The 55,989-nt window shown below is 60.6% G+C and carries 55 protein-coding genes (1 of these 55 only partly in view); 22 read left to right on the top strand and 33 right to left on the bottom strand.

Features of this window, described 5'->3' with window-relative positions; genetic code table 11:
* Window positions 1-732, top strand: partial view of a cytochrome c oxidase subunit 3 gene (locus tag AC3WP7_RS15610; RefSeq protein ID WP_071490935.1) — the 3' portion only. The gene continues 156 nt to the left of window position 1, outside the view; 732 of the gene's 888 nt are visible here — the last part of the coding sequence; the start codon falls outside the window, past its left edge; its stop codon occupies window positions 730-732.
* 6 nt (window positions 733-738) lie between these two features.
* Here the strand turns inward: AC3WP7_RS15610 and AC3WP7_RS15605 are convergent, their stop codons facing one another.
* A complete protein-coding gene (locus AC3WP7_RS15605) occupies window positions 739-942 on the bottom strand; it encodes a twin transmembrane helix small protein (protein WP_102592503.1) in 204 nt (67 codons plus the stop codon).
* A 28-nt stretch (window positions 943-970) separates the two neighbouring features.
* Between AC3WP7_RS15605 and AC3WP7_RS15600 the strand changes: the two genes are divergently transcribed.
* From AC3WP7_RS15600 to AC3WP7_RS15580, 5 genes are read left to right on the top strand one after another with little or no spacing between them, the layout of a single operon-like run.
* Window positions 971-1,735: an SURF1 family protein gene (locus AC3WP7_RS15600; protein WP_071490936.1), complete on the top strand. Its 765-nt coding sequence runs from the start codon at window positions 971-973 to the stop codon at window positions 1,733-1,735.
* Window positions 1,701-2,285 (top strand): PA_0111/PP_0108 family redox-active disulfide protein, encoded by a 585-nt coding sequence (locus AC3WP7_RS15595; RefSeq protein ID WP_092241439.1) that lies wholly within the window; start codon window positions 1,701-1,703, stop codon window positions 2,283-2,285. Before AC3WP7_RS15600 ends, AC3WP7_RS15595 begins: the two co-directional genes overlap by 35 nt.
* 10 nt (window positions 2,286-2,295) lie before the next feature.
* The gene (locus tag AC3WP7_RS15590) at window positions 2,296-3,375 is read left to right on the top strand and encodes a COX15/CtaA family protein (protein WP_092241437.1); all 1,080 of its coding nucleotides are present in this window, start codon (window positions 2,296-2,298) and stop codon (window positions 3,373-3,375) included.
* Entirely contained in the window at window positions 3,363-4,262 is a 900-nt protein-coding gene (gene cyoE, locus AC3WP7_RS15585) for a heme o synthase (RefSeq protein WP_102592502.1), read from the top strand. Before AC3WP7_RS15590 ends, cyoE begins: the two co-directional genes overlap by 13 nt.
* Window positions 4,259-4,894: an SCO family protein gene (locus AC3WP7_RS15580; protein ID WP_102592501.1), complete on the top strand. Its 636-nt coding sequence runs from the start codon at window positions 4,259-4,261 to the stop codon at window positions 4,892-4,894. Before cyoE ends, AC3WP7_RS15580 begins: the two co-directional genes overlap by 4 nt.
* 144 nt (window positions 4,895-5,038) lie before the next feature.
* Here the strand turns inward: AC3WP7_RS15580 and AC3WP7_RS15575 are convergent, their stop codons facing one another.
* The 3 genes from AC3WP7_RS15575 to AC3WP7_RS15565 are packed head-to-tail and all read right to left on the bottom strand — an operon-like array spanning window position 5,039 to window position 7,542.
* Window positions 5,039-5,809, bottom strand: a complete 771-nt coding sequence (locus tag AC3WP7_RS15575; RefSeq protein WP_093514273.1) for a MetQ/NlpA family ABC transporter substrate-binding protein — start codon at window positions 5,807-5,809, stop codon at window positions 5,039-5,041.
* A gap of 51 nt (window positions 5,810-5,860) precedes the next feature.
* Entirely contained in the window at window positions 5,861-6,535 is a 675-nt protein-coding gene (locus AC3WP7_RS15570) for a methionine ABC transporter permease (RefSeq protein WP_010207814.1), read from the bottom strand.
* Window positions 6,535-7,542, bottom strand: coding sequence for a methionine ABC transporter ATP-binding protein (locus tag AC3WP7_RS15565; RefSeq protein WP_093514274.1), 1,008 nt, complete (start codon window positions 7,540-7,542; stop codon window positions 6,535-6,537). The genes AC3WP7_RS15570 and AC3WP7_RS15565 overlap by 1 nt, the downstream gene beginning before the upstream one ends.
* Before the next feature lie 265 nt (window positions 7,543-7,807).
* Here AC3WP7_RS15565 and katE point away from each other — a divergent pair, with 265 nt between their 5' ends.
* The gene (katE, locus tag AC3WP7_RS15560) at window positions 7,808-9,937 is read left to right on the top strand and encodes a catalase HPII (RefSeq protein WP_071490942.1); all 2,130 of its coding nucleotides are present in this window, start codon (window positions 7,808-7,810) and stop codon (window positions 9,935-9,937) included.
* 101 nt (window positions 9,938-10,038) lie between these two features.
* On the opposite strand, the gene AC3WP7_RS15555 is transcribed toward katE, so the two are convergent.
* The 4 genes from AC3WP7_RS15555 to AC3WP7_RS15540 are packed head-to-tail and all read right to left on the bottom strand — an operon-like array spanning window position 10,039 to window position 12,844.
* Window positions 10,039-10,758: a PA5502 family lipoprotein gene (locus tag AC3WP7_RS15555; protein ID WP_071490943.1), complete on the bottom strand. Its 720-nt coding sequence runs from the start codon at window positions 10,756-10,758 to the stop codon at window positions 10,039-10,041.
* Between the two features lie 37 nt (window positions 10,759-10,795).
* Window positions 10,796-11,584 carry a zinc ABC transporter permease subunit ZnuB gene (gene znuB / locus AC3WP7_RS15550; protein WP_102592500.1) on the bottom strand — a complete coding sequence of 263 codons (789 nt, stop codon included), beginning with the start codon at window positions 11,582-11,584 and terminating at the stop codon, window positions 10,796-10,798.
* Window positions 11,577-12,362 carry a zinc ABC transporter ATP-binding protein ZnuC gene (gene znuC / locus AC3WP7_RS15545; protein ID WP_092241423.1) on the bottom strand — a complete coding sequence of 262 codons (786 nt, stop codon included), beginning with the start codon at window positions 12,360-12,362 and terminating at the stop codon, window positions 11,577-11,579. The genes znuB and znuC overlap by 8 nt, the downstream gene beginning before the upstream one ends.
* On the bottom strand, window positions 12,362-12,844 hold the full coding sequence (locus AC3WP7_RS15540; RefSeq protein WP_012721520.1) for a Fur family transcriptional regulator: 483 nt from the start codon (window positions 12,842-12,844) through the stop codon (window positions 12,362-12,364). The genes znuC and AC3WP7_RS15540 overlap by 1 nt, the downstream gene beginning before the upstream one ends.
* A 58-nt stretch (window positions 12,845-12,902) precedes the next feature.
* On the opposite strand from AC3WP7_RS15540, the gene AC3WP7_RS15535 reads away from it, so the two are divergent.
* Window positions 12,903-13,832, top strand: coding sequence for a zinc ABC transporter substrate-binding protein ZnuA (locus tag AC3WP7_RS15535; RefSeq protein ID WP_092241422.1), 930 nt, complete (start codon window positions 12,903-12,905; stop codon window positions 13,830-13,832).
* A 66-nt stretch (window positions 13,833-13,898) separates the two neighbouring features.
* Here AC3WP7_RS15535 and AC3WP7_RS15530 read toward each other — a convergent pair whose 3' ends face one another.
* Complete coding sequence (locus tag AC3WP7_RS15530; RefSeq protein WP_092241420.1) at window positions 13,899-14,852, bottom strand: homoserine kinase; 954 nt, start codon at window positions 14,850-14,852, stop codon at window positions 13,899-13,901.
* Window positions 14,853-14,908: 56 nt separating this feature from the next.
* Window positions 14,909-15,199, bottom strand: a complete 291-nt coding sequence (locus AC3WP7_RS15525; protein ID WP_071490948.1) for a DUF2782 domain-containing protein — start codon at window positions 15,197-15,199, stop codon at window positions 14,909-14,911.
* A 74-nt stretch (window positions 15,200-15,273) separates the two neighbouring features.
* On the opposite strand from AC3WP7_RS15525, the gene polA reads away from it, so the two are divergent.
* Window positions 15,274-18,051 carry a DNA polymerase I gene (gene polA, locus AC3WP7_RS15520; protein ID WP_102592499.1) on the top strand — a complete coding sequence of 926 codons (2,778 nt, stop codon included), beginning with the start codon at window positions 15,274-15,276 and terminating at the stop codon, window positions 18,049-18,051.
* A 269-nt stretch (window positions 18,052-18,320) separates the two neighbouring features.
* Here polA and yihA read toward each other — a convergent pair whose 3' ends face one another.
* Complete coding sequence (yihA, locus tag AC3WP7_RS15515; RefSeq protein ID WP_010207832.1) at window positions 18,321-18,962, bottom strand: ribosome biogenesis GTP-binding protein YihA/YsxC; 642 nt, start codon at window positions 18,960-18,962, stop codon at window positions 18,321-18,323.
* A gap of 192 nt (window positions 18,963-19,154) precedes the next feature.
* On the opposite strand from yihA, the gene AC3WP7_RS15510 reads away from it, so the two are divergent.
* The 6 genes from AC3WP7_RS15510 (at window position 19,155) to AC3WP7_RS15485 (ending at window position 24,700) form a co-directional block, all read left to right on the top strand.
* Window positions 19,155-19,457 carry a c-type cytochrome gene (locus tag AC3WP7_RS15510; RefSeq protein ID WP_071490950.1) on the top strand — a complete coding sequence of 101 codons (303 nt, stop codon included), beginning with the start codon at window positions 19,155-19,157 and terminating at the stop codon, window positions 19,455-19,457.
* 34 nt (window positions 19,458-19,491) lie between these two features.
* Window positions 19,492-20,103 carry a c-type cytochrome gene (locus tag AC3WP7_RS15505; protein WP_058424433.1) on the top strand — a complete coding sequence of 204 codons (612 nt, stop codon included), beginning with the start codon at window positions 19,492-19,494 and terminating at the stop codon, window positions 20,101-20,103.
* Window positions 20,104-20,271: 168 nt separating this feature from the next.
* Window positions 20,272-20,907, top strand: a complete 636-nt coding sequence (gene dsbA, locus AC3WP7_RS15500) for a thiol:disulfide interchange protein DsbA (protein WP_033899253.1) — start codon at window positions 20,272-20,274, stop codon at window positions 20,905-20,907.
* A gap of 10 nt (window positions 20,908-20,917) precedes the next feature.
* A complete protein-coding gene (locus tag AC3WP7_RS15495) occupies window positions 20,918-21,796 on the top strand; it encodes an endonuclease/exonuclease/phosphatase family protein (RefSeq protein ID WP_058424434.1) in 879 nt (292 codons plus the stop codon).
* Entirely contained in the window at window positions 21,793-23,835 is a 2,043-nt protein-coding gene (locus AC3WP7_RS15490) for a GGDEF domain-containing protein (protein ID WP_102592498.1), read from the top strand. The genes AC3WP7_RS15495 and AC3WP7_RS15490 overlap by 4 nt, the downstream gene beginning before the upstream one ends.
* A gap of 88 nt (window positions 23,836-23,923) precedes the next feature.
* Window positions 23,924-24,700: an N-acetylmuramoyl-L-alanine amidase gene (locus AC3WP7_RS15485; protein WP_093527066.1), complete on the top strand. Its 777-nt coding sequence runs from the start codon at window positions 23,924-23,926 to the stop codon at window positions 24,698-24,700.
* Here AC3WP7_RS15485 and AC3WP7_RS15480 read toward each other — a convergent pair.
* Both AC3WP7_RS15480 and algB read right to left on the bottom strand, forming a co-directional pair.
* Entirely contained in the window at window positions 24,697-26,484 is a 1,788-nt protein-coding gene (locus AC3WP7_RS15480) for a KinB sensor domain-containing domain (RefSeq protein WP_093527064.1), read from the bottom strand. The genes AC3WP7_RS15485 and AC3WP7_RS15480 overlap by 4 nt on opposite strands.
* Window positions 26,485-26,494: 10 nt before the next feature.
* Window positions 26,495-27,841, bottom strand: a complete 1,347-nt coding sequence (gene algB, locus AC3WP7_RS15475; RefSeq protein ID WP_058424438.1) for a sigma-54-dependent response regulator transcription factor AlgB — start codon at window positions 27,839-27,841, stop codon at window positions 26,495-26,497.
* Window positions 27,842-28,219: 378 nt separating this feature from the next.
* Here algB and AC3WP7_RS15470 point away from each other — a divergent pair, with 378 nt between their 5' ends.
* The 5 genes from AC3WP7_RS15470 to AC3WP7_RS15450 all read left to right on the top strand — a co-directional run bounded on the left by AC3WP7_RS15470 (window position 28,220) and on the right by AC3WP7_RS15450 (window position 32,601).
* On the top strand, window positions 28,220-28,504 hold the full coding sequence (locus AC3WP7_RS15470) for a hypothetical protein (protein ID WP_102592516.1): 285 nt from the start codon (window positions 28,220-28,222) through the stop codon (window positions 28,502-28,504).
* A 75-nt stretch (window positions 28,505-28,579) separates the two neighbouring features.
* Window positions 28,580-28,744, top strand: coding sequence for a DUF1328 domain-containing protein (locus tag AC3WP7_RS15465; protein WP_003170804.1), 165 nt, complete (start codon window positions 28,580-28,582; stop codon window positions 28,742-28,744).
* 2 nt (window positions 28,745-28,746) lie between these two features.
* Complete coding sequence (locus tag AC3WP7_RS15460) at window positions 28,747-29,214, top strand: inhibitor of vertebrate lysozyme family protein (RefSeq protein ID WP_102592497.1); 468 nt, start codon at window positions 28,747-28,749, stop codon at window positions 29,212-29,214.
* A 727-nt stretch (window positions 29,215-29,941) separates the two neighbouring features.
* A complete protein-coding gene (gltP, locus tag AC3WP7_RS15455; protein ID WP_058424440.1) occupies window positions 29,942-31,273 on the top strand; it encodes a glutamate/aspartate:proton symporter GltP in 1,332 nt (443 codons plus the stop codon).
* Between the two features lie 98 nt (window positions 31,274-31,371).
* The gene (locus tag AC3WP7_RS15450) at window positions 31,372-32,601 is read left to right on the top strand and encodes a nucleoside recognition domain-containing protein (RefSeq protein WP_071490956.1); all 1,230 of its coding nucleotides are present in this window, start codon (window positions 31,372-31,374) and stop codon (window positions 32,599-32,601) included.
* 92 nt (window positions 32,602-32,693) lie between these two features.
* Here the strand turns inward: AC3WP7_RS15450 and AC3WP7_RS15445 are convergent, their stop codons facing one another.
* From AC3WP7_RS15445 to AC3WP7_RS15350, 20 genes are all read right to left on the bottom strand, one after another.
* On the bottom strand, window positions 32,694-33,305 hold the full coding sequence (locus AC3WP7_RS15445) for an ABC-type transport auxiliary lipoprotein family protein (protein ID WP_092241404.1): 612 nt from the start codon (window positions 33,303-33,305) through the stop codon (window positions 32,694-32,696).
* Entirely contained in the window at window positions 33,302-34,240 is a 939-nt protein-coding gene (locus tag AC3WP7_RS15440) for an MlaD family protein (protein ID WP_102592496.1), read from the bottom strand. Before AC3WP7_RS15440 ends, AC3WP7_RS15445 begins: the two co-directional genes overlap by 4 nt.
* A gap of 1 nt (window position 34,241) precedes the next feature.
* Complete coding sequence (locus tag AC3WP7_RS15435; RefSeq protein WP_071490959.1) at window positions 34,242-35,045, bottom strand: ABC transporter ATP-binding protein; 804 nt, start codon at window positions 35,043-35,045, stop codon at window positions 34,242-34,244.
* Window positions 35,042-36,190, bottom strand: coding sequence for an ABC transporter permease (locus tag AC3WP7_RS15430; RefSeq protein WP_071490960.1), 1,149 nt, complete (start codon window positions 36,188-36,190; stop codon window positions 35,042-35,044). The genes AC3WP7_RS15435 and AC3WP7_RS15430 overlap by 4 nt, the downstream gene beginning before the upstream one ends.
* A 54-nt stretch (window positions 36,191-36,244) precedes the next feature.
* A complete protein-coding gene (locus AC3WP7_RS15425; protein ID WP_093527058.1) occupies window positions 36,245-37,276 on the bottom strand; it encodes a DUF5924 family protein in 1,032 nt (343 codons plus the stop codon).
* Between the two features lie 68 nt (window positions 37,277-37,344).
* Window positions 37,345-38,730, bottom strand: a complete 1,386-nt coding sequence (locus AC3WP7_RS15420) for a M16 family metallopeptidase (protein ID WP_102592495.1) — start codon at window positions 38,728-38,730, stop codon at window positions 37,345-37,347.
* A gap of 57 nt (window positions 38,731-38,787) precedes the next feature.
* Complete coding sequence (locus AC3WP7_RS15415) at window positions 38,788-40,446, bottom strand: Na/Pi cotransporter family protein (protein WP_093120118.1); 1,659 nt, start codon at window positions 40,444-40,446, stop codon at window positions 38,788-38,790.
* A gap of 212 nt (window positions 40,447-40,658) precedes the next feature.
* Entirely contained in the window at window positions 40,659-41,426 is a 768-nt protein-coding gene (locus tag AC3WP7_RS15410) for a TerC family protein (protein WP_014716354.1), read from the bottom strand.
* Between the two features lie 65 nt (window positions 41,427-41,491).
* Window positions 41,492-42,799, bottom strand: a complete 1,308-nt coding sequence (locus AC3WP7_RS15405) for a CitMHS family transporter (RefSeq protein WP_102592494.1) — start codon at window positions 42,797-42,799, stop codon at window positions 41,492-41,494.
* 378 nt (window positions 42,800-43,177) lie between these two features.
* Entirely contained in the window at window positions 43,178-45,139 is a 1,962-nt protein-coding gene (locus AC3WP7_RS15400; protein WP_102592493.1) for a DUF7844 domain-containing protein, read from the bottom strand.
* Entirely contained in the window at window positions 45,136-45,456 is a 321-nt protein-coding gene (locus AC3WP7_RS15395; protein ID WP_058424449.1) for a DUF2388 domain-containing protein, read from the bottom strand. The genes AC3WP7_RS15400 and AC3WP7_RS15395 overlap by 4 nt, the downstream gene beginning before the upstream one ends.
* A gap of 26 nt (window positions 45,457-45,482) precedes the next feature.
* On the bottom strand, window positions 45,483-45,791 hold the full coding sequence (locus tag AC3WP7_RS15390) for a DUF2388 domain-containing protein (protein ID WP_092250853.1): 309 nt from the start codon (window positions 45,789-45,791) through the stop codon (window positions 45,483-45,485).
* Between the two features lie 80 nt (window positions 45,792-45,871).
* The gene (locus AC3WP7_RS15385) at window positions 45,872-46,192 is read right to left on the bottom strand and encodes a DUF2388 domain-containing protein (protein ID WP_071490967.1); all 321 of its coding nucleotides are present in this window, start codon (window positions 46,190-46,192) and stop codon (window positions 45,872-45,874) included.
* Between the two features lie 136 nt (window positions 46,193-46,328).
* Window positions 46,329-46,514: a DUF1127 domain-containing protein gene (locus AC3WP7_RS15380; RefSeq protein ID WP_092250850.1), complete on the bottom strand. Its 186-nt coding sequence runs from the start codon at window positions 46,512-46,514 to the stop codon at window positions 46,329-46,331.
* 262 nt (window positions 46,515-46,776) lie between these two features.
* On the bottom strand, window positions 46,777-46,992 hold the full coding sequence (locus tag AC3WP7_RS15375; RefSeq protein ID WP_012721550.1) for a DUF1127 domain-containing protein: 216 nt from the start codon (window positions 46,990-46,992) through the stop codon (window positions 46,777-46,779).
* 318 nt (window positions 46,993-47,310) lie between these two features.
* Window positions 47,311-48,804 (bottom strand): succinyl-CoA:acetate CoA-transferase ScpC, encoded by a 1,494-nt coding sequence (gene scpC / locus AC3WP7_RS15370; protein ID WP_092250847.1) that lies wholly within the window; start codon window positions 48,802-48,804, stop codon window positions 47,311-47,313.
* Window positions 48,805-48,983: 179 nt separating this feature from the next.
* Window positions 48,984-50,420, bottom strand: coding sequence for an NAD(P)(+) transhydrogenase (Re/Si-specific) subunit beta (locus AC3WP7_RS15365; protein ID WP_071490970.1), 1,437 nt, complete (start codon window positions 50,418-50,420; stop codon window positions 48,984-48,986).
* Window positions 50,420-50,740 carry an NAD(P) transhydrogenase subunit alpha part 2 gene (locus tag AC3WP7_RS15360; RefSeq protein ID WP_003220416.1) on the bottom strand — a complete coding sequence of 107 codons (321 nt, stop codon included), beginning with the start codon at window positions 50,738-50,740 and terminating at the stop codon, window positions 50,420-50,422. The genes AC3WP7_RS15365 and AC3WP7_RS15360 overlap by 1 nt, the downstream gene beginning before the upstream one ends.
* A 15-nt stretch (window positions 50,741-50,755) precedes the next feature.
* The gene (locus tag AC3WP7_RS15355) at window positions 50,756-51,877 is read right to left on the bottom strand and encodes a Re/Si-specific NAD(P)(+) transhydrogenase subunit alpha (protein ID WP_102592492.1); all 1,122 of its coding nucleotides are present in this window, start codon (window positions 51,875-51,877) and stop codon (window positions 50,756-50,758) included.
* A gap of 452 nt (window positions 51,878-52,329) precedes the next feature.
* A complete protein-coding gene (locus AC3WP7_RS15350; RefSeq protein ID WP_093514284.1) occupies window positions 52,330-53,229 on the bottom strand; it encodes a LysR family transcriptional regulator in 900 nt (299 codons plus the stop codon).
* 158 nt (window positions 53,230-53,387) lie between these two features.
* Between AC3WP7_RS15350 and AC3WP7_RS15345 the strand changes: the two genes are divergently transcribed.
* Both AC3WP7_RS15345 and AC3WP7_RS15340 read left to right on the top strand, forming a co-directional pair.
* Window positions 53,388-54,569 (top strand): acyl-CoA dehydrogenase, encoded by a 1,182-nt coding sequence (locus AC3WP7_RS15345; protein WP_093120099.1) that lies wholly within the window; start codon window positions 53,388-53,390, stop codon window positions 54,567-54,569.
* Between the two features lie 12 nt (window positions 54,570-54,581).
* On the top strand, window positions 54,582-55,802 hold the full coding sequence (locus AC3WP7_RS15340; RefSeq protein ID WP_093120096.1) for a CaiB/BaiF CoA transferase family protein: 1,221 nt from the start codon (window positions 54,582-54,584) through the stop codon (window positions 55,800-55,802).
* The last annotated feature ends 187 nt before the right edge of the window (window positions 55,803-55,989 follow it).

The raw sequence follows: 55,989 nt of genomic DNA, 5'->3' as shown, positions 1-55,989 counted from the left end.
GGTGGGCTGCTGCTGGCTTACATGCTGTTTGGTTGGTTCGGTGCGGTCATCAAGGAAAGCCGCGCCGGTTTGTACAGTTCGCAGATGGACCGTTCGTTCCGTTGGGGCATGACCTGGTTCATCTTTTCCGAAGTGATGTTCTTTATCGCGTTCTTCGGTGCGCTGTTTTATGTGCGGCACATGTCCGGCCCGTGGTTGGGCGGTGAGGGTCACAAGGGCATTGCGCACATGCTGTGGCCGAACTTCGAGTTTGCCTGGCCGTTGCTCAACAACCCTGACCCCAAAATGTATCCCGCGCCTGAAGGCACCATCAGCCCTTGGGGTCTGCCGCTGGTCAATACCATCCTGCTGGTGAGCTCCAGCGTGACCATTACCATTGCCCACCATGCCCTGCGCAAAGGTCATCGCGGTGCGTTGAAGATCTGGTTGGCGATCACGGTGCTGTTGGGGCTGGCGTTCCTGGGGTTCCAGGCCGAGGAGTACATCCACGCCTATAAAGAGCTGGGCCTGACGCTGGGCTCCGGCGTGTATGGCGCAACGTTCTTTATGCTCACCGGCTTCCACGGCGCCCACGTGACCATCGGCACCCTCATTCTGTTCGTGATGCTGATGCGCATCCTCAAGGGGCATTTCAATGCCGAGCACCAGTTCGGCTTCGAGGCGGCCAGTTGGTATTGGCACTTTGTGGACGTGGTGTGGATCGGGCTGTTTTTCTTCGTTTACGTGCTGTGAGGCGGCTTACCACGGCGCATGAGAAACCAGTTGGCCGCTGAAAAAGCCCCAGGTGATCAAGGCCAGGGTGATCACGGCCAGCACGACACGCAAGGTCAGGGCGTTGACGAGGCGATTGGAGTTGCCCTCGTCCTTGACCAGGAAGAACAAGCCACTGAACAGGCTCACGACGGTCGCGATCAGCATCAGGGCAATAGCAGCTTTGAGCATGGTCGGGCTCCACGGGGATGGGCGGGCAATGAAAACAAGTATAGCCAGCGCCGCAAAACGCTTTCGTCCAGGAATCGCACCCACCTTAGTGGTGCTGGTACTGCTGCCCCTGATGGTGGGGTTGGGGTTCTGGCAACTGTCGCGCGGCCATGAAAAGCAGCTGCTGGTGGACAGTTATGCCGAGCGGCGCGCAGCGGAGCCGATCAGCAGTGCGCAACTCAATGACATGGCCGACCCGGCCTTTCGCCGCGTGCGCTTGCGCGGGCAGTTGGATGCCGGGCACAGCGTGTTTCTCGATAACCGCATGCGCGACGGCAAGGCCGGCGTAGAGCTGCTGCAACCCTTCCACGATCAGGCCAGCGGCCTGTGGCTGTTGCTGAATCGCGGCTGGCTACCCTGGCCGGACCGGCGCACGCCACCGGTATTCAGTACCCCGGAGCAGCTCTTGAATCTGGATGCCTGGGTCTACGTCGCCCCTGGCGAAACCTTCCAATTGCACGCCGACCCCGCCAGTGCGCAATGGCCACGTCTGCTGACGGCGCTGCACCCTGCCGCGTTGTGGGCGCAATTGGGCCGCAGCGGTTTCGCCTATGAGCTACGTGCCGAGCCCGGCCCCGGCACTTACGAAACCAGCTGGCCCATCGTGGCCATGGGGCCGGAAAAACACCTGGCGTATGCCGTGCAGTGGTTCGCCATGTCGCTGGCGTTGCTGGCGCTTTACCTCTACCTCGGATGGCACAACAAAAAGGAGAAGCCCCATGGGAGCGGCCATGAATCCACCCAACATGTCTGAGGTGCCTGATCGGCGCAAAGGCCGTTGGCAACTGATTCTGATCCTGATGATGGTGATCGGCCCGATGGCGCTGGCCACTTTCATGTACAAGCTGCAGTTCTGGGTGCCGCAAAGCCGCAGCTACCACGGCGAGATGATCGGCAACGGCCAGACCCGCGCCGACATTGGCGTGCCGGCCGATGAGCAGCGCTGGCAACTGCTGGTCACCGCGCCCGCCGCCTGCGCCGCCGATTGCCAGCAACTGGTCTACCTCGCGCGTCAATTGCAGATTGGCCTGGGGCGCGATGCCTCCCGCGCCAGCCATGCCTTGGCCAGTGCGCAGCCGCTGGACAGCGACTATGACGCCAAGCTCAAGGCCGAGTACCCGCAACTGCAACGCTACCCGCTGGACCTGTCGACCTTCAGTAAAAACGCCGCTGCACCGGGGGATGCTCAGCTGTGGATCGTCGACCCCCACGGCAACCTGGTGCTGCGCTATGACACCAAGGTCAAGGGCAAGGACTTGCTCAACGACCTGCGCCACCTGCTGAAACTGTCGAACATCGGATAGGGGCACCGTCATGGCCAAACCTGGATTTCGCCTCGCGTTGTTTGCCACCTTGCTGGCGCTGATCGTTGTGCTGCTCGGCGCTTATACCCGCCTGACCCATGCGGGTCTGGGCTGCCCGGACTGGCCCGGCTGCTATGGCTTCATCGGCGTGCCCAACACCGAAGCCCAACTGGCCCACGCCGAGCTGCACTTCCCCGATACGCCGGTGGAGGCGGACAAGGGCTGGGCCGAGATGACCCATCGCTACTTCGCTGGCACCCTGGGCTTGCTGATTGTGTTGCTGGCGGCGCGCTCGTGGAGCCATCGGCGCGATCCGGGCCAGCCGGTGAAGCTGCCGCTGTTTGTACTGGCGGTGGTGTTCGCCCAGGCGGCATTTGGCATGTGGACGGTGACATTGAAGCTGTGGCCGCAGGTGGTGACGGGGCATCTGTTGGGTGGCTTTGCGACCTTGAGCCTGCTGTTCCTGCTGACCCTGCGTTTGTCCGGCGTATTGCCCGCGCTGATCGTGCCCAAGCGCCTGCAATATTGGGCGACGGCAGGCCTGGTGCTGGTGATCGGCCAGATTGCCCTGGGCGGTTGGGTCAGTTCCAACTACGCGGCGGTGGCCTGTATCGATTTGCCAACGTGCCATGGGCAGTGGTGGCCGGCAGCGGACTTTGCCAACGGCTTCCACCTGACTCAACACATCGGCCCCAATTACCTCGGTGGGCAGTTGGACAGCGAGGCGCGCACCGCCATCCATCTGACCCACCGCATCGGCGCCGTCATCGTCAGCCTGGTGCTGCTGGGCCTGGCCTGGCAGTTGCGCGCAGTCGGCATGACGCGGTTGGCCGGCTTGCTGTTGATCGCCCTGGCGGCGCAAATCTGCCTGGGCCTGAGCAATGTGTATTTCCACCTGCCGCTGCCGGTTGCGGTAGGGCATAACGCGGGCGGTGCGGCGTTATTACTGACGCTGGTACTGGTCAACTATCACGCGCGCACCAGTCTGGTCCGGGTGCGCAACCAGTTGCCGTTCGGCTGGCGCTTTATTCCACGCAAACACGTATCGGGCCTCGTTACCCTTAAAGGAGAGATGCCATGGCGACCTTGATCGGCGCACGTCACGACCAGGCCATCTGGCGTGATTATCTGGAGCTGACCAAGCCCAAGGTGGTGGTGCTGATGCTCATCACCTCGCTGGTGGGGATGTTCCTGGCGACTCGCGCTGGTGTGCCGTGGACCGTGCTGGTGTTTGGCAACCTGGGGATTGCCCTGTGTGCAGGCGGCGCGGCGGCGGTCAACCATGTAGTGGACCGACGCATCGATGCGGTAATGGCGCGCACTCACAAGCGGCCGTTGGCGGAGGGCCGGGTGTCACCGCTGGCGGCGTTGGCCTTTGCTTTGTTTCTGGCTGTTGCCGGGTTGGCCCTGTTGCTGGCATTCACCAATCCGCTCGCAGCCTGGCTGACGCTGGCCTCGCTGCTCGGCTATGCGGTGATCTACACCGGTTTTCTCAAGCGTGCGACGCCACAGAATATTGTTATCGGCGGCTTGGCCGGTGCAGCGCCGCCCTTGCTGGGTTGGGTCGCCGTCACCGGGCATGTCAGCGCCGAGCCTCTGCTGCTTGTGTTGATCATCTTCGCCTGGACCCCGCCACACTTCTGGGCCTTGGCCATCCATCGCAAGGAAGAATACGCCAAGGCCGATATCCCGATGCTGCCGGTGACCCACGGCGAGCACTACACCAAGGTGCATATCCTGCTCTACACCTTTGCCCTGCTGGCGGTGAGCCTGATGCCCTATGTGATCCACATGAGCGGCCTGCTGTACCTCGGCTGCGCCCTGGTATTGGGCGGGCGCTTTCTGCAATGGGCCTGGGTGTTGTACCGTGGCGGTCGGCCGCACGCGGCGATCAACACCTTCAAGTACTCTATCTGGTACTTGCTGCTGCTGTTTATCGCCCTGCTCGTAGACCACTACTTACTGTTGAACCTATGAATCGAACTCAAAAGACTGTCTTCATCCTGGTGGCCCTGGTGGCACTGATCATGGGCCTGACCGTTAACAAAGTGCTCTCGGGCAAGGGCCAGGGCGACCCTACCGCGCTGATCGACGCAGGTATCATCCTGTTGCCGCAAAGCCGTCAGTTGCCGCCGGTGACCATGACCAACCAGGACGGCCAGCCGGTGCTGGTCAACGAATTGAAAGGCAAGTGGAGCCTGTTGTTCTTCGGCTACACCTTCTGCCCGGACATCTGCCCGACTACCCTCGCCCAGCTGCGCCAGATCAAGAGCGAGCTGCCTAAAGAGGCTGTGGATAAGTTGCAGGTGATTTTGGTCAGTGTGGATCCGAACCGCGATACGTCGACCCAGCTCAAACAGTACCTGGGCTACTTCGACCCGCAGTTCCAGGGCCTGACGGGCGCGAATGTGGAGGAGGTGCAGAAGGTCTCTAATGCGGTGAGCATCCCGTTTATTCCGGCGGACACCAGTAAGCCGAACTACACCGTCGACCACAGCGGCAACCTGGCATTGATCGGGCCGGATGGGACTCAGCGCGGGTTCATCCGTGCGCCGTTGAACAACCAGAAGCTGGTGGCGCAGTTGCCGGGGTTGTTGAAGCGTCAGTAACAGGCGACACATAACAAATGTGGGAGGGGGCTTGCCCCCGATAGCAGTGGGTCTGCCACCAGATGCAGTGACTGACACTCAGCAATCGGGGGCAAGCCCCCTCCCACATTTTTTGATCTTCAGCGTGTTGGAGATCGAATCAGATCAGAACGCCGGCTTGATCGCGCCTTTGTACTTCTCTTCGATGAATTGCTTCACTTCAGGCGTGTGCAGGGCTGCAACCAGCTTCTTCACGGCGTCCGAGTCCTTGTTGTCTTCGCGGGTCACCAGGATGTTCACATAAGGCGAGTCGCTGCCTTCGATCACCAGCGCATCCTTGGACGGGTCCAGCTTGGCTTCCAGCGCGTAGTTGGTGTTGATCAGCGCCAGGTCGACCTGGGTCAGTACGCGCGGCAGGGTGGCGGCTTCCAGTTCGCGGAATTTCAGGCCTTTCGGGTTGGCGGTGATGTCCTTGATGGTCGACAGGATGTTGGTCGGGTCCTTCAGGGTGATCAGGCCGTTCTTGGCCAGCAGCAACAGGGCCCGGCCGCCGTTGGTGGCGTCGTTGGGGATCACCACATTGGCGCCGCTTGGCAGTTCGTCCAGCTTCTTGTACTTGCTGGAGTAGGCGCCCAGGGGTTCTAGGTGCACCGCGCCGACGCTCACCAGGTGGGTGCCCTTGGCTTTGTTGAATTCATCCAGGTACGGCTGGTGTTGGAAGAAGTTGGCGTCCAGGCGCTTTTCCGCGACTTGTACGTTCGGCTGCACGTAGTCGGTGAAGACTTTGATCTGCAGGTCCACGCCTTCTTTGGCGAGGGCAGGTTTCACGAATTCGAGGATTTCCGCGTGTGGGACCGGCGAAGCCGCGACCGTGATGGTCTCGGCGTGGGCGGAAAACGCGGCAACGGCGGCGAACGCAACCAGTAGTTTCTTCATCCAACAAGCTCCTTGTTCGGGCATGTGCCGGCTTATCCCCGGCAATGGCCGTTATTTTCGAGAAAAGTGCACCACCAGCTTGTCGCCGACGGTTTGCAGAATTTGCACCAGGATCAACAGCATCACCACCGTGACCACCATCACGTCAGTCTGGAAACGCTGGTAACCGAAACGGATCGCCAGGTCACCCAGGCCGCCGGCACCCACCACACCGGCCATGGCCGTGTAGGACACCAGTGTAATCGCGGTCACCGTAATCGCCGCGAAAATGCCTGGGCGCGCTTCGGGCAGCAAGGCGTTGGTGATGATCTGGCGCGTGCTGGCGCCCATCGATTGCGTGGCTTCGATAATGCCGCGGTCCACTTCACGCAGCGCGGTTTCCACCAGGCGTGCGAAGAACGGCGTCGCGCCCACCACCAACGGCGGAATCGCACCAGCCACACCCAGCGAAGTGCCGGTGATCAATACGGTGAACGGGATCATCACGATCAGCAGGATGATGAACGGCAGCGAACGCAGGATGTTCACGATCAGCGACAGCAGCGCGTACAGGCCCTTCTGTTCGAACAGTTGGCGCGGGCTGGTGAGGAACAGCAGCACGCCCAGGGGCAGGCCCAGCACTACGGTGAAGAACAGTGAGCCGAACAGCATGGTCATGGTGTCGCCGGTGGCGAGCCAGATTTCGGACCAGTCGATATTGGCGAAGAAACTCAACAGGACGTCCATTAGCGCAGGATCTCCATGTGGACGTCAGCAGCGGTGAAGCGCGCAAATGCGGCGTCCATGTCGCCACCGGTGACGGCGAGGGTCAATTGCCCGTAAGGGATGTCTTTGATGCGGTCGATACGACCGGCGAGGATGCTGTAGTCCACGCCCGTTTCGCGTGCGACGGTGCCCAGCAGCGGCGCGTAGGTCGCTTCGCCCTGGAACGTCAGGCGCACGATGCGGCCGGGTACGTGAGCGAAGTCATCGCGTTGCTCGTTTTCGTCGACCTGCTCGGACTCTTGCACGAAACGCTTGGTGGTTGGGTGCTTGGGGTGCAGGAATACATCGGCCACCGAGCCTTGCTCGACGATCACGCCGGCGTCCATTACGGCCACCTGGTCGCAGACACGGCGGATCACGTCCATTTCATGGGTGATCAGCACGATGGTCAGCTTCAGCTCGCGGTTGATCTCGGCCAACAGTTGCAGCACCGAGGCGGTGGTCTGCGGGTCGAGGGCGCTGGTGGCTTCGTCGCACAGCAGGATCTTCGGCTTGGTCGCCAGGGCGCGGGCGATGCCGACGCGTTGTTTCTGGCCGCCGGACAACTGCGCCGGGTACTTTTTGGCGTGGTCCGACAGGCCGACGCGGGCGAGCAGTTCTGCGACGCGCAGGTCGATGTCCTTGCGCGACAATTCGCCGGCCAGGGTCAGTGGCAGTGCCACGTTGTCGGCGACGGTCTTGGACGCCAGCAGGTTGAAGTGCTGGAAGATCATCCCGACCTGCTGGCGGAAACGGCGCAGGCCGTTGGCGTCCAGGGCGGTGACTTCTTCGCCATCTACCCTGATGGTGCCGCCGCTCGGTTCTTCGAGGCGGTTGATCAGGCGCAGCAGGGTGCTTTTGCCCGCGCCGGAGTGGCCGATGAGGCCGAACACCTGGCCGTTTTCGACACTCAGACTGGTGGCGTGCAGCGCGGGAATATCCCTACCGGCGACGCGGTAGGTTTTATGGACGTTTTGAAACTCGATCACGTAGCGAACCTTGTGGGGCGCATGGAAAAGGGATCAGCGGTTAGCCGGGCGCGCATTTTAGCCTGTCTGTATAGCGTTTCTTAGCATTTATTTCGTATTCAACCAGCGATTTGGCAATAACGCGATCAAAGGTCATAAAAAAGGAACGGTACAAAACCGCGTCAGTCACTACTTAAGCAACTCGATTTCCCAGGTGCCGTGCCTGGGGTTTTGCTCAAACGAGCCGGGGACCGCTCTGGCCACTTTGAATAAGGAGTTTTGACTGATGAGTAGCAAAAAGCCAAAGAGCGAGCTAGCGGGCACCGACACCCTGGATCGTGGTAACACCAACGCCAAGCTGCAGGCCCTGGAGGCCTTCCGCTCCGATGCGACCGGTCAGGCCCTGCGTACCAATCAGGGCGTCAAGATTTCCGACAACCAGAACACCCTGAAAGTGGGCTCCCGTGGCCCATCGCTGCTGGAAGATTTCATCATGCGTGAAAAAATCACGCACTTTGACCATGAGCGTATCCCGGAGCGCATCGTGCATGCCCGTGGCACCGGTGCCCATGGCTATTTCCAGACCTACGAGAACCATTCGGCGCTGACCAAGGCTGGTTTCCTGCGTGACCCTGGGCATAAAACGCCGGTCTTCACGCGCTTTTCCACTGTGCAGGGCCCGCGCGGTTCGGGTGATACGGTGCGTGATGTGCGCGGTTTTGCCGTGAAGTTTTTCACCGAAGAAGGCAACTTCGACCTGGTGGGCAACAACATGCCGGTGTTTTTCATTCAGGACGCGATCAAGTTTCCTGACTTCGTACACGCCGTGAAGCCCGAGCCGCACAATGAAATTCCTACAGGCGGGTCGGCGCATGATACCTTCTGGGACTTCGTCTCGTTGCAGCCTGAATCGGCGCACATGGTGATCTGGGCGATGTCTGACCGTGCCATTCCAAAGAGCCTGCGCAGCATGCAGGGTTTTGGCGTGCACACCTTCCGCCTGGTGAACGCCGAGGGGAAATCCAACTTCGTCAAATTCCACTGGCGTCCTACGGCGGGTACTTGCTCGCTGGTGTGGGACGAAGCGCAAAAGCTGGCCGGTAAAGATACCGACTACCACCGCCGCGACCTTTGGGAAGCCATTGAGATGGGCGACTACCCTGAGTGGGAATTGGGCGTGCAGGTGATTCCCGAGGACAAGGAGCATGCGTTCGACTTCGATATCCTCGACCCGACCAAGCTGATCCCTGAGGAGCTGGTGCCGATCACGCCGCTGGGCAAGATGGTGCTCAACCGCAACCCGGACAACTTCTTCGCTGAAGTCGAGCAGGTCGCGTTCTGCCCAGGCCATATCGTGCCGGGTATCGACTTCTCCAACGATCCACTGCTGCAAGGTCGGCTGTTTTCCTACACTGACACGCAGATCAGTCGACTCGGCGGGCCGAACTTTCATCAGTTGCCGATCAACCAGCCGGTCACGCCGCTGCATAACAACCAGCGCGATGCCATGCACCGCAGCACCATCGATAAAGGGCGAGCCTCTTATGAGCCGAACTCCATCGATGGCGGCTGGCCGAAGGAAACGCCACCGGCTGCGCAGGATGGTGGTTTTGAGTCCTACCCTGAGCGCATCGACGCGCACAAGATCCGTGAGCGCAGCGAGTCGTTCGGCGATCACTTCTCCCAGGCGCGTCTGTTCTTCCACAGCATGAGCAAGCACGAACAGGAGCACATCATTGCGGCTTACAGCTTTGAGCTGGGCAAGGTCGAGCGCGAGTTTATCCGCGCGCGTCAGGTCAACGAGATCCTGGCCAACATCGACCTGGAACTGGCCAAGCGCGTGGCGCAGAACCTGGGGCTGCCCGCGCCGACCCAAGGCACGGTGCCTGTCCGTAAAACCCAGCCGGAACGTTCGCCGGCATTGAGCCAGGCAAACCTGCTGCCGGGTGATATCAAAACGCGAAAAGTGGCGATTCTTGCCGCGAACGGCGTTGATGGTGCTGCAATTGATGCGTTGAAGAAGGCACTGGAAGCCGAGGGCGCACATGCCAAGCTGCTGGGGCCAACCTCGGCACCGGTAAAAACGGCTGATGGTAAAAGCCTGAAGGTGGATGCCTCCATGGAAGGTATGCCGTCGATTGCGTTCGATGCGGTATTTGTCCCTGGCGGGAAAGACTCTGTTAAAGCCTTGAGTGGTGATGGCGTGGCGTTGCACTTCCTGTTGGAAGCGTACAAGCACTTGAAGGCGATTACCGTCGCCAACGACGCTAAGTCATTGCTGGATCTGTTGAAGCTTGAGGCGGATGCGGGACTGATCGTCGGGTCGGATGCCAAGGCGTTCAAGGCATTCTTTGCCGCGATTGCCCAGCACCGGGTCTGGGATCGTGAGCCTAAGGCCAAGGCGATTCCGGCTTAAGTCTTTGGTTGTTTGTTAGATCGTCATCGGGGGCAAGCCCCCTCCCACATTTTGAGCTGTGAATACATTCAAAGTGCGGGAGGGGCTTGCCGCCGATGGTTTTATTCCGCCTTGCGCGGAATAAGCACAACCTGCGCCGGAATCTTCTTCAGAATCTGCCGGTGAATCTTCAGGTCATACCCCGAATCAATTCGCTTCACCCGTTTGGTCAGCAACGTGGCCAGCCACGGGTAATCCTCTGTGCGCGGCGCCTGGATGCTCACATCGCATTGGTAATTCACCACGTCGGTGGCAATTGCATCCAGCTGATGGCGCAGTTCTTCGATGTTGGTGAGGTTCAACGCCACGGTGGTGCTGGGCGCCGTGGGGTCGATGACCTTGGCGGCGGGCTTGGCCTCGGCGGCTTTCAGGTCGGCTTCGGCTTTGTCCAGTTCGGCCTTGCGCGCATGGCTGATGGCGCTGTTGACGCCACCGGTCAGCGCGGGTGCCTTGGGCATCAGGGCGCGGGCACGGCTCAGGGCGGTCGCCGCAGCGTTTACGTCGCCCTTTTGCAGCACGATCTGGCTGCGTTGCAAGTAGGCTTCAGCCAACTGCCGCTGGTAGGTTTCCAGCGCCGGGTCGTTGGGCGACTGGGCTTGCAGCGCCGCTAGCTGGTCTTCTGCGGTGGCCAGTTCGCTGCTGGCCAGGTTTTGCTCCAGCTGTGCGATGGCCGCAGCGCGTGCGTCCGGGGCCTCGGGGACGGCGGGCGGTGTGCTTTGACAGGCGCCCAGCAGCAGGGAAAATGCGGCAAGGAGCAGATAACGGGAGGTGAACGGCTTCATTCCTGCGACTCTCTATTTGCGCAAAAAGCGAGCAAGTCTACACCCCTCGACGGGGCAGGACAAAACTCAGCAGAAACAGGGCGGCGGCCGTGACCACAATCGACGGCCCGGCCGGCGTGTCCTTGAACCAGGACAACGCCAGGCCCCCGCACACAGCGAGCATCCCCAGCAGGCTGGCGCCCACCGCCATCTGCTCCGGTGAGCGGGCGTGGCGCTGGGCAGCGGCCGCAGGAATGATCAGCAGCGACGTGATCAACAATACGCCGACAATCTTCATCGCGACAGCGATCACCACGGCGATCAATAACATCAGGGCCAGGCGCAGGGCCGGCACGGGCAAGCCTTCTACCGTGGCCAGCTCTTCGTGCACGGTAATCGCCAGCAGCGGGCGCCACAGCGCGACCAGCAGCGCCAGTACGGCCGCGCTGCCGCCGAGGATCCACGCAAGGTCGCCGGGGCTGATCGCCAGCAGGTCGCCGAACAGATAGGCCATCAAGTCGATGCGCACTTCATGCATGAAGCTCAGCACCACCAGGCCCAGGGACAGGGTGCTGGGTGCCAGGATGCCCAATAGGGTGTCGGAGGCCAGGGGCTGGCGCTGTTGCAGGGTCACCAGCAGTACCGCTAATAACAGGCAGCCAACGGTCACGGCGATGGTCGGGCTCACATCCAACAGAAAGCCCAGGGCCACGCCCAGCAGCGCGGCGTGCGACAAGGTGTCGCCAAAATAGGCCATGCGCCGCCAGACCACGAACGAGCCCAACGGGCCCGCCACCAACGCCAAAGCCAAGCCTGCCAGCAGGGCGTAGAGCAGAAAATCAGCCATGCTTGCAGCTATCTCCATGAACGTGGGTATGAGGGGCGGCGGGGTCATCGACGACGGCGCCATGCAGGTCGTGGGCGTGGTCGTGATGGTGGTGGTAGATCGCCAGGCTCTGGGCGTTCTTGCCGAACAGCTCGACGAACGCCGGGTCGCCGCTGACCTGTTCCGGATGGCCCGAGCAGCACACGTGGCGGTTGAGGCACACCACCTGGTCGGTGGTGCTCATCACCAGGTGCAAATCGTGGGACACCATCAATACGCCGCAGCCATGGCGGTCGCGCAGACGGGTAATCAAGCTGTACAGCTCCGCCTGGCCGGCGACGTCGACGCCCTGCACGGGCTCATCCAGCACCAGCAGTTCCGGCTCGCGCAACAGGGCGCGGGCCAGCAGCACGCGCTGCATTTCGCCGCCGGAAATGCTTTGCACCGGGCTGTCGATCACCTGTTCGGCGCCGACTTCCCTGAGCGCCGCCTGGGCGCGGGCACGGTCTACGCCGGGCACCAGGCGCAGGAAGCGCAGGACTGACAATGGCAAGGTTGGATCGACATGCAGCTTCTGCGGCATGTAGCCGACGCGCAGCTTGGGCTTGCGCCACACACTGCCGGTGTCGGGCTTGAGCAGGCCCAGCACGGCACGCACCAGGGTGGTCTTGCCGGCGCCGTTGGGGCCGATCAGGGTAACGATCTGCCCCGGCTCCACGCTCAGTGCGATGTTATCCAGCACGTTTTGCCCGGCGAACGTGACCCCGACCTGCTCCAGGCGGATTAACGCGTTGCTCATCAAGCCCCCTGGCAGCCCGAGCACAGGCCGACCACTTCGACCGTTTGCCCTTCGACCCGGAAGCCGACATCGGCCGAGCTTTTGATGATGGCGTCGCTGATGCTTTTTTGTTCAAGCTCGATGGCGGCGTGGCACTCGCGGCAGATCAGGAACTGGCCCTGGTGCGCGTGTTCCGGGTGGCTGCAGCCGACGAAGGCGTTAAGCGAGGCGATGCGGTGCACCAGGCCGTTTTCCAGCAGGAAGTCCAGTGCGCGGTACACGGTGGGCGGCGCGGCGCGGCGGCCGTCCTGCTCGCTGAGCACGCCGAGAATGTCGTAGGCGCCCAGCGGCTTGTGGCTCTGCCACACCAATTCCAGCACGCGGCGGCGCAGTGCGGTCAGGCGCAGACCCTTCTGTGTGCACAGGGTGTCGGCTTCCGACAGCGCGGTATGCACGCAGTGAGAGTGGTCGTGGGGACGGCTGGCAAGCGGTGTTTTAGGCATGAGCGGCGACAGATATTTGATAGAGACGTTATTATGTTACCCGTTCCTACGCCATTGAGTGGTCATCGTGTCCCGACTTTTTCCCGTTTTTGTCGTATTTGTCACCAGTTTGTTCATGGCTGGCGCCGCTCAGGCCGAGGTCAAGGTGTTGACCAGCATCAAGCCGTTGCAGTTGATTGCTGCGGCGGTGCAGGACGGCGTGGCGGTTCCGGAGGTGTTGTTGCCACCGGGCGCGTCGCCGCATAACTATGCGTTGCGACCATCCGACGTACGGCGTGTGCAGTCGGTGGACCTGCTGTACTGGATCGGCCCGGACATGGAGAGTTTCCTGCCGCGCGTGTTGAAAGGTCGTACGGCAACAACGGTAGCAGTGCAGGACCTGCCGGGCATGAAGCTGCGCCGTTTTGCCGAAGATAGCCACTCCCACGCCGATGAAGCCGACGAACATGACCACGATCACCGCCCAGGCAGCCTGGACGCGCACTTGTGGCTGTCCACGATCAACGCACGGGTTATTGCTGCACGCATGGCCACTGACCTGGCTGCTGCCGATCCGGCTAATGCCTCGCGTTACCAGAGCAACGTGAAGGCCTTCGACGAGCGCCTGGATGCCCTGGATGCTCGCCTGAAAGCCCGTCTTGCGCCGATCGATGGCAAGCCCTACTTCGTGTTCCATGAAGCCTTCGATTACTTCGAAGACGCTTATGGGCTCAAGCATGCCGGCGTGTTCAGCGTGGCCGCTGAAGTCCAGCCCGGCGCCCAGCATGTCGCGGCGATGCGTACCCGTTTGCAGGAAGTGGGCAAGACGTGCGTGTTCAGTGAACCGCCGTTGCGTCCGCGCCTGGCTGAAACGCTGGTGGCTGGGTTGCCGGTGAAGTTGGCAGAGTTGGATGCGCTGGGGGGTTATACCCCGGCGACCGCTCAAGGCTACGAGCAAGTGCTGGATAAGTTGGGCAACGACTTGGCGGGTTGCCTGGAATCGCTCTGACAGCAAACGACGACCAAATGTGGGAGGGGGCAAGCCTCCTCCCACACTTTTTGATCTCACAGGCTTTTAGAGGGCAAATGGCAGTTGCACGGTGACCCGCTGACGCTGCATCAGTCGATGCTCGAACTCCGCCGGGTCGTGGATCAGCACATCCTGTCCCGCAAAGGATTCAGCCGCGATCAGGCGTGACAGCCAGAATCGCACACAGGCCACGCGCAACATCGTCGGCCACAGCTCGGCTTCCTTCGCGGTAAACGGCCGCAGCCCTGCATACGCTCCCAGCAAGGCCCTGGCGCGTTGCCCATCAAGCACGCCATCGGCGTCCGAGCACCAGTCATTCAGGGCGATCGCCACGTCGTACAGCATCGGGCCGGAGCAAGCGTTGTAGAAGTCGATCAGGCCGGTGAGGTGCGTGCCTTCGAACATCGCGTTGTCGCGGAACAGGTCGGCGTGCACGTTGGCGCGTGGCAGGGCGAGGATCTCGGCCTTGTGCGCTGCGATCTCGGTCAGAGCATCCTGCAACAGGCGTTGCTGTGCGGCGTTCAGGTGCGAAATCAGTTGCGCGCCTTCACTGAGCATCCAGTCCAGGCCGCGATCGGTCTTGCGCTCGAGGACTCTCTCGCCCTGCGTCGCCAGGTGCAGATGGCCCAGCAGGTCACCGACCTGGGCGCAGTGCTGGGCGTTGGCGTCCTTGATGTGCTTGCCGGCCAGGCGCGGTTGCAGCAGTGCCGGTTTGCCTTTGAGTTCGCGCAAGGCCACGCCGTCGGTGGTGCGCAGGGCGTAGGGCACCGGCAGGTCGGCGTCGTGGAGTACGTCGAGCAGTTCGATGAAGAACGGCATTTGCGCAACCGGGCCACGCTCGACCAGGGTCAGGACAAACTCACCCTGCTCCAGGCTGATAAAGAAATTGGTGTTTTCGCTACCGGCGGCAATCCCCTGGAAGTCGATCAGGCGGCCGAGGCCGTAAGGGGCGAGAAAGGTTTCCAGCTCGGGCCGAGCCAGGGGGGTGAACACAGACATGGTTAAAACTGCCAGTACGGGCGCCGCGGTGCGCGGCGCCAATTGAAGTTAAGAAATCATTTCCATTCGAAGATCTTCCATGACGGGATCAGCATATCCGGCTGGTCAGAACGGATGAAGTTCGCATCGGTTCCGTCCGCGCGCACCAGGAAATAAGGAGGTGCGCCCTTCGGGATGACCTTGATTGCGTAAAGGAAACCGTTCTGGCGGTACTCCTGAATGGTCTTGTCGCCTTCCGTGCGAATGGTCACTTCCGGATCGCCCCCAGGCGCATCGTCTGCCGCCACGGCAGCCATCGGAGCGAGTGCAATCAAGCCAGTCAACAGCAGGCGATTGAATGTACGCATGATAACCTTGTCCCTTTGTCGTCATTGGTCCGGCTATTCTAGCGCCTGACCCGCCGAAAAGGTTGATTCTGCTCATGAGCCAAGCACCCCTCGTCCTGGTGGACGGTTCTTCGTATCTGTACCGTGCCTTCCACGCATTGCCACCGCTGACCACTTCCAAAGGCCTGCCCACCGGCGCGGTCAAGGGCGTGTTGAACATGCTCAAGAGCCTGCGCAAGCAGTACCCGGACAGCCCGTTCGCGGTGGTGTTCGACGCCAAGGGTGGGACCTTTCGCGATGACATGTACGCCGAATACAAGGCCAACCGCCCGAGCATGCCTGATGACATGCGCGTGCAAATCGAGCCGTTGCACCAGAGCGTGATCGCGCTGGGCTTCCCGTTGCTGTGCGTCGAAGGCGTCGAGGCCGACGATGTGATCGGCACCCTGGCGCGCAGCAGTGCGGCGGCTGCCCGCCCCGTGGTGATCTCCACCGGTGACAAGGACATGGCGCAACTGGTCGACGGGCACATTACCTTGGTCAACACCATGACCGGTAGCGCGATGGACATCGAGGGCGTGAAGGAGAAATTCGGTGTCGCTCCCGAGCAGATCATCGACTATCTGGCGCTGATGGGCGATTCGTCCGACAACATTCCGGGTGTTCCGGGTATCGGTCCGAAGACCGCTTCCGGCTTGCTGGTCGGCGTGAACGGCGGCATCAAAGAGCTTTATGAGCAGTTGGATATTGTGCCGACCTTGCCTATCCGAGGCGCCAAGACGTTGCCGGCCAAGCTGGAAGAACATCGGGAGAGTGCTTTTCTTTCCTACCAGTTGGCGACGATCAAGTGCGATGTACCGTTGGATATCGGTCTGGATGATTTGCACCTGATCGAGCCGGATCGCGAGAAGCTGCTGGAGTTGTACACGCTGCTGGAGTTCAAGAGCTGGATTGATGAGGTCCAGCGCGATGCCAAACGCGTGGAACTCAAGGCTGCGCCGGTTGCCGAGCAAGCCGTCGAGGCAGTAGCGCCGGCAGAGGCCACCTACACCACCATCCTCGATCAGGCGACGTTCGACCTTTGGCTGAAGAAGCTCAACGACGCGAAGTTGTTTGCCTTCGACACCGAAACCACCGGTATCGATGCCCAGCAGGCGCAGCTGGTCGGCGTCTCCTTCGCCGTGCAGCCCCATGAAGCGGCCTACATCCCGTTGACCCATTCCTACATCGGCGCGCCGGAGCAGTTGGATCGCGACACCGTCCTGCTGGCTCTGAAACCGCTGCTGGAAGACCCGACCAAGCTCAAAGTCGGCCAGCACGCCAAGTTCGATATGAACATCCTGGCTAACTGCGCTATCGGCGGCGACCCGGCGCAGGGCATTACCGTGCGTGGCATTGCGTTCGACACCATGCTTGAGTCCTATGTGCTGAACTCCACGGCAACCCGTCACGACATGGACAGCCTGGCCAAGAAGTACTTGGACTACGACACTGTTGCTTTCCAGGACATCGCCGGCAAGGGCGCCAAGCAGCTGATCTTCGATCAGATCGCCCTGGAGCAGGCCGGCCCTTATGCGGCGGAAGATGCCGATGTGACCCTGCGTCTGCACCAGGCGTTGTTTGCACAGTTGACGGCCATCCCGAGCCTGGCGAGCGTGCTCACGGATATCGAGATTCCATTGGTGCCGGTGCTGGCCCGTATCGAGCGCCAGGGTGCACTGGTGGACAAGGACCTGCTGGGTATCCAGAGCATCGAGCTGGGCAACAAGATGGTCGAACTGGAGCGCCAGGCCTTCGAGATCGCCGGCGAGGCGTTCAACCTGGGCTCGCCCAAGCAGCTCGGCGCGATTCTTTATGAAAAACTCGGCCTGCCGGTGCTGAAGAAAACCGGCAAGGGCCAGGCCTCCACCGCCGAAGAAGTGCTGGCCAAGCTGGCTGAGGATGACTATCCGCTGCCCAAGGTGCTGATGCAGTACCGCAGCATGAGCAAGCTGAAAAGCACCTACACCGATCGCCTGCCGGAACAGATCAACCCGCGTACCGGACGTATCCACACCTCCTATCACCAGGCGGTGGCGGCGACCGGGCGCTTGTCTTCCAGTGATCCGAACCTGCAGAACATCCCGGTGCGTACCGCCGAAGGGCGGCGGATTCGCCAGGCGTTTGTTGCACCCAAGGGCTACAAGCTGCTGGCGGCGGACTATTCGCAGATCGAGCTGCGGATCATGGCGCACCTGTCCAAGGACGAGGGCTTGATGAACGCCTTCCGTCACAACCTGGATGTGCACACCGCCACGGCGGCCGAGGTGTTCAAGGTTGAGCTGGGCGAGGTCACCTCCGACCAGCGCCGCAGTGCCAAGGCGATCAACTTTGGTCTGATCTACGGCATGGGCGCGCAGAAGCTGGGCAAGGACATCGGCGTCGATACCAAGACGGCCAAGGCCTACATCGATGTGTATTTCGCCCGTTATCCCGGGGTTCGCGAGTACATGGAGCGCACCCGCGCCCAGGCGGCAGATCAAGGCTACGTGGAAACCTTCTTCGGCCGTCGCCTGTACTTGCCCGAGATCAACTCCAACAAGCCCCAGGAGCGCGCGGCCGCTGAACGCACCGCGATCAACGCGCCGATGCAGGGCACGGCGGCCGACATCATCAAGAAAGCCATGGTGTTGGTGGACAACTGGCTGACCGATTCGGGCCTGGATGCCAAGGTGATCCTGCAGGTGCACGATGAATTGGTACTGGAAGTGCGCGAAGATCAGGTGGCGCAGGTCAGCGAAAAGATTCGCGAGCATATGAGTGCGGCCGCGAAGCTGGACGTGCCGCTGCTGGTGGAAGTGGGCGTCGGCAATAACTGGGATGAAGCGCACTGACGTGCGGGCGCTGCCACCGCGCTGTGTGGTGGCAGAGTGCTTTAGTGCGGAAATCGCCGTTGGTTATTTCAAATAGTTTTTCTGACTTGCCGGAACTTAACCCGTGAACTGCTACTCAGAGTTACTGAATGGGTGGTGAAGCCCTTCAATGCTCCTATGTTGTGTTAAGTGTTGGCAGATATCTGGACCCCGCCCTAGCGGTCCGGAACTTGAACCCCGAACTTCCCCTCCCCATACGAAGTCCGGGGTTTTTTTTGCCCGCAGAAAAGTTATTCCGCGAGTTCCGCGCCTTTGTCCGCCAATTCCATCCAACCGGCCAGCACGGTGTAAGCCTCTTCCAGGCCCATGCGCTTTGGTGCAGAGAACAGCTGGATCGTGATCGCGTCGCCCCAGCCCTTACGGATTTCGGACTGCACTTTGAGCAAGGTGTTCTTGGCCGCGCCGTAGGTCAGCTTGTCGGCCTTGGTCAGCAGGATATGCATCGGCATGCCGCTGGCGACCGCCCAATCGAGCATCAACAGGTCGAAATCGGTCATCGGATGGCGGATGTCCATCATCAGAATCAAGCCTTTCAAACTCTCCCGGCCACCCAGGTAAGCCTCCAGGTGACGCTGCCAGTGCAACTTCAGCGGGATAGGTACTTTTGCATAACCGTAACCCGGCAGGTCGACCAGACGCCGATCATCGTCTAGCTTGAAGAAATTGAGGAGTTGCGTGCGGCCCGGGGTTTTCGAGGTGCGCGCCAGGCTCGCGTGAGTCAGGGTGTTCAGCGCGCTGGACTTGCCGGCGTTGGAACGACCGGCAAAGGCGACTTCAAAGCCTTCGTCATCGGGGCATTGGTCAACTTTGGCGGCGCTGAGCATGAACGTGGACTGTTGGCACAGGCCGAGGATGGGATTCTTGAGTTGCATGAGATTTCCGATGTGGGCGGTGCCGAGAAAGGGTGCGGCAAGCGGTGTCGTTTCCGTTTCAGTAGCGCCAGTATATAATGCCGCAGATTTTGTGTGTGCTTTGTCCCAGCGAAGGATGAAGTTCACGGGAGCGATAGACCTTTATTGCGCATTAGAACGCAGAACGCTCTCAAACCCTGAAATGGTCGACGTATGACCAAGTGGTTGCTCGCTATCGGTGCCCTGGTCCCGCTTTACGGCGCTCAGGCTACACAGGATCCGGAAGCGGTGTACAACCGAGTTTGCGTGGCTTGCCATGCCGGCCAGTTGCCCAGCGCCCCCAGACGGGGTGACCAGGCAGCCTGGGCGCCAAGACTGGCGCAGGGCATGGACACGCTGGTGCTACACGTGACCCAGGGTTTCAAGGCAATGCCGCCGCGTGGTTTGTGCATGGACTGCAGTACTGAGGATTACCAGGCCATCATTGAATTGATGGTGAGTAAACCCGGTAGATAACTCTTAAACCCCTTAGCCGTAGTTGGATTAGCTGATGAACAAACTGATCGTGAGTCTGCTGTTGACCTTGGGCATCACCGGTGTTGCCCATGCTGCAGGCGACGCTACAGCGGGCCAGGCGAAAGCCGCCGTATGTGGTGCTTGCCATGGACCGGATGGTAACAGCCCGGCACCGAACTTCCCCAAACTGGCCGGCCAGGGCGAGCGTTACCTGACCAAGCAGATGCAGGATATCAAGTCCGGCAAGCGCACGGTCCTGGAAATGACCGGCTTGTTGACCAACCTCAGCGATCAGGACCTGGCAGACATCGCGGCGTATTTTGCCAGCCAGAAAGGCAGTGTGGGAGCTGCTGATCCGAAACTGGTGGCCCGCGGCGAGAAACTGTTCCGCGGTGGCGACCTGGATAAAGGCCTGCCGGCCTGCACCGGTTGCCATTCGCCCAATGGCGCGGGCATTGCCGCCGCCGGCTTCCCGCACTTGAGTGGCCAGCACGCCACCTACATTGCCAAGCAGCTGACCGATTTCCGTAAGGAAGAGGCCGGGCGCACCAACGATGGCGACGCGGCGATCATGCGCACCATCGCCCGCAAGTTGAGTGACGAGGACATTGCGGCGGTCTCCAGCTACATCCAGGGCCTGCACTGAGGTGCACGCAACGTTAACACTCGATTAATCCCGCGATGCAAGCATAAAAAGGGTGGCCCAGGCCGCCCTTTTTTGTGGCCGGTGCCGTTACACTAACGAACTCATGCCCGCGCGGACCTGTCACAACAAAGGTCGCGTGAGGCGACTTTATTTGTCCAGGAGTAAAGCATGCGTAATCTGATCCTCAGCGCCGCTCTCGTCACTGCCAGCCTCTTCGGCATGACCGCACAAGCCGCCGACGTGCCGCTTGAAGCCGGTAAGACCTACGTTGAATTGGCCAATCCGGTTCCGGTTTCCGAACCCGGCAAGATCGAAGTGGTGGAGTTGTTCTGGTACGGCTGCCCGCATTGCTACGCTTTTGAACCGACCATCAACCCATGGGTTGAAAAACTGCCCAAGGACGTGAACTTCAAGCGCATTCCAGCCATGTTCGGCGGCCCATGGGATGCCCACGGCCAACTGTTCCTGACCCTGGAAGCCATGGGTGTCGAGCACAAAGTCCACAACGCGGTATTCGACGCGATCCAGAAGCAAGGCAAGCGCCTGACCAAGCCGGACGAAATGGCTGACTTCGTGGCCACCCAAGGTGTCGACAAGGACAAGTTCCTGGCCACCTTCAACTCCTTCGCTATCCAGGGCCAGATCAAGCAGGCCAAGGAGCTGGCGCAGAAGTATGGCGTGCAAGGCGTACCGACCATGATCGTCAACGGCAAATACCGTTTCGACCTGGGCACTTCCGGTGGTCCTGAGCAGACCCTCAATGTTGCCGACCAACTGATCGCCAAAGAGCGCGCAGCCAAGTAAGGGGCCCGTCATGCGCCGCTGGGGTACCGAACGTGTGGTTGGCCTGCATGATCCGCAGGTCAATGAACATCACCTGGAGTCCACGGGCCTGCCGGCAGACAGCCGCCTGCGCCTGCTCAGCTTCAATATCCAGGTAGGCATCAGTACCGAGAAGTACCGGCACTACCTCACCCGTGGCTGGCAGCACCTGCTGCCCCATAACGGACGTGCTGGCAACCTGCAAAAGATCGGCAACCTGCTGAACGACTTCGACCTTGTCGCCTTGCAGGAAGCTGATGGCGGCAGCATGCGCTCCGGCTATATAAACCAGGTGGAACACTTGGCCCAGCTGGGTGCCTTCCCCTATTGGTATCAGCAGCTCAACCGTAACCTCGGGCGCCTGGCGCAGCACAGCAATGGTGTGCTCAGTCGCTTGAAGCCCTCAGTCATCGAAGATCACCCGTTACCCGGACCCAAGGGGCGGGGTGCGATCCTCGTGCGCTTTGGCGAAGGCCCGGAGGCCTTGGTGGTCGTGATGATGCACCTGGCACTGGGCGCCCGCACTCGCACGATGCAACTGGCTTACATCCGCGAGCTTATTGGCAATTACAAACACCAGGTGCTGATGGGGGACATGAATACCCACGCCAGCGACCTGTTGCAGAATTCTCCGTTGCGCGACCTCGGCCTACTGGCGCCGCAAGCCGAAGCCACGTTTCCCAGTTGGCGCCCGCAACGCTGCCTTGACCATATCCTGCTCAGTCCTACCCTCACACTCGAGAGTGTGCAGGTGCTGGCGCAGCCCATCTCCGATCACCTGCCGGTCGCGGTAGAGATTCGTCTGCCGGGTTCGCTCACGGCTGATGCATTACCCGCGTTGAGCCCTGGCCCCCGCGGACCCCTTGCATGAGCGACGACGCCCAGCGCTGGAAAGAGAAATACCTCAAGAGCATCGAGCAACAGGAAAAACTCGAACGCCGCTGGGCTGCCCGCCTCGACCTGCTGCGCCGTGGACTGGTGCGCAGCACGCTGGCGGCTGAGGGCACTGACCGCGCCGTCGACCAATGCATGAAGGAAATGCGCGACGTCGTCCGTACCGATGATATGGACGCCGCCCTCGCCGCCTTGCTGCCGCGCCTGGAAAAAGCCGTGCTGGATTCGGAGCAGCGCCGCGAAACCCGGGTCGACCAGATCAGCACCGCGCTGACTTCCCTGGTCACGCAACTACAGAAACTTCCATTGCCCCGTGAGGTGGCCCGGCCGCTGAAGACGTTCGCCAAGCAGTTGGACGGCCGCGTCGGCCAGGCGCGAGAGATCCCGCTGTTGCTCAGCGAGTTGAGCGGCCTGCAGGGCCAGGCACTGAACAACCTGGAGCCGGACGGCGAAACCGCGCGACCAGGCCCTGGGCTTTTGCAGCGCCTGTTCGGCGCCAAGGACATTGCGAACGAAGCGGTGGCGGACGAATCGACCCCCCGACCGGCCCCGCAGCCTGCGGCGACCAAGCCAGTCGCTGTCGAGCCACAGCCGTCCGAGCAATCCGAGGAGCTGACGCAAGCGTTGCGTGCCTTTGCGCCGCAGCCTCAAGAAACCGCCGCTCCGGTCATCGAGCCCGTAGCCCCCGCCCAGGAGGCCGAGCCCTCCAGCGAAACCTTCGTTTATGAAACCCCGCCTCGAGCCGACGCTATTGAAACACCCGGAGCGCGTGTCGAGCCCAAGCCTCAAGACGAAGAACCCGCACCGGAAAGCGCCCTCGCAGCCTTAATCGAAACGCCTGAAGTTCAGGTCGAGACCCCGGATGAGACCACCATTGGCAGCTTGTCGCTTCCACCGGTGCTAGAAGAGCTTGATCCTGACGAATTGCAAGCGGATGGAGCCTATGCCCTGCCCGACTCGCCAGAACCGTCCTACAGCTCCGTGGCCAAGCACATCGAAGACACTCTGCTCGGCCTGCTCGAAGAACTCTCGTTGCCCGAACGTCACCGACCCCAGGCCGAAGCCATGCGCGAGCGCCTGGCCCATGGTTTGAACTGGTACGAACTGCTGCCGATCCTCGACGATCTGGCAGTCTTGATGCTGGCGATCACCGACAGCGGCCAGCATGAGTTCGAGGCTTACCTCAAGCAGCTCAACGAACGGCTCGAGGCGTTTCAGGGTCACTTGCAAGTCGCCAGCGAGGGGCATGCCGACAGCCGCTCCGCCGCCCGTGAGCTGGACACACAGATCCGCGAACAGGTCGATGGCCTGCAAAGCAGCGTGCAGGAAGCTGCCGACCTGGACAGCCTCAAGCACGTGTTGGAAAGTCACCTTGAGGGCCTGCTCGGTACCATGGATGAGCATCAGCAGCAGCGCGACCTGCGCGAGCAGGAGACGGCGGCACGCCTCAAAGGTCTGGCTGAGCGGGTTGCCAACATGGAGCAGGAAGCCCAGGGCTATCGCGAGCACCTGGAGGTGCAGCGCCAGAAGGCGTTGATCGATCCGCTCACGGGCCTGCCCAATCGTGCCGCCTGGAGCGAGCGCCTCGATTATGAGGTAAACACCTGGCACCAGCACGGCAACAACCTGTCGTTGGCGATGCTGGACCTGGATCACTTCAAGCGTATCAACGATGGCTACGGCCACCTCGCCGGCGACAAGGTGCTGAAGATCATCGCCAACGTGCTGCGCAAGCGCCTGCGCCCGACCGACTTTATCGCGCGCTTTGGTGGTGAAGAGTTTGTCTTGCTGATGCCCGACTCATCCCTGGCGGATGCCCTGGCCGTGGGCGAGGTGTTGCGTGCGGCGATTGAAGCGTGCCCGTTTCACTTCAAGGGCGAGCCGGTGACGATCACCGTGTCCATGGGCGTGGCGCAGTTCCAGCCGGGAGAGCGCAGTGATCTTGCGCTCAAGCGTGCCGATGAAGCGTTGTATCGGGCCAAGGCCGCGGGGCGCAACCAGGTACAGGCTGCCTGAAAAATGTTCCATTTTGTGATTTGACCGCTGGCTTGCGATCGGTACGTTACACTGTTGCATTATCGTCTTCTGCGTAACGTCTACCGCCATGAAATCCTTGTACTTCGCTTTTGTGTTCCTTGTGCTCGCAGGCTGTGCCAGCGGCCCTCGCCTAAACACCAATCACCCCTCGGTGAACCACGACAACCGCGTGCAGTTCGTAGTCGTGCATTACACCTCGACCAACCTTGAACGTTCCCTGGCACTGCTCACCCATGGTCAGGTCAGCAGCCATTACCTGATCGGCGACGACGCCTCGGCCACGATCTACAAGCTGGTGGACGAGAGCCAGCGCGCCTGGCACGCGGGGGAAAGCGAGTGGATGGGCCGCACCTGGCTCAACTCCAGCTCCATTGGCATCGAGATCGTGAACCCAGGCTACAAGGACACACCTACGGGCCGCTTGTGGTACCCCTACTCAGAGGCGCAGGTGAAGTCCCTGGTGGTGTTGCTCAAGGATATCAGCAAGCGCAACGGTATCGACCCCAAGAATATTATTGGTCACAGCGATATCGCGCCGTTGCGCAAGCTCGACCCAGGCCCGCTGTTCCCCTGGAAGCGGCTGGCCGCCGAAGGGTTGGGCGTTTGGCCGGATGCGCAGGCCGTTGCGCGCTTTCAGGTGCAATACGCCGCCGAGCTGCCAAGCATCACCTGGTTCCAGGAAGAGCTGGCCCGCCTGGGCTACCAGACGCCCCAGACCGGCGAGTTGGATGTCGCCACGCGCCATGTGATCGCGGCGTTCCAGATGCATTTCCGGCCGTCGCTGTTCGATGGCACACCGGATGCAGAAAGTGCAGCCATTCTGCGTGCGTTGAACCGAAGCTAGAGCGGCAGCGCCATATAGAACTGAGTGCCCTGCCCCGGTCGTGAGTACACGCCCATGCGACCACCGTGCAATTGCACGATTTCCTTGCACAGCGCCAGCCCCAGGCCGGCGCCGCCTTTCTTGCGGCCCACCTGGACAAAGGGTTCGAAGATCCGCCCCTGCTGCCCGTAGGCGATGCCCTCGCCGTTATCCTCGACGCTGACGATCACCCGCTCGCCATGGCGCCGTGCCTGCAGGCGTATCTGCCCGCCCGCGGGAGTGTGGCGCAGCGCGTTGCCCAGTAGATTGTCGAGCACCCGCTCGAGTTGCACCTGGTCTGCATACAGCCGAGGCAGGTCGGATTGGGCTTCTACCAGCAGTTCGATATCTTGCGCGTTGGCGGGCTCGGCGAAGCGTGCGCGAGCGTGTTCGAGAAGATCGGTGACGTCGCACGGCCCCAGCGTGAGTTTTTGCAGGCCGTTCTGGTAGCGTGAGAAGTTGAGCAGGTCGTTGATCAACTGCATCAGGCGCTGCATCTCTTCATTGACGGTATCCAGCAAGTCCGCTTCGCGGGACTCCGCCGGGAACTTCGCACGTTCGCGGAAGAGTCCGAAGGCCATATGCATGCCGGTCACCGGCGTACGCAGTTCATGGGAAGCGCGCAGTACGAACTCGCTGCGCACCCGCTCGAAGGCGCGTTGTTCAGTCACGTCATGCAGCACCATCACTGCGCCGAGAATATGTCCCTGGGTATGGCTGACCGGGGTCAGGCTGTAGGTCAGCAGGCGCAGTTCGCCCTCGACCTCCACTTCCAGATCCTCCGGCGCCCGCTCTAGGTTGCCGCCGCGCAGCACCAGGTGCAGTTGCTCATCCAGCTCCGGACGCGACAAGGCTTCGCCCAGGCCTTGGCCGAGGCGCTCCTCGTCCCAGCCCAGTTGGCGCTGAGCCACGGGGTTGAGATGCTCCAGGCGGCCTTGGCGGTCAATCATCAGCAAGCCATCGTCGATGCTGTCGAGCACAGCCTGCAAGCGCTGTTGGCCGGCCAGCAGTTCATCCACATTGGTCGCCTGATGCTGGCGCAGAGCTTCGGCCATGATGCCGAAGCGGCGGGTCAGCTGGTTCATTTCTGCTGCCGAGGAGATTGGCAGCGTCACCTCGAAATCCCCTTGTCCGATCTTGTCTGCCGCTTTGGCCAGCGCTTCGATCGGTCCGCCAAAACGCCGCGCGATGCCATGGGCTGTCACAAACCCGATGATCAGCACGGCAAGCCCCACCAACCCCAGTAATCCGGCGACCAATAACGCGCGTTCGCGGGACTTGTGCTCGCTGTTGCTGATGTTTTCCAAAGCCTGCTTGTGTTCGGCGATCAGGCCATTGCGCAGCGTGTTGAAGGTGTCGGTGAGTTTGTCCTTGGCGCCGGGCGGCGGCGTCGGTTGCTGGGATTCATCAAAGGCCTCCAGCAGCGCCTGATATTGGCCTCGGGCCTGACTGAAGCCCGTCCCGCGACCGTCGCGCTGTTCATGGGCAATGCCTTGATCCAGCAGGTCGAAGTAGCGCCGTTCCGAGGATTGCAGCGCCTCGGGGTCCGGCCGGTCTTCCAGCATCATGATCAATTGATCGCCCAGGCTCTGGCGTAGCTTGAGGCCCAGGTCCAGGGTGACGAAGTTGCTGCGAATCAGGGACTCCTGGGTCTTGGCCATTTGCATGACACTTACCAGGCCCAGGATCAAACCCAGCAGGGCAACGGTAATCAGCGCTGAGATGCTCAGGAATAATCGAGTGCGCAACTTCATCGCTAACTTCATAGAGTACAGCTCACAGGTTGTACTGTTTGCGTTTGCGGTACAGGGTCGACGCGTCGATGCCGAGGGTGCGGGCCGCCTGGTCCAGGGTATCGCTGGTGGCAAGCACTGCGCCGATGTGGGCTTTCTCCAACTGGTCCAGACTGAGTGCCGCGCCAATGCGTGGAGCATTGTTGCTAGGTTGTTCGGCCATGCCCAGGTGGCTGATTTCCACCTTCTCCTGCGGGCAAATGATGCTGGCGCGCTCCACCACGTTACGCAGTTCGCGAATGTTGCCCGGCCAGCGGTAGTTGAGCAGCGCTTCGCGCGCTTCATCGCTGAAACCGCGTGCTGGTCGGGCATATTCCTTGACGAAGCGCGCCAGGAACCGGTCGGCCAGGGTCAGGATGTCTTCACTGCGCTCGCGCAACGGTGGCAGATGCAAGGTGATTACATTGAGGCGGTACAGCAAGTCTTCACGGAAGCGGCCGTCACGCACCATGTCTTCCAGGTTCAGGTTGGTGGCGGCGAGGATGCGCACATCGGCACGGCGGGTGACAGGGTCGCCCACGCGCTCGTACTCCTTGTCCTGGATAAACCGCAGTAACTTGGGTTGCAAGGTGAGGGGAAAGTCGCCGATCTCGTCGAGAAACAGCGTGCCGCCGTCCGCTTGGTTGACGCGGCCCAGGGTGCTTTCACTGGCGCCGGTAAACGCCCCTCGGCTATGGCCGAACAGCTCGCTTTCCATCAGCTCTGCCGTCAAAGAAGGGCAGTTGATGGTCACGCAGGATTTCTTCGAACGCTTGCTCCAGCCGTGAATCGCGCGGGCCAGTTCGCCTTTACCCGTGCCGGACTCGCCAAGGATCAGGATGTTCGCATCTGTCCCAGCCACCTGGCGCGCCGTTTCCAGCACCACCATCATTGACGGGCTGTGAGAGTCGAGGCCGTCTTTCGGCTGGCGCACTTCGCCCTCCAGGGCTTCGAGCCGAGCAGACAGTTGGCGCACTTCCAACTGCTTGGCGGTGGCCAGGCGCAGTTGATCGGGGCTGCAGGGTTTTACCAGGTAGTCAGCGGCGCCGGCCTGGATAGCATCGACGGCGGTATCGACTGCCGAATGGGCGGTGACGATCACCACGCGCATCCAGGGCGCCTGGATTCGCATCTGGGCCAGCACATCCAGGCCATTGTCTTCGCCCAGGCGCAAGTCCAGGAAGCACAGGTCGAATACCTGGCGTTGCATCAAGGCGTCGGCCTGGGCCGCGCTGTTCGCAGTGGCGACGGTGTAGCCTTCATCTTCCAGGCAATAACGGAAGGTGCGGAGGATCGCAGACTCATCGTCCACTAAAAGAATGCGGCCTTGAAGTTCCTTGGCTGATTCCATCTGTCCCGCGCTCCTTAAACTATGAATGATGGTGTTTAGTCCCGGAATAATCGGGCAAGTTGCATGGTTTATTCTGATCGATAAATAGCAGTGTCGTGCAGGTATCTGCATCACTTCCTACAAAGCCCCGTCTGATGCTGTTTTCATGCCGTCTTGCCACTTCGGCAACACCCTCTTCGTTTTCTATCCCTCGACCCGACCGCTGGCCATCGTGCATTTCGCACGGCATCCACGGGGGCATCGTGCAGGATGCTGGAGGGTGCATGAGTCTTTAGTTCATAACCATCTGATTTTATTGGGTTTTATTTTGTAAAAAAACTGGCACGCGCTCTGCAATAGCTCTTCCAACGAATAATCAAAATGCGGGAGAACAACAGCATGACTCGCCAAAGCCTCAGCCAACTGCGTGTATCGCCACTGCGCTTGCAGCAAGGCCTGTTTGCCAGCCTGGCCCTGATGGTCACGCTGATCGGTGGCCAGCAGTTGCAACATTGGCAGCAGAGTCAGCCGCAGATCCCCCAGTTTGAACGTCCGTCCATGACCCAGACCCATTTCCGTTCCGTTGGCAGTGTTGCTGCCGATGCAACAGCCCCGCAACTGCGGATGGTTGACCAGGAGTCTTCCCTGAGTGAGCTGCCATCCCAGGAGCGTTGGGTGTTCTAGGCACCAAAAGGCCACTTTCGTGGCCGCAAAGCACTACCGCTGTTACCTCTATAAAGAAGCATAAGGAGAATCACCATGTTGAGTTGGGCAATCACATTTCTGATCATCGCCATTGTGGCTGCAGTCCTGGGCTTCGGTGGTATCGCGGGCACTGCCACGGGTATCGCAAAAATTCTGTTTGTGGTGTTCCTGGTGATGTTCATCGCTTCCTTCTTCTTTGGTCGTCGCGGCCGAGGCTGAAAATGACCACTTTGTCCTTCAAAGCCATTACTGTCGCCCTGCTACTGGGCGGCAGCGGCTTGGCGATGGCTGCCAACGACGGCCAGTCCCGAGCCAACGAATTGCTCAGCGCGGACCCGCAATACCGTGAGACCTGGCAAGGCGTGGTGAAGAAAGAAGAGCGCCTGCCGGAATGGGTGATGAACCTGTCCGGCACCGCTGAGCAAATGAATGCCGTGGAAGAAGATGGCGACAAGTATCTGGTCGGGCCGCTCTGCGAAACTGCGGACACCTGCCTGAACAAGCGCCTGATCGTTGCCTTCAGCCTCGACAAGGAAGATGCCTACGCCATGTTGGTGGAAGTCCCGGCCGGTCTGCCGAAGGACAAGTCGCCAACGCGGCACGCCGATTACCGTTTTATCGGTAAACCGGATGAAGGCATGCAGAAGCTGCTGATGGAGCAGCTGAAGAAAGATCCGAATTGGTACTAGGTTCCGTCTGACACGCGTGTTGTCTGCGGGGCCGGCGTCCATAGAAGGAAGCCCTCGCTTCTTTCTGTTTGCACCGCTCGCCAAGGGCGGTGCATGACCAAGGGGCCGGGTTGCTCTGATCACCTGCGATCGGCGCGACCTACGGGTACAGGGAGTGCCTGCGCAAGGGCCGGGTCAGGCGAAAAGCTGCGACGCAGGTTCACAAGCCATCGGCTTGCTGAACTTGCGGCGGGCTTTAACGCTCCTTCTTCCGTTGTTCATGCCGCCCTTAGTCGCAAATCACCTTTCTGCTCATCTCCAAACATTACTTAGTGTGTCGGGTAGACCATCTATCGATAAATTTTGGTGGGTGCCATAGGACATTTCCGACACTAAATGATGGAATTCTCAGGCATTTCCGCCAGGTCCCCGGAGACGTCCCGAATCTCTGAGCGAGCCGGGTTTGGCCGGTTCACGGCATTTTTGTCGGACAAAATGTCACATTTGAACTGACCGTTCGGACAGTTATTATTAAAAAATCTCATGCCGATTCGGCATAGGGTAGGCGTTTACGGCATTAGACGTCGAACCCTTGCATGGGAATAGTTGCGCCTTTTTTCGCCTGCCAGTAAGCCATTTCGGCCATGCTGCGGTGACCTTCCATGGAGGCAGATGCACACACTTTTTCGCTCTCGAGCGTTGCGGCTGGCGCATTTGCCTTAAGTTCACTTGAAGTAAGGGTAATGACATGAAGAAGGCAAAGCTAAGCCTCGCCTGGCAGATCCTCATCGGTTTGGTGCTGGGGATCGCAATCGGTGCAGTGCTTAACCATTTCAGTGCTGAAAAAGCCTGGTGGATCAGCAACGTATTGCAGCCAGCGGGCGATATCTTTATCCGCCTGATCAAGATGATCGTGATCCCGATTGTGATTTCCTCGCTGATCGTCGGCATTGCCGGTGTGGGTGATGCGAAGAAACTCGGGCGCATCGGCGTCAAAACCATCCTTTACTTCGAAATCGTCACCACCATCGCCATCGTGGTCGGCCTGCTGCTGGCCAACCTGTTCCACCCGGGCGCGGGTATCGACATGAGTACCCTGGGTACCGTCGACATCTCCAAGTACACCGCCACCGCCGCCGAAGTGCAGCATGAGCATGCGTTTATCCAGACCATCCTCAACCTGATCCCGTCGAACATCTTCGCCGCCGTCGCCCGTGGCGAGATGCTGCCGATCATCTTCTTCTCGGTGCTGTTCGGCCTTGGCTTGTCGAGCCTCAAGCCTGAGCTGCGTGAGCCGCTGGTGACCATGTTCCAGGGCGTGTCCGAGAGCATGTTCAAAGTCACTCACATGATCATGAAGTACGCCCCCATCGGGGTCTTCGCACTGATCGCGGTGACCGTTGCCAACTTCGGCTTTGCCTCGCTGCTGCCGCTGGCCAAGCTGGTGATCCTGGTTTACGTCGCCATCCTGTTCTTCGCTTTCGTGATCCTCGGCCTGATTGCCCGCCTGTTCGGCTTCTCGGTGATCAAGCTGATGCGCATCTTCAAGGATGAGCTGGTACTGGCCTACTCCACCGCCAGTTCCGAGACCGTGCTGCCGCGTGTGATCGAGAAGATGGAAGCCTACGGCGCGCCGAAAGCCATCTGCAGTTTCGTGGTGCCGACCGGTTACTCGTTCAACCTCGACGGTTCGACCCTGTACCAGAGCATCGCGGCGATCTTCATTGCCCAGCTGTATGGCATCGACCTGTCGATCGGCCAGCAACTGATGCTGGTGCTGACCCTGATGGTCACCTCCAAAGGCATCGCTGGCGTACCGGGTGTGTCCTTCGTGGTGCTGCTGGCCACCCTGGGCAGCGTGGGCATTCCGCTGGAAGGCCTGGCGTTCATCGCCGGTGTCGACCGCATCATGGACATGGCGCGTACTGCCCTGAACGTGATCGGCAATGCCTTGGCCGTGCTGGTGATCTCCCGTTGGGAAGGCATGTACGACGACGCCAAGGGCGAGCGCTACTGGAACTCGCTGCCGCATTGGCGCACCAAGACCGCCGCACCGGTCGCCCAGGCCACCCGCAGCTGATAGCGTGACGGCTTAAAGACAAACCCCGGAAAATTCCGGGGTTTGTCGTTTCTGCCGGCCCCGCTATCATTCGTCCCATTCTTCGGGGGATTCAACTGATGCTCAATGGCCTGTGGCTTGGCTTCTTTGTCGTGGCAATGGTGTCGGCACTGGCGCAATGGCTGGTCGGCGGTAACGCCGGGATATTCGCGGCAATGGTCGAAAGCATTTTCGCCATGGCCAAATTGTCGGTGGAAGTCATGGTGCTGTTGTTCGGCACCCTGACGCTGTGGCTGGGTTTTCTGCGCATCGCAGAGAAAGCCGGGATCGTCGATTGGCTGGCCAAGGCCCTCGGCCCGCTGTTCCGCCGTTTGATGCCGGAAGTGCCCGCCGGCCACCCGGCCATCGGCTTGATCACCCTCAACTTTGCCGCCAACGGCCTGGGCCTGGATAACGCCGCCACCCCCATCGGGCTCAAGGCGATGAAGGCCTTGCAGGAACTCAACCCCATCCCCAACACCGCCAGTAACGCGCAGATCCTGTTCCTGGTGCTCAACGCGTCTTCATTGACGCTGTTGCCGGTAACCATCTTCATGTACCGCGCCCAGCAAGGCGCGGCGGACCCGACGCTGGTGTTCCTGCCGATCCTGCTCGCAACCAGTGCATCCACGCTGGTGGGGCTGCTCTCGGTGGCAATCATGCAGCGCCTGCGGCTGTGGGACCCGGTGGTGCTGGCGTACCTGGTCCCCGGTGCGCTGGTCTTGGGTGGTTTCATGGCGTTGTTGGCGACGCTCTCCGCCACGGCGCTGGCCGGGCTGTCCTCGATCCTTGGCAACCTCACCTTGTTCGGCCTGATCATGCTGTTCCTGGTGATCGGTGCGCTGCGCAAGGTCAAGGTCTACGAGGCGTTTGTCGAAGGCGCCAAGGAAGGCTTCGACGTGGCGAAGAACCTGCTGCCGTACCTGGTGGCGATGCTCTGCGCCGTGGGGGTGTTGCGAGCGTCGGGCGCGTTGGACTTCGGCCTTGAAGGCATACGCCATGTGGTCGCCTGGACGGGCATGGACACGCGCTTTGTCGATGCCTTGCCGACCGCGATGGTCAAGCCGTTCTCCGGCAGTGCCGCGCGGGCGATGTTGATCGAGACCATGCAGACCCAGGGCGTGGACAGCTTCCCTGCACTGGTCGCGGCGACGATCCAGGGCAGTACCGAGACCACTTTCTATGTGTTGGCGGTGTATTTCGGCTCGGTGGGCATCCAGCGCGCGCGGCACGCCGTGGGCTGTGCGTTGCTGGCGGAGTTGGCCGGCGTCGTTGCGGCGATTGCGGTGTGCTATTGGTTCTTTGGTTAAGGCTCGGATTGCTATCGGGGGCAAGCCCCCTCCCACAGGTTGATCTGTGAACACATTCAAATGTGGGAGGGGGCTTGCCCCCGATGAGGCCCTCAGTGTTTAGCTGCACTATTGCCTTGCTGAACAACCCAATCCACCACCTGCTTATTCAACTGATCCCCCGCCTGCCCAAACCCGGCGACCACCGCCGGCACCTTGGTGTCGCTCACCGGCTGCCTCACCTCAAACCGTCGGCTGGCCACGATCCGTTGATCACTGCCGCGTACCAGCCGCGCATCCAGGCGAATCACCACCTCTACCGCACCGCCGTGATATTCACTCTGGAACGCCTGCAATTGCCCACCCAGTTCGTAGTCGGACTGCAGGTTGGTGTCATCGGTGCTCAGCAGCGTCACCCGGCCATCACGCTGGAAGCCGTCCATGAAGCGGTTGCGCAACAGCACCGGCGCCGGATCGCTCCAGCGCGAGTTCGCATAGCTGCTGATCAGGTCGCCAGTGGGCACCACGGCAATGCGCGGGCTGTCGAGAAACTCGCTGGTCTGCGGCTTGTTCACACGCAGTGACCAGCTGACCGGCGCGCCCTGGCTGGCGGTCTGCGCCGCGGCAAGGCGATACACATCCGAAGGGTCGGCCTTGGGCAGAATCGAACACGCGCTCACCAGCGCCAGGGCCAAAGGGGCGATCATTGTGTAAGCACGCTTCATGGCGTGAACTCCTTGTTCTTGTCGCTGCCCAGCAAGTAACCGCTGGGGTTGGCTTCCAGGCGGCGGGAGATGGCGCGCAGCGAACCGAGGGTTTCGCGCAGCTCGCGCACGGCCGGCGCCAGTTCGTTGAGGCCTTGCATGCCGCTGTTCACCGAGTCCTTGTTGTTGGTCAGCAAGGTGTTGATGGTCGCGGTGCTTTGTTCAAGAGATTTCATGGCCTGCTCGGCGCTGCCGAAGGCCTGCTTGCCTTGTTCGTTGAGCAAGCCATTGGCGTTGCGCATGAGCACGGTGGTCTGTTCCAGCGCCGCAGTCGCCTGCTTGCTCACCTGCATCAGTTGCTGCATCACCACCTTGATATCGCCGCGCTGGTCGGCAATCGCGCCGGTGGTTTGCTGCAGGTTCTCCAGGGTGTTGCTCAGGCGTTCGACGTTCTCGCGGGAGAACATGTGATTGGCGTTGTGCAACAGCAGGTTGACGCTGGTCATCAGGTCGTTGCTGTTGTTGAGCAAGCGCGCGATGGGCGATGGCGAGGCGATGATCTGCGGCAGGTTGCCGTCCTTGCCCTTGAGCTCGGGACTCTGCGGGGTGCCGCCACTGAGCTGGATGATCGAGGTACCGGTGATACCGGTCAGGGCGAGCTTGGCCTGGGTGTCTTCCTTGATCGGCGTCTGCCCGGCCAGGCGGATGCGCGCGAGCACGCGGCGCGGGTCCTTGGGGTCCAGGCTCAGGCTGATCACGTCGCCCACCTTGATCCCGCTGTACTGCACCGAGCTGCCCTGGGACAGGCCGCTGACCGCCTCGTTGAAGATCACTTCGAAGTCCTGGAAGGCGCTGTCGACGCTGGACTTGGCCAGCCACAGGCCGAACAGCATCGCGCCGACCACCACGATCACACTGAACAGACCGATCATCACATGATGGGCTCGGGTTTCCATGTCATACCTCGTTGAGCGATTGAGCGGCATCCAATGCCGCGCGGCCACGGGGGCCGTGGAAATATTCGTGGATCCACGCGTCGTCGGTTTCCGAGACAACATCGATGGCATCGGCCACCAGCACTTTCTTCTGTGCCAGCACCGCCACGCGGTCGGTAATGGTGTACAGCGTGTCCAGGTCGTGGGTGACCAGGAATACGCTCAGGCCCAGCGCATCGCGCAGCGTCAGGATCAGTTGGTCGAATTGCGCTGCACCGATGGGGTCGAGGCCCGCCGTGGGTTCGTCGAGGAACAGAATGTCCGGGTCCAGCGCCAATGCGCGGGCCAGGGCGGCGCGCTTGATCATGCCGCCGGACAGCGACGCCGGATATTTGTCCGCCGCCGACAATGGCAGCCCGGCCAGGGCCAGCTTGACGGCGGCCAAGTGCTCGGCGTCGCGGCGGCTGAGGCCGGCGTGTTCGATCAAGGGCAGCGCGACGTTTTCGGTAACGGTCAGCGAGGAAAACAACGCGCCCTTCTGGAATAGCACGCCAAAGCGTCGTTCCACCAAAGAGCGTTCGTGCTCCGGCAGGCTCGGCAGGTTCTTGCCGAACACCCGCACCTCACCTTCGCTGGGACGACGCAGGCCGACGATGCTGCGCAACAGCACCGACTTGCCGCTGCCGGAGCCGCCAACCACTGCGAGGATCTCGCCCTTGTACAAATCCAGGTCGAGGTTTTCATGCACGCTCTGGCTGCCAAAGCGATTGCACAGGCCGCGCACTTCAATCACCGCCTCACTGGGCGCTCGGTGTAGACGACTCACCAGCCCATCTCCATGAAAAACAGCGCGGCCACGGCATCCATCACGATCACCACAAAGATCGATTGCACCACGCTGGAGGTGGTGTGGGCACCGACCGATTCGGCGCTGCCGCTGACCTTGAAGCCTTCCAGGCAACCAATCGCAGCGATCAGGAACGCAAAGATCGGCGCTTTCACCATACCCACGAGGAAGTGCTGCACGCCGATGTCCGATTGCAGCAGCGAGAGGAACATCGCCGGCGAAATATCCAGGGCCACCGCGCACACCACGCCGCCGCCGATGATGCCCGAGAGCATTGCCAGGAACGTCAGCATCGGCAGCGCCACCAGCAGCGCCAGCACGCGGGGCAGTACCAGCAGCTCCATCGGGTCCAGGCCCAGGGTGCGGATCGCGTCGATTTCTTCGTTGGCCTTCATCGAGCCGATCTGTGCGGTAAAGGCACTGGCGGTGCGGCCGGCGATCAGGATCGCGGTGAGCAAGACGCCGAATTCCCGTAGGAAAGAGAACGCCACCAGGTCTACCGTGAAGATCGTCGCACCGAAGCTCTTGAGCACCGTGGCGCCGAGGAAGGCCACCACCGCACCCACCAGGAACGTCAGCAAAGCCACGATGGGCGCGGCATCCAGTCCGACCTGTTCGAGGTGCGCAACCATGGGCGTCACGCGCCAGCGCTTGGGGCGCAAGATGCTACGGGCGAAGGTTTCGAGAATCAGGCCGACGAAACCCAGGAGTTTCTTGGTGTCCTGCCAGACCGTGTCCACCGCACGGCCGATACGTGCCAGAACCTGAATGCCCGCCGCTTCTTCCGGGGCTTTTTCCGGCACGCAAAAATCATTCAGGGAACGGTAGACGGTCTTGAGCAGCGCGCGGTCGGCGGCAGACAAGCTGCAATCGGTCTGCTCGGCGGACTGCTCGATGCGGGTCGGTCCCAGCAGTTCCACCAGCAACGAGGCGCCGGCGGTATCCAGGGCGCCGAGGCCGTTGAGGTCGATGCGCGCGCCGGCGTCGTATTGGCCGTCGAGCTTGTCCGACAGCTTTTTCAGGCTGGCATAATGGGCAAGCGTCCAGTCCCCCGTAATCCGCAGTTGTGGCGGGGTGGTGGACGTATCGAGGTGGGCTGCGCCGGCCGTTGTAGGGGGGGTCATAAGCTCCGAGCTTGTTTGGCTATCCACAATTCCTACGTAATAGCACGATACGGCCTACTTTGGGTTGTCCGTTTGTGCTGAGTCCGTCACCTTGAAACGCAGCACACCGATCACCTGCCCGTCTTCGGTCAGCACCCGCACCTGCCAGCGGCCCACGGCGTCGGCCGGGAAATTCTGTTTGTGGGTCCACGCGCGGTAACCCTCTTTGCGCCCGCCGTGGATATCCAGGGCGATGCGGTCGACCTCTTGGCCGTTGAATTTCCACACGTGGTAGATGCGTTCATCCAGTCCACGCGGCGCATTGATCGCGGTATAGGCGTACAGCCCACCGCTGCGCAGTTGGGCGGCAGTGACTTCCTTGAGGTCGTCGCCTGGCGTGCGGTCCTGCAGTTGGGTGCTGATGGCCACTTCGGTCATCCACAAGGTGGCCGGAGGCACCCAACTGCGCAGGAACCACCCGGCGCAGCCGATGGCGGCGGTGACCCCGAGCAGCATCGCCCAGCCTTTGACGCTACGCAGCGGCAGGCTTACCGCCAGGCTGGGGATCGACAGTGCCATGGCCACGCCGAGGGCCAGTTTGTAACTCTCGGCGGTGGTCAGGTGCAGGATGATCGGCAACGCGGTGAGCAGCGCCGCGAACAGCGTAAAGGTGTGCAGTGCAAGGAACAGCGAGCGCTTGGGCGCCAGCCACTTGTAGTACAGCGGGTCGGTGATCGAGATCAGCGCCGCCGCGCCAAGCAAGCCCGTGAATATTGATTGGCCACTGTTCCACGCGGTGGTGACGAAAAAGAACGGCAGCACGAAAAACAGACTTTCCTGGTGGATCATCTGGGTTGCGTAGCGCAACAGCGGTTCGGGGATTTCGCGCTTGAAAATCCTGGTGAACAGCTGGGTGAAGCTGTTTTCCAGCATCAGCCACAGCCAGCTCACCAGCATGATCACCGCAATCCAGCTGGCCATGCCCTGCTGGCGATCCACCAGGATGAAGCTGCCCACGCCTGAGATAAAACCGCCGAGTGCAATCACCCCTGGGTAGCGCTTGATCAGCTCGAGGATGCGCTGGATTAAGTGGGTCAGGTTTGGCATTCGGCGGTTCACAGTCTTATAGGAAAAAATCCCAGACAGAATAACGTCTTAGGCCGTTGTCCGGTGCCTCATTGCGCAATCCGTTTGCGATAAAGCCGCACGCCGATCAGCACAAAGGCGATCAGTCCCAGCACTGCGGCGCCGATCCAGCTCAGCATGTCGTAGCTGAGCAGCGGTTTTTCGATACGCCAGTAACCGGGCTGCTTGAACACTTCACGCATGGCCTGGTTGGTCTGGTCCAGGCTCACGGCCTTGATGCGCTTGGCCGGGTCTCTGAAGTGGCCGTTGTTGTAATCGCCGGACGCGCTCCAGTAGTAGTCGGCCAAGGCGCTGTTGCCTTGCACGGCCCACGCCTGGCGCGCAATGGCAGCTTGTTGCAGTCGCGCAAATACCGCTGGGTCGAGGCCGTCCTTGAGCAGTCGGGCCTTGAGGTCCTGGAGTACGTGTTCCGCTTCGGGGAGGTTTTCCCGCTCTAAGTCGGCATTCAGGCTGAGGAAACCGACACCGCCGAGTACTTCGCGCTCGCTCCAGGGGCCGTAGGACAAACCGTGCTTGAGACGCAGTTGGCGGTACAGCGTCCAGTCGAGGTAATCCTTGAGCAGGTCGTAGGTTTCATCATGCCCCTCGTCCAGCATCGGTTCGGGAAATAACCAGTGCAATTTGGCGCTGTTGCCGACCCAGCCGTGGATCAACTCGCGATGGCTGGCAGCGGCGTGTTGTATTTCCGGCAGCGCCGGATGCTCAGTGGGGTCGACCGGGTCGAGTTTGCCGTAGGTGCGTTCCAGGTAGGCGGGCAGCAGTTTGTCGAGGTCGCCGACGATAATCAGGGTCATGTTGTTGGGGGCGTACCAGCGTGCGCGCAGGTTCTCCAGCTGGTCGCGGGTCAGGTGGTCGACCTCGGCGCGCTCGGCGCATTTGAGCCCCAGTTCGACGGCCAATTGGTTGCTGGCGGTGTGGCCCAGGTCCTGGCGGTCCAACAGGCGTTGCAGGTGTGAGTAGTGGCCGCCGTCTTCGCGCTCCACTACCCGCTTGGCGGCGTTGATATTGGCGTCGGTCAGTTCGGTGCGGGTGATGATCGCCAGCAGCAGGTCCAGCACTTTGCGCTGGTTTTGCGCGGGCGCCTCGATCACAAAGGTGGTATCGGCGTTGCTGGTGTAGGCATTCCACTCGCCGCCCAGGGCTTGCATACGGTCTTCCAGCTCGGCTTCGCCACCGCCGTCGATGCCGCTGAACAGCAAGTGTTCGAGCAGGTGCGGCAGTTCCTTGTCTGCGCAGTTGAAGTCATCCAGGCCTACACCGACCACCAGGCGGATCGCTACATGCCCGCGCTCGGTGCCCGGTTTGAGCAGTAATTGCAGGCCGTTGGGCAAGGTGTAGCCTTCGACTTGCAGGCGGTCAAAGGCAAAGGCGTGGGCAGATCCCATGAGCAGGCAAGCGAACAACAGGCGACGCATAACAAGCTTCCTGGCGAGTGAGGTCATTTTTAACTGACTTCACGGGCCACCGTACGTTCAGGGCGAATGTGTGATGTCGGCAATATCTTCGGCGGAGAGCGCGCCGGTGTCAGACGTTTCCAACACTACATAAGCACTGCTGCAAAACAACGAGTTCAGGCGTTTCATATCGGCAATCAGTTCCAGGTGCAGGGAGCTGGTCTCCAGGCTCTGGACGATCTTGCGCTGAAGGCGGCTGACATGGGCGTGGGCCAGGCGCCGCTCCTGGGCGCGGAAGCGGCGCTTCTCGCGCAGCAACTGGCGGGCGCTTTCCGGGTCGGCACTGAGGAACACCGACAACCCCAGGCGCAGGTTGGCGATCAGCTGGCTGTGCAGGCCGGTGAGTTCTTCCAGGCCCACTTCGGAGAACTGACGACGCTGGGAGGTTTTCTGCTGCTGGACTTTGCGCAGCATGCGTTCGATCAGGTCGCCGGCCAGTTTCAGGTTGATCGACAGTTCGATGATCTCGGCCCAGCGCCGATTGTCATGTTCACTGAGGTCTTCCCGGGGCATCTGGGCCAGGTAGAGTTTGATCGCGCTGTACAGCGCTTCGACATCATCGCTGAGGCTGCGCATTTCCTGGGTGATCGCGGTCTGCTTGCCGCGCAGCACTTCGAGCATGGCGGTGAGCATATTGTCGATCAGGTCGCCCAGGCGCAGGGTCTCGCGGGCAGCGTTGGCCAGTGCCAGGCTGGGTGTGGCCAGGGCGGCCAGGTCCAGATGGCGTGGTTTGGCCTTGCCGTTCATCTCTTCGCGCTCAGGCAGCAACCAGGCACACAAGCGGGCCATCGGGCCAATGGTGGGCAACAGGATCAGGCAACGGCTGACGTTGTAGAGCAGGTGGAAGGTGATGACCATGCCTTGCGCGCTGTAGTCCAGGCCATCCATCCAGCGTACGAGCGGGTCGAGTACCGGGATGATCAGCAGCAGGCCGATCAATTTGTACAACAGGCTGCCCAAGGCTACCTGGCGTCCGGCAGCGTTCTGCATGCTGGTGCTGAGGAACGCCAGCACGCCGCTGCCGATGTTGGCGCCGATCACCAGGCCGATGGCCACGTGCAGGCCGATCACACCGGCGCCGGCCAGGGTGGCCGTCAGCAGGACGGCGGCCAGACTGGAATAGGAAATCATCGCGAACAAGGCGCCGACCAGAGCGTCGAGCAGGATGTCGCCGGTCAGCGACGCGAAGATGACTTTGACGCCCTGGGCGTGGGTAATCGGCCCGGCCGCTTCCACAATCAATTGCAGTGCGAGGATGATCAGCCCGAGGCCGATACCCACCCGGCCCAACTGCCCTGCCCGCGTCTGTTTGCGTGACAGGAAGAAGATCACCCCGAGAAAAATCAGCAGTGGCGACAGCCAAGACAAATCAAACGTCAGCACCCGCGCCATCAGCGCGGTACCGACATCGGCGCCGAGCATGGTCGCCAGGGCGGGCATCAGCCCCATCAGGCCTTGGCCGACAAAGGACGTGACCAGCATTGCCGTGGCGTTGCTGCTCTGCACCATGGCCGTCACCAGGATACCGGCGATAAACGCCAGCCAGCGCTTGGACATGTTCTGCCCGATGACTTGGCGCAAGTTGGAACCGTAGACCCGCAGGATGCCGGTACGGACGATATGCGTGCCCCAGATAAGCAGGGTCACGGCGGAAAGCAGATTGAGCAAGGTCAGCATGCTCGGCCCCCCGTGTGGGTGCGCTCGAAAATGAGCGAAGGAAAGTTGCCGCGTGCCGCTCTACGTCTTGTACTTAAGCTGTAGTTGGCGAATGCGCTCTGCGCCAGCATCGCATAGCTAAAGTGGGGATTGAAATAAAACTGTCATGAAATCAGCTTTTTGCGGATAAAAATAAGGGGCCTGTGCAGGCCCCTTAATTGTCTGGCTCGGGTTTATTGACCCGGAATGTCTTTGCGCAGTTTCACAGGATCCTGCTGTTTCTTCTTTTTCGCGATCGCGGTGCGCATCTTGATGTTCACCGCTTCCACCGCCAGCGAGAACGCCATGGCGAAGTAGACATAGCCTTTTGGCACATGCACATCGAAGGATTCGGCGATCAGCACGGTACCGACTACCAGCAGGAACGACAACGCGAGCATCTTCAACGACGGGTGCTTGTCGATGAATTCGCTGATGGTGCCGGCCGCCAGCATCATCACCAGCACCGCTACGACAATCGCCGCGACCATCACTGGCACGTGGGAGACCATGCCGACCGCAGTGATCACCGAGTCCAGGGAGAACACGATGTCGATGATCGCGATCTGGATGATGGTGTAGATGAACTTGCCACCGGCGCCCTTCGGCTCGTCGTGGGTTTCGTCTTCACCTTCCAGCGCGTGGTACATCTCCTGGGAGCTTTTCCACAGCAGGAACAGGCCACCGAAGAACAGGATCAGGTCGCGACCGGAGATGCCTTGGCCGAAGACCACGAACAGGTCGGCGGTCAGTTGCATCACCCAGGTGATCGACAACAGCAACAGGATGCGCGTGACCATGGCCAGGGCCAGGCCGAAGATCCGGGTGCGTGCCTGCATGTGCTTGGGCATGCGGCTGACCAGGATCGAAATCATGATGATGTTATCGATGCCCAGGACGATCTCGAGGGCCGTCAGGGTGAAGAAGGCAATCCAGATTTCCGGATTGGTCAGCCATTCCATGTGTATTCCTTTAAGCGAGTGTTAAACCGCGCAAGCTGCAGCGCCGCGCGGTTGGGTGTTTGGGATTATAGAGTGCTGAAAAGCGGAATAATCCCCATCAGCAAAGCGGCGACCATTATGCACAGGCATACCAGCACTGCCCACTTGAGGGTGAAGCGCTGGTGATCGCCAAATTCGATACCTGCCAAAGCGACCAACAGGTAGGTCGAGGGCACCAGTGGGCTCAACAGGTGCACGGGTTGTCCGACGATCGACGCACGTCCCATTTCTGCAGCCGTGATGCCGTAGTGGCTGGCGGCTTCGGCGAGTACGGGCAGCACGCCATAGTAGAACGCGTCGTTGGACATGAAGAAGGTGAACGGCATGCTCACCAGTGCGGTGATCACCGCCAGGTAAGGGCCCAATGCATCTGGGATGACCGCCAGCAGGCTCTTGGACATGGCATCGACCATGCCGGTGCCCGACAGGATGCCAGTGAAGATACCGGCCGCGAAGATCAACCCAACCACCGCCAGTACGCTGCCGGAGTGGGCGGCGACGCGGTCTTTCTGCATCTGCAGGCACGGGTAGTTGACGATCATCGCGATACTGAACGCCACCATGAACAGTACCGGCAGCGGCAGCAGGCCGGCGATCAGCGCGCACATCAGGGCGAAGGTCAGCGCGCCGTTGAACCAGATCAGTTTTGGGCGACGGGCGTCCGGGTATTGGGAGACGCTGATCTCGCTGTGGTCGATCTCATCGCCTTGCAGGTGCAGTTCGCCCAGACGTGCGCGCTCGCGCTTGCCGTACAGGTAGGCGATCGCCAGGATCGCGACCACACCGGCGGCCATCGCCGGGATCATCGGCACGAAAATGTCCGAAGGGTCCACATGCAATGCACTGGCGGCACGAGCGGTCGGGCCACCCCAAGGGGTCATGTTCATCACGCCACCGGCGAGAATGATCAGGCCGGCCATGACCCGTGGGCTCATGCCAATGCGCTGGTACAGCGGCAACATGGCGGCCACGCAGATCATGTAGGTGGTGGCGCCGTCACCGTCCAGGGACACGACCAGGGCCAGTACAGCGGTGCCGACCGAGACTTTCAGCGGGTCGCCCTTGACCATTTTGAGGATCTTGCGCACGGCCGGGTCGAACAGGCCGGAGTCGATCATCAGGGCGAAGTACAGAATGGCGAACATCAGCATCACGCCGGTCGGCGCAAGCTTGGTGATACCGGCCAGCATCATTGGGCCGATCTCGGGTGCGAAGCCACCGAACAGCGCGAACAGGATCGGCACGATGATCAGGGCGATCAGCGCGGACAGGCGCTTGGTCATGATCAGGAACATGAACGTGATGACCATGGCAAAGCCAAGGAAAGTCAGCATAGGAATACTCCAGGCGTAGCGCGGCTAGGGAATGGCGAACCGGGTGGCGGTCAGCGCAGAACGAAAGGCACGAGGCGTACGGGTGGAGTTGGGGCGAACAGGCGGGTACGGGCGGACATCGGGAATCACCATTGTTGTTGTTAACAGCCGGTCTGTTGCCGGCAGTGGGGGCGATCCTAGACGGGTAAGCTTTCAGCCAGCTTTCGCTGAAAAAACAGGTGACGAAGGGGATGCACGCGGTCCCTGGATTTATGTAGATCAACATGTGGGAGGGGCTTGCCCCCGATAACAGGGTGCCAGTCACTGCATGCGCAGGCTGACACACCGCTATCGGGGGCAAGCCCCCTCCCACATTTGTCTATATTTTGCTTGAGGTTTTTAGGGCAGTTCGAGGCCGCCGGCGGCTTTGTGCAGCCTGCGCAAGTGTTCGCCCACCAGCTTGAGGTTGGCTTCACAGGCGGCAATCTCGGCTGAGCGGGAAGGCTCCAGCAGTGCCCTCACCTCTTTATCCAGTTCGCCGGTCAGCGATTGCAGCTGCTTCTGGCGCTCGGCGCTTTCCGATTCCAGGCGCGTGGCTTCCGAAGGTTGCGGCAAGCCATAGCCGCCGCTGCCGAGCAGTTCCGCCGGGCGACTGAGGAAACCGCTGTTGGCGAGGATCTGTTGCAGCGTGGCGTTGGCTTTTTCCATGCCACCGTTTTTCAGCTCGCGGGCGCCGAGGTAGCGTTGTTTGACTTCGTCCTGGGCGAGCATCAACTGCTTGCGAAAGCTCGCCTGCTCCAGCAGCAGCAACGCGGCGCTGGTGCGCAGATCGGCCTGGTCGAACCACTGGCGACGCTCCTCGGCGCTCAGGGATAGCCAGTCTTCGACCTGGGTCTGTTTGATCGGCAGGTGTTTGCGCAGCACGTCGAACATGGCTTGGTAGCGTTCGCGGAAGGAGTCGAAGTGATAACCCAGGCGCAATGCCCTGCGTTTGTCATCCAGCACACTGGTGTCGGCCAGGCCGCGTGCGCTCAGCACCTCGAGCAAGCCATTGGGGGTGATGTTGTCCAGGCCGGTCAATTGCGGGTTGGCGCTGCCGCTGCGTAGCAGTTTCAGGCTTTCCACCGCACAGTTGTTGGAGATGAAGAAGTAGTTGCCGTCGTAGCTCCAATGCATTTCGGCGGCATGCTCGACGGTATCGTTGATTTCCTGGCGGGTCAGTTTCAACGGCACCGAGGCCAGCCCGCGCAGCTCGGTCTTGGTGTATTCATCGATCACTTGCGCCAGCGGCAGCACGAACAGGCGCGAGGGGTACTTGCCGACCAGGCCATCCCAACTCGACAGCTGTACGTCACCGACGAACGCGCGATAGGACAAAACCAGATGCTGGTCCAGGTCCAGCCGGCAATCCGGCCCACGCGGGCGCCCCGGTGCGCAGATCACCAGGCGCAGCATGCTGTGGCCCCAACGGCTGACCAGGTTCTGGTTGGCTTCGGCCAGCAGGTAGTCGATCTCGTAGACGCGCTCCGGGTCCACATGGCCCAGCGGTGTCTTGGCAAAATCGTTACCGGCATTTAGGAAGGCGTAGGTGCTGGCGCAGGTGTCTTGTTGCGGCGGGGCCCAACCGAAGTGTTCCTTGTAATAGCGGAACAGCGCGGGACGGCGGCAGGCGTAGCCAGGGTCGAGGAGGAAATACTCCATGTTGACCGCGACGAACTCCAGCGGGCTGGTGGTTTCGTAAATGTCCGGGCTGCGAGCCACCTGATGGTTGTGCTGCTCACGCTCGCCACGGCGCCCGACGTATTGCGGCCAACCGGCCAGGTCCAGCAGGCGTGGATCATCGCTCAGGGTAAAGCGCCGGCCATTCTGGCCACGGCATTGATCAGGCAGGCCGATCAGGCCGGTGAGGTTGTTCTGGCGGCTGCAGCGATTGATCAGCGTGCGGTCTTCTTTGGACCACAGGCGCGCACGGTCATAGATGTGGGTCAGTTCATGCAGCACCGTGGCGAGCATTTCCCGGCGCACAGTGCCATGGGGGCGATTGGTTTTCTGGGTGGCGGCGCTACCGTCGGTCAGGCTGGCCAGCAGGTTGCTGTTGAGGTCCAGCTCGGACACGAGCGAGGCTTGCCCGTAGGCGTTCTCGGGCATCTTGTCGGTCCAGCCGACATCAATGCGCCGGTCCAACTGCTCGACGAAGCGTGGCGGCAGGGAACGCATCGCTTCGTCGAGCAACGCCTGGCTGGCCTGTTGTTCAGCCGGGCTCAGACCTTCGGTCTTGAGTCGCAGCTGCAGGCTGGCCTGGGCTGCGCTGGCGCACAGCAGCACTGCCCCGGCCAGGAGCCAGGCGACGATTCGCCTCACAGTGCGAGGATGGCTTCGGCGAGGGTCTGGTCGCTGGCGTCGCGGGCTTCCGGCAGGCGTGTGCGCAGGGTGTCGAAGGCGGCCTCAAGGTGGGCGCCACGGATCTCGCCATTGCTGGCGACGAAACTGGCGGCGTCATCGTGGGCTTCGCGCACGACTTTGGAGTCGCGGATGGAGGTGGTGGTGTCCGAGGTGAAATCAATGGTGCGGCCGGAGGCGCGAACAATGATGTTACTGGTGGCCACCAGCGTATGCGCCTGGGCGATGTCGGCCAACAACAGCAGGCCCAGGGTGGCAGCAATCAGCGGGCTACGCATGGAATGACTCCAAAAAATAAGGATGATTATTGGACGAGAATTGCCTGCGCCAGTTCAAGGTCGCTGGCGTTAAGTTTTGGTTGGCTGCGGCGCAGATAATCCAGTGCCGACTCCAGCCGCGCGCCCCGCCATTGGCCGTCAGTGGCGATAAACGCAGCGGCGTCATCCTGGGCGGCCATTATCACTTTTCTGTCGAAGGGTGCGGAGGTCACCTTGCTGGTGACATACGCGCTCACGACGGTGCTCTGGGTGGTGAGGTCAAAGGCTGAAGCCATCGGCGACCAAGCGAACGAAAACAACGCAGGGACGATTAAAAGGCGGTATGAAAAAACCATGGCACTCGACAACTGAAAACGAGCGCCAAGGCTAGCGCAATGCCCGGGCGAGAGCCAGCGCTCGGGCGTCCGCCTTGTCGTCAGATGGCCAGGATGGCTTGGGCCAGTTGTGCGTCAGTGGCAGTGTTCAATTGCGGCGCCTGCTGGCGGATCTGGGCCAGGGCGCTTTCCAGCTTCACGCCACGGATGGCGCCTTCGCTGGCGACAAAGCTGGCAGCGTCGTCACGGGCTGCACGCACGACCTTGTTGTCACGTAGAGAGGACGTGGCATCGGAGGTGGCGTCGGAAGTGGCCTTCAGCGCGCCGACGATGGAGTCGGTGGTCACGATGAAGCTGCTCGCGTTGGCGTTGGCAGCCAGGGCCAACAGGGTGGCAGCACTCAGCAGGCGAAGACGGGACATGGGATGACTCCAGTAGATGAACGGATAAGGTGGCGCAGGGCAGCCATTGGGGATCAGACGCCTGTACTACGCGGTTCGCCACGTGGTGACTGGATATTAAGCCGCCGCTTATCCGTTCGGGAAGCGCCTTGACTGCCTAGTCACGCCAGAACGGCTTGGACAGCTCGGCCATTCGGTCGCCCTGGCTGATGCCGACGTCGGAGAGCTCCCGGGTATCAAGCTGCGACAGTTGGCGTCGTTCATAAGCGTGGCGTAGCCATTTAGCCAGGATGGAGGCTGCCTGGCGTGGCAGTCGCTTATAAAGGGGGGGTGACGTATCCATGGTGAGTACCTTTCATGAGGTCTTGGAACACCATGTTGGCTGGCGGCGTCCGACCGATACAGATACACCAATATTAAATTGTACTGCTTAACTGTTATATTTTTTTAACTGTACCTATTGCTGTGCTAGGCTTCTGTTTTCCGTTAAAAATCCGAATCCCGGAAACAACAAAGCCCGCCTCCGGTTTCCCGGGGCGGGCTTTGTTTTGACAAATCAGGTTGCTGGCAGTGGACCCGTCAGGTCAGGGCCAGCGAGCGCTGAATCAGCGCCAGAACGGCTTGCTCAGCTCTTCGTAGCGTTGAGCTTCGCTGATACCTGCGTCAGCCAGCAGACGCGAATCCAGACGAGCCAGCTGGTGGCGGCTGGAGATGCGGCGCTGCCACAACATCAGGTTGGCGATAACGCGCAGAGGCAGGGAGGCCTGGGTGTTTACAGCTTTTTCTTCGAAGAACAGTTCGGAACTGAGTGTACGTTCCATGATGACATCCTTCCGCTTGTGGCGGGATTAGGTAGTGGTTTAACTGATGCCAATGATCCTCTTCCGGCGCAACACTCTCTAGATACAGTTCACCTGTATTGTGAGGGGCCAGTTAACTGTTTATAGCTGCTGTACTGTACGTAAATGGGGCAACTGTATCTGTCCGCACTGAAATAGTGCGAAATAGGTATTTTCGGTGAGGTTCGTAGGATATTTCGGTAGGAAATGACCGGTACAGCAGTACAGTTTTATCAATAAGTCGGGGCGAATCCATCGAGCTGATGAAACTGTATTTGCATCAGCTCGGATCTGTATCAATCACGCCTTGAGCATGTGCCCGGTTTCTTCCAGGTTGATGTGCCAGCTCAGTGCTTCGCGCAGGATGTGCGGGGTATGCCCGCCGATGGCGCAGGCGGCATCGAAGTAACTGTTGAGGGCATCTCGGTAGGCCGGGTGCACGCAGTTGTCGATGATTACCCTGGCCCGCTCCCGTGGCGCCAGGCCACGCAGGTCGGCCAGGCCAATCTCGGTCACCAGGATGTCGACGTCATGCTCGGTGTGGTCCACGTGGCTGACCATTGGCACCACGCTGGAAATTGCGCCCCCCTTGGCAATCGACTTGGTGACGAAGATCGCCAAGTGCGCATTGCGCGCGAAATCCCCGGAGCCACCAATGCCGTTCATCATCCGTGTACCGCAGACATGGGTGGAGTTGACGTTGCCGTAGATATCGAATTCCAGCGCGGTGTTGATGCCGATAATGCCCAGGCGCCGCACCACTTCAGGGTGGTTGGAGATCTCCTGCGGGCGCAGTACCAGCTTGTCCTTATAGTGTTCCAGGTTGCCGAACACGTCGGCGTTGCGTCGCTCCGACAAGGTGATCGAGCTGCCCGAGGCGAAACTGAGCTTGCCGGCGTCGATCAGGTCGAAGGTCGAATCCTGCAACACTTCCGAATACATGGTCAGGTCTTCGAACGGCGACTCGATCAAGCCGCACATCACCGCGTTGGCAATGTTGCCGATACCGGCCTGCAGCGGGCCGAGCTTGTTGGTCATGCGGCCGGCGTCGACTTCCTGCTTGAGGAAGTTGATCAGGTGATTGGCGATGCCTTGGGTGTCGCTGTCGGGCGGCGTCACCGTGGAGGCGGAGTCGGCCTGGTTGGTGATCACGATGGCGACGATCTTTTCCGGTGGGATCGGGATCGCGGTGCTGCCGATACGGTCATCAACTTTGACCAGCGGGATCGGCGTGCGCGTCGGCCGGTAGGTCGGGATATAGATGTCGTGCAACCCTTCCAGGTTCGGGTTGTGCGCCAGGTTGATCTCGACGATCACCTGTTTGGCAAAAATCGCGAAGCTGGCCGAGTTGCCCACAGACGTGGTGGGCACGATATGCCCTTGTTCAGTGATCGCCACCGCTTCAATCACCGCGATGTCCGGCAACTTGAGTTGGTTGTTGCGCAGTTGTTCGACGGTTTCCGACAAGTGCTGGTCGATGAACATCACTTCACCGGCGTTGATTGCCTTACGCAGGGTGCTGTCGACCTGGAAAGGCATGCGTCGTGACAGTACGCCCGCTTCGGTCAGTTGCTTGTCCAGGTCATTGCCCAGGCTGGCGCCGGTCATCAGGGTGATTTTCAGCGGCGACGTCTTGGCGCGTTCGGCCAGGGCGTGAGGGACGGCCTTGGCCTCACCCGCACGGGTGAAGCCACTCATGCCGACGGTCATGCCGTCCTCGATCAGTGCGGCGGCGTCTGCCGCGCTCATGACCTTGTTCAACAACGAAGGCAAGCGGATGCGATCACGGTACATGGATTCTTATCTCAGGCTACGGAAGCAAGGTGCGCAGTTTAGTGATTTCAAAAAATTTCGGCCCGCTACCATGGTCGAATGCCAGGCAGCGATTTAGAGCCTTTGGTCGGGTTTCATGCAGTAATAAAAAACCCCAGCCTATCGCAGGCCGGGGTTTCGAGTATTGCGCTGAGGCAGTGTTACTCGACGGCTTTGACCATGTCTTCGATGACCTTCTTGGCATCACCGAAGACCATCATGGTCTTGTCCAGATAGAACAGTTCGTTATCCAGCCCAGCATAACCACTGGCCATCGAGCGCTTGTTGACGATGATGGTCTTGGCTTTGAACGCTTCGAGGATCGGCATGCCGGCAATCGGCGAGTTCGGGTCGTTCTTGGCGGCCGGGTTGACCACGTCGTTCGCGCCCAACACCAGCACCACGTCGGCTTGGCCGAACTCGGAGTTGATGTCTTCCATCTCGAACACCTGGTCGTAAGGCACTTCGGCCTCCGCCAACAGGACGTTCATGTGTCCAGGCATGCGGCCTGCCACTGGGTGGATCGCATATTTAACGGTGACGCCGTGGTGGGTCAGCTTCTCGGTCAGTTCTTTGAGCGCGTGTTGCGCCCGCGCCACCGCCAGGCCATAGCCCGGGACGATGATCACGGTGTCGGCGTTGGTCAGCAGGAAGGTCGCATCGTCCGCAGAGCCGGACTTTACCGGACGTGCTTCTTTTGAGCCCGTTGCTGCACCCGCATCCGGCGCATTGCCGAAACCGCCGAGCAGTACGTTAAAGAAGGAACGGTTCATCGCCTTGCACATGATGTAAGACAGGATCGCGCCGCTGGAGCCCACCAGGGAGCCGGCGATGATCAGCATCGAGTTGTTCAGCGAGAAACCGATGCCCGCCGCCGCCCAGCCGGAGTAGCTGTTGAGCATCGAGACAACCACGGGCATGTCCGCGCCGCCAATCGGGATGATGATCAGCACGCCGAGCACGAAGGCCAGGGCCAGCATCAACGCGAAGGCGGTGAGGTTGCCGGTGAACATAAACGCCAAGCCCAGGCCAAGTGTCAGCAGGCCGAGCACCAGGTTCAACTTGTGTTGGCCGCCGAACTGTACCGGTGCACCCTGGAACAGGCGGAACTTGTACTTGCCCGACAGCTTGCCGAACGCAATCACCGAACCGGAGAAGGTGATGGCACCGATGGCTGCGCCAAGAAACAGTTCCAGGCGGTTACCGGCAGGGATCGAATCGCCCAGGTGTTTGACGATGCCCAGTGATTGCGGCTCGACTACGGCGGCAATGGCGATGAACACTGCAGCCAGGCCGATCATGCTGTGCATAAAGGCGACCAGTTCGGGCATCTTGGTCATTTCCACGCGCTTGGCCATGATCGAACCGGCGGTGCCGCCGATCAGCAGGCCGACAATCACGTAGCCGATACCGGCAGTGGCGAGTTCAGCGCCGAGCTTATAGATGAGGCCCACGGTCGTGAGCACCGCCAGCGCCATGCCAAGCATGCCGAAAAGGTTGCCGCGTCGCGAAGTGGTCGGGTGTGACAGGCCTTTAAGGGCCTGGATAAAGCAGATCGACGCGATCAAGTAGAGCGTCGTAACCAGATTCATGCTCATTACTTAGGCGCCTCTTCTTTTGCTTTCGGGGCTTTCTTCTTGAACATCTCGAGCATGCGGCGCGTCACCAGGAAACCGCCGAACACGTTCACTGCTGCCAAGGCCACGGCCAGGGTGCCCATGGTCTTGCCCAGGGGCGTCACGGTGAGTGCGGCGGCGAGCATGGCGCCGACGATCACAATCGCGGAAATCGCGTTGGTCACCGCCATCAGCGGCGTGTGCAGTGCGGGTGTGACGTTCCAGACCACGTGATAACCGACATAAATCGCCAGCACAAAGATGATCAGGTTGTAGATACCGGGGGAGATAAGCTCTTCCATCGTCTGAATCCCTGCTTAGGCGTTTTTACGGATGACTTGGCCGTCGCGGCACATCAGGCACGCGGCGACGATGTCGTCTTCGAGGTTGATTTCAAACTGCCCTTCCTTGGTGAAGACCAGCTTCAGGAAGTCCAGCAGGTTGCGCGCATACAAGGCTGACGCGTCGGCAGCGACGGCACCGGCCAGGTTGGTCGGGCCGCAGATGATCACGCCATTTTCCACTACTACTTGGTCGGCGACGGTCAGCGGGCAATTGCCGCCTTGGGCGGCCGCGAGATCGATCACCACGGAGCCGGGCTTCATCTGTGCCACGGTTTCAGCGCTGAGCAACGTCGGAGCTTTACGGCCTGGGATGAGGGCGGTGGTGATGACGATGTCAGCTTGCTTGGCGCGTTCGTGCACAGCCAGGGCCTGGCGTTGCATCCAACTGGTGGGCATCGGGCGAGCGTAACCGCCGACGCCGACGGCGCATTCGCGTTCTTCGTCGGTTTCGTAAGGCACGTCGACGAACTTGGCACCGAGAGACTCGATCTGCTCTTTTACGGCCGGGCGTACGTCGGACGCTTCGATGACGGCACCCAGGCGTTTCGCTGTGGCGATGGCCTGCAAGCCCGCCACACCGGCGCCGAGGATCAGCACGCGAGCAGCCTTGACGGTGCCCGCGGCGGTCATCAGCATCGGCATGAAGCGCGGATAGTGATGAGCGGCGAGCAGTACCGCCTTATAGCCGGCGATGTTGGCCTGGGAGGACAGCACGTCCAGGCTCTGGGCCCGCGAGGTGCGCGGTGCAGCTTCCAGGGCGAAGGCTGTAATACCGCGCTCGGCCAACTTGGCAATGGTTTCGCTGCTGAACGGATTGAGCATGCCGACCAACACGGTGCCACTTTTGATCAGCGTCAGTTCGCTGTCGCTGGGGGCTACCACCTTGAGAATCAGCTCTGCGCCAAACGCATCGTTGGCACTGCCAATGGTCGCGCCTGCCGTTTCATACGCACTGTCGACGATGCTGGCCTTGATGCCTGCTCCGCTTTGTACAGTGACCTTATGGCCCTGGCCGATCAGCTTCTTGATGGTTTCCGGGGTGGCAGCCACCCGCGTTTCACCGGTATGGGTTTCGAGAGGAACACCAATGTGCACGTCAAATCTCCTGCATGATCTTTTTGCTTTTGATCTTTTTGTAAAAAGGCCAGTGCACCGCGAGTGGCGCAACTGGGGCGGCCGATCAGCACGATCCCGCTGAAATGACAGCGGGGCGCGGCATTTTGCAGGCGAACTTTACGGCCTTCAAGGGATTATGACGGGTGACGAAAAATTAACTACAAGTCACCCTGTGACTGATTGTCGCAATGCACTGAATTAAGCTGTTCAAATACATAGGCTTAAAGGGTTTCGCACGCTTTTCCAATATTTTTGCATGGTTGGTGTGAATGGTCGGCCATTGGCTTGCAATAGTCGCTATAAGCCACGTAATTAATGGCTTTCAGCTGTATTTTTACCTTTGAGATACGGTCTGTTTAAATGCGACATATATATACATCTGTAGGACTGTAAGTTGGTTGACTACAAAGTCAGCAATGTTGTTTTAGCCTTTAAACATTGGAGCTGTAGCGTTGCGACTGGTCGATGAGCCAGTCTCTGAACGCGTGCAACGAAGCGGATTCGATTTTTCTGTCGGGAATCATCAGGTAATAAGCCTTCGTACTGCTCAGCGCCTCGGGGCTTGCTATCACCAATTGGCCATCGTTCAATTCACGCTGGATAAGGAACGGGGGGATCAGCGCGATCCCCATGTCATGCATGGCCGCTTGGGACAACATCGAGAATAGCTCGTAACGGGGGCCTGTCATGTCGCGTGGGATGTTCAGATGTTGGGCGTTGAACCATTGGCGCCAGGCGTAGGGTCGTGTGGTTTGCTGCAGAAGCGGCAGTTCTGCAATCGCCTGGGCGCTGAACTGCGCACGGTCACCCAATAGTCGAGGGCTGCATACGGGTACAGGATTTTCGCCCATCAGCCGGTGGGATTCGGTACCGGACCAGTCGGCGTCGCCAAAGTAGATGGCGGCGTCGAACTCTGTGTCGGCAAACAGGAAAGGTCGGGTTCGATTCGTGAGGTTGACCGTGACCTCGGGGTGCTGGCGTTGGAAATCCTTGAGGCGAGGTATCAACCATTGAGTGCCGAACGTCGGGACTACGGCCAGTTCGATGGTGTTGGCGCCCTGCTGGCCCATGACGGAAAGCGTATCGCGCTCCACCGCATCCAGTTGCGTCGCCACGCGACGGCTATACGACAGCCCCGCCTCTGTCAGCTTTACCCCGCGCCGTGAACGGCGAAACAGCTCGACACTTAAAAACTCCTCGAGACTGGCGATCTGTCGACAGATAGCGCCTTGAGTGATCGAAAGCTCCTGCGCAGCCTTGGTGAAGCTCTCGTGGCGGGCTGCCGCTTCAAAACTGACCAAAGCGGTGGTACTGGGAATTTTCCTGCGCATATACCGTGTCCTCACTTGCTAAGGCGCATATACGCCATTTTTGGCTGCTTCGAAGTGAGAAATTAGCACAACCCTATGCGGAAACCTCGTTTGCCCTACGCGCATGGCGGGCCTACGCTGGCTCCACGACTTCCGATTTCTTCCGCGAGGGCTTATTCATGGCTGGCAAGGCAAGCTTCAACTGGATCGATCCACTGCTGCTGGATCAGCAGCTCACCGAAGAAGAGCGCATGGTGCGCGACAGTGCTGAGCAATTTGCTCAGGACAAGTTGGCGCCGCGTGTGCTCGAAGCCTTCCGCCATGAAAAGACAGACCCTGCAATTTTCCGCGAGATGGGCGAGACGGGCCTGCTCGGCGCGATGATTCCCGAGCAGTACGGTGGCAGTGGCTTGAATTACGTCAGCTATGGGTTGATCGCACGCGAAGTGGAACGTGTTGACTCGGGCTATCGTTCGATGATGAGTGTGCAGTCGTCGCTGGTCATGGTGCCGATCAATGAATTCGGCACTGAGGCGCAGAAGCAGAAGTACCTGCCCAAGTTGGCCTCTGGCGAGTGGATCGGTTGTTTTGGTCTGACAGAGCCTAACCACGGTTCCGACCCGGGGGCTATGATTACTCGCGCACGCAAGGTGGAAGGTGGCTACAGCCTGACGGGCGCAAAGATGTGGATCACCAATAGCCCGATCGCGGATGTGTTTGTTGTGTGGGGCAAGGACGATGCTGGCGATATCCGTGGCTTTGTCTTGGAGAAAGGCTGGAAGGGCTTGAGCGCTCCGGCGATTCACGGCAAGGTCGGGCTGCGCGCCTCCATCACCGGTGAAATCGTGATGGACAACGTGTTCGTGCCGCAAGAGAACATCTTTCCGGATGTGCGTGGCTTGAAGGGGCCTTTCACATGCTTGAACTCTGCACGCTATGGCATCTCCTGGGGGGCGTTGGGGGCTGCCGAGTTTTGCTGGCATACCGCTCGCCAATACACGCTTGATCGCCATCAGTTCGGCCGTCCACTTGCGGCAACTCAGTTGATCCAGAAGAAGCTGGCAGACATGCAGACCGAGATTACTCTGGCTCTGCAGGGTTGCCTGCGTCTGGGGCGCATGAAGGATGAAGGCACGGCGGCGGTTGAGATCACTTCGATCATGAAGCGTAACTCGTGCGGCAAATCCCTGGACATTGCACGGATGGCCCGGGATATGTTGGGTGGCAATGGGATTTCCGATGAGTTCGGAGTGGCGCGTCATCTGGTCAACCTCGAGGTGGTCAACACCTACGAGGGCACTCATGACGTGCATGCGTTGATTCTGGGGCGTGCGCAAACCGGTCTTCAGGCGTTCTATTAATAGGAGCACGGCATGGGCGCGCTTTCGCACCTGCGGGTGCTGGATTTATCTCGAGTACTGGCGGGCCCCTGGGCCGGGCAGATCCTTGCGGACCTTGGGGCTGAGGTGATCAAGGTCGAGCGGCCGGGCAGCGGCGACGATACGCGCGCCTGGGGGCCACCCTTCCTCAAGGATGCCTATGGTGAGAACACCAGTGAGGCGGCGTATTACCTGTCGGCCAATCGCAATAAGGAGTCGGTGACAATTGACTTCACGCGGCCGGAGGGTCAGGCGCTGGTGCGTGAGCTGGCGGCCAAGTCGGACATCCTGATCGAGAACTTCAAGGTGGGTGGTCTCGCGGCTTACGGGCTGGATTATGAATCGCTCAAGGAGATCAACCCGGAGCTGATCTACTGCTCGATTACGGGGTTTGGGCAAACAGGGCCCTATGCGGCGCGTGCTGGTTATGACTTCATGATTCAGGGCTTGGGCGGGCTTATGAGTCTGACTGGCCGTCCAGAGGGGGAAGAGGGGGCTGGGCCGGTGAAGGTTGGCGTAGCGCTGACGGACATTCTCACGGGGCTTTACTCGACCGTGGCGATACTGGCGGCACTGGCTCATCGGGATCATGACGGTGGCGGGCAACATATCGATATGGCATTGCTGGATGTACAGGTGGCATGCCTGGCCAACCAGGCGATGAATTACCTGACGACAGGTGTGCCACCAAAGCGCCTGGGGAACGCCCATCCGAATATCGTGCCTTATCAGGACTTTCCCACAGCCGATGGCGACTTCATCCTGACGGTGGGTAATGACGGGCAGTTCCGCAAGTTTGCCGAAGTGGCTGGGCAGCCACAGTGGGCAGATGATCCACGCTTTTCTACTAATAAGGTGCGGGTGGCCAATCGGGCAGAGCTGATTCCTCTGATACGTCAGGCTACGGTGTTCAAGACGACGGCGCAGTGGGTGTCGCAGCTGGAGCGGGTGGGGGTGCCTTGTGGGCCTATCAATGACCTGGCGCAGGTGTTTGCCGATCCTCAGGTGAAGGCGCGTGGGCTGGCGATGGCGCTGCCTCATTCGTTGGCAGGGATGGTGCCTCAGGTTGCCAGCCCGATACGGTTGTCCAAGACGCCGGTGGAGTATCGTAGTGCGCCTCCTCTGCTGGGAGAGCATACGGCCAAGGTGCTTCAGGAAGTATTGGGGCTGGGGGTGGCGAATGTGGTCGCATTGAAGGCTGCGGGCGTCATCTGAATTCTTTCTTCTATATAGAGAGCATTAGCGGCGCTTTATTGGTGGTTTTTTAATCAACTCTAACTAATTGATAGAAAAGCAAAATTAAGGGTTGACGGCAGATCCTGGAAGTCTATAATTCGCCCCACTTCCGGCGCAGTCGAAACGGAAAACTCCTTGGTAAACAAAGAGTTACGCAGAATTCGAC

Source organism: Pseudomonas sp. FW305-3-2-15-C-LB1 (assembly GCF_058787615.1).
This window is presented reverse-complemented; position numbering and strand designations above follow the sequence as displayed.

Bases quoted from the DNA above. Each gene is read 5' to 3' on its own strand.
- AC3WP7_RS15605 (WP_102592503.1), bottom strand. From the start codon at position 942: ATGCTCAAAGCTGCTATTGCCCTGATGCTGATCGCGACCGTCGTGAGC.
- AC3WP7_RS15600 (WP_071490936.1), top strand. From the start codon at position 971: ATGAAAACAAGTATAGCCAGCGCCGCAAAACGCTTTCGTCCAGGAATC.
- AC3WP7_RS15595 (WP_092241439.1), top strand. From the start codon at position 1,701: ATGGGAGCGGCCATGAATCCACCCAACATGTCTGAGGTGCCTGATCGG.
- AC3WP7_RS15590 (WP_092241437.1), top strand. From the start codon at position 2,296: ATGGCCAAACCTGGATTTCGCCTCGCGTTGTTTGCCACCTTGCTGGCG.
- cyoE (WP_102592502.1), top strand. From the start codon at position 3,363: ATGGCGACCTTGATCGGCGCACGTCACGACCAGGCCATCTGGCGTGAT.
- AC3WP7_RS15580 (WP_102592501.1), top strand. From the start codon at position 4,259: ATGAATCGAACTCAAAAGACTGTCTTCATCCTGGTGGCCCTGGTGGCA.
- AC3WP7_RS15575 (WP_093514273.1), bottom strand. From the start codon at position 5,809: ATGAAGAAACTACTGGTTGCGTTCGCCGCCGTTGCCGCGTTTTCCGCC.
- AC3WP7_RS15570 (WP_010207814.1), bottom strand. From the start codon at position 6,535: ATGGACGTCCTGTTGAGTTTCTTCGCCAATATCGACTGGTCCGAAATC.
- katE (WP_071490942.1), top strand. From the start codon at position 7,808: ATGAGTAGCAAAAAGCCAAAGAGCGAGCTAGCGGGCACCGACACCCTG.
- AC3WP7_RS15555 (WP_071490943.1), bottom strand. From the start codon at position 10,758: ATGAAGCCGTTCACCTCCCGTTATCTGCTCCTTGCCGCATTTTCCCTG.
- znuB (WP_102592500.1), bottom strand. From the start codon at position 11,584: ATGGCTGATTTTCTGCTCTACGCCCTGCTGGCAGGCTTGGCTTTGGCG.
- znuC (WP_092241423.1), bottom strand. From the start codon at position 12,362: ATGAGCAACGCGTTAATCCGCCTGGAGCAGGTCGGGGTCACGTTCGCC.
- AC3WP7_RS15540 (WP_012721520.1), bottom strand. From the start codon at position 12,844: ATGCCTAAAACACCGCTTGCCAGCCGTCCCCACGACCACTCTCACTGC.
- AC3WP7_RS15530 (WP_092241420.1), bottom strand. From the start codon at position 14,852: ATGTCTGTGTTCACCCCCCTGGCTCGGCCCGAGCTGGAAACCTTTCTC.
- AC3WP7_RS15525 (WP_071490948.1), bottom strand. From the start codon at position 15,199: ATGCGTACATTCAATCGCCTGCTGTTGACTGGCTTGATTGCACTCGCT.
- polA (WP_102592499.1), top strand. From the start codon at position 15,274: ATGAGCCAAGCACCCCTCGTCCTGGTGGACGGTTCTTCGTATCTGTAC.
- yihA (WP_010207832.1), bottom strand. From the start codon at position 18,962: ATGCAACTCAAGAATCCCATCCTCGGCCTGTGCCAACAGTCCACGTTC.
- AC3WP7_RS15510 (WP_071490950.1), top strand. From the start codon at position 19,155: ATGACCAAGTGGTTGCTCGCTATCGGTGCCCTGGTCCCGCTTTACGGC.
- AC3WP7_RS15505 (WP_058424433.1), top strand. From the start codon at position 19,492: ATGAACAAACTGATCGTGAGTCTGCTGTTGACCTTGGGCATCACCGGT.
- dsbA (WP_033899253.1), top strand. From the start codon at position 20,272: ATGCGTAATCTGATCCTCAGCGCCGCTCTCGTCACTGCCAGCCTCTTC.
- AC3WP7_RS15495 (WP_058424434.1), top strand. From the start codon at position 20,918: ATGCGCCGCTGGGGTACCGAACGTGTGGTTGGCCTGCATGATCCGCAG.
- AC3WP7_RS15490 (WP_102592498.1), top strand. From the start codon at position 21,793: ATGAGCGACGACGCCCAGCGCTGGAAAGAGAAATACCTCAAGAGCATC.
- AC3WP7_RS15485 (WP_093527066.1), top strand. From the start codon at position 23,924: ATGAAATCCTTGTACTTCGCTTTTGTGTTCCTTGTGCTCGCAGGCTGT.
- AC3WP7_RS15480 (WP_093527064.1), bottom strand. From the start codon at position 26,484: ATGAAGTTAGCGATGAAGTTGCGCACTCGATTATTCCTGAGCATCTCA.
- algB (WP_058424438.1), bottom strand. From the start codon at position 27,841: ATGGAATCAGCCAAGGAACTTCAAGGCCGCATTCTTTTAGTGGACGAT.
- AC3WP7_RS15470 (WP_102592516.1), top strand. From the start codon at position 28,220: ATGACTCGCCAAAGCCTCAGCCAACTGCGTGTATCGCCACTGCGCTTG.
- AC3WP7_RS15465 (WP_003170804.1), top strand. From the start codon at position 28,580: ATGTTGAGTTGGGCAATCACATTTCTGATCATCGCCATTGTGGCTGCA.
- AC3WP7_RS15460 (WP_102592497.1), top strand. From the start codon at position 28,747: ATGACCACTTTGTCCTTCAAAGCCATTACTGTCGCCCTGCTACTGGGC.
- gltP (WP_058424440.1), top strand. From the start codon at position 29,942: ATGAAGAAGGCAAAGCTAAGCCTCGCCTGGCAGATCCTCATCGGTTTG.
- AC3WP7_RS15450 (WP_071490956.1), top strand. From the start codon at position 31,372: ATGCTCAATGGCCTGTGGCTTGGCTTCTTTGTCGTGGCAATGGTGTCG.
- AC3WP7_RS15445 (WP_092241404.1), bottom strand. From the start codon at position 33,305: ATGAAGCGTGCTTACACAATGATCGCCCCTTTGGCCCTGGCGCTGGTG.
- AC3WP7_RS15440 (WP_102592496.1), bottom strand. From the start codon at position 34,240: ATGGAAACCCGAGCCCATCATGTGATGATCGGTCTGTTCAGTGTGATC.
- AC3WP7_RS15430 (WP_071490960.1), bottom strand. From the start codon at position 36,190: ATGACCCCCCCTACAACGGCCGGCGCAGCCCACCTCGATACGTCCACC.
- AC3WP7_RS15425 (WP_093527058.1), bottom strand. From the start codon at position 37,276: ATGCCAAACCTGACCCACTTAATCCAGCGCATCCTCGAGCTGATCAAG.
- AC3WP7_RS15420 (WP_102592495.1), bottom strand. From the start codon at position 38,730: ATGCGTCGCCTGTTGTTCGCTTGCCTGCTCATGGGATCTGCCCACGCC.
- AC3WP7_RS15415 (WP_093120118.1), bottom strand. From the start codon at position 40,446: ATGCTGACCTTGCTCAATCTGCTTTCCGCCGTGACCCTGCTTATCTGG.
- AC3WP7_RS15410 (WP_014716354.1), bottom strand. From the start codon at position 41,426: ATGGAATGGCTGACCAATCCGGAAATCTGGATTGCCTTCTTCACCCTG.
- AC3WP7_RS15405 (WP_102592494.1), bottom strand. From the start codon at position 42,799: ATGCTGACTTTCCTTGGCTTTGCCATGGTCATCACGTTCATGTTCCTG.
- AC3WP7_RS15395 (WP_058424449.1), bottom strand. From the start codon at position 45,456: ATGCGTAGCCCGCTGATTGCTGCCACCCTGGGCCTGCTGTTGTTGGCC.
- AC3WP7_RS15390 (WP_092250853.1), bottom strand. From the start codon at position 45,791: ATGGTTTTTTCATACCGCCTTTTAATCGTCCCTGCGTTGTTTTCGTTC.
- AC3WP7_RS15385 (WP_071490967.1), bottom strand. From the start codon at position 46,192: ATGTCCCGTCTTCGCCTGCTGAGTGCTGCCACCCTGTTGGCCCTGGCT.
- AC3WP7_RS15380 (WP_092250850.1), bottom strand. From the start codon at position 46,514: ATGGATACGTCACCCCCCCTTTATAAGCGACTGCCACGCCAGGCAGCC.
- AC3WP7_RS15375 (WP_012721550.1), bottom strand. From the start codon at position 46,992: ATGGAACGTACACTCAGTTCCGAACTGTTCTTCGAAGAAAAAGCTGTA.
- scpC (WP_092250847.1), bottom strand. From the start codon at position 48,804: ATGTACCGTGATCGCATCCGCTTGCCTTCGTTGTTGAACAAGGTCATG.
- AC3WP7_RS15365 (WP_071490970.1), bottom strand. From the start codon at position 50,420: ATGAGCATGAATCTGGTTACGACGCTCTACTTGATCGCGTCGATCTGC.
- AC3WP7_RS15360 (WP_003220416.1), bottom strand. From the start codon at position 50,740: ATGGAAGAGCTTATCTCCCCCGGTATCTACAACCTGATCATCTTTGTG.
- AC3WP7_RS15350 (WP_093514284.1), bottom strand. From the start codon at position 53,229: ATGCGCAGGAAAATTCCCAGTACCACCGCTTTGGTCAGTTTTGAAGCG.
- AC3WP7_RS15345 (WP_093120099.1), top strand. From the start codon at position 53,388: ATGGCTGGCAAGGCAAGCTTCAACTGGATCGATCCACTGCTGCTGGAT.
- AC3WP7_RS15340 (WP_093120096.1), top strand. From the start codon at position 54,582: ATGGGCGCGCTTTCGCACCTGCGGGTGCTGGATTTATCTCGAGTACTG.